The sequence below is a fragment of the Kitasatospora sp. NPDC056184 genome, assembly GCF_042268405.1.
Lineage (GTDB): Bacteria > Actinomycetota > Actinomycetes > Streptomycetales > Streptomycetaceae > Kitasatospora.
Genome location: NZ_JBHJUI010000027.1, coordinates 1 through 57,671 on the forward strand (window position 1 = coordinate 1; position 57,671 = coordinate 57,671).

Sequence of the window (57,671 nt, forward strand, 5' to 3'; positions counted from 1 at the left end):
GCGGCAGCGGTGATCAGGGTGGTACGGCGGATCGTCACGTCTACTCCGTCAGATCATGGGTGAGCAGGGAGAACACTTGCACGAACCACCGACATTCTCGACGACGTTTCCCGGCGCGCACACCGAGCACCCGGCGCGAACCACGGCGCGCCGCTACGGCGGACCACCGTGGAGGGCGACCACGGTCGGGCCCTGATCGGCACCCGCCGCCCGGACGGCCGCCCAGGCGCGGGGCAGCACGGCGAGCAGGAGCAGCGGCAGGAACAGGGGGTGCAGGGTGCTGACGGTGCCGGCGGAGGCGAGGATGCCCAGGAGGGCGCCGGTGACCGCGGCGAGGGCGTCGACGACCAGGTGGGCGTCCTTGCTGGCGCGGTTGGCGGCTTCGGAGTGGTCGCACCATGCGGGGTCGTCGTAGAAGGCGAGGGGGACGCGGCCGGTGGCGTCGAGGAAGCGCAGTTCCGCGAGGGCGTCGATGCGGGGCCCGATGCGGGCGGTGACGGCCAGAGTCAGGGCCGAGGCGGCGGAGCGGGCGCCGGCGGTGGCGGTGATGACGAGAAGTGCGGGCAGGGCCGCGCGCAGGCGTTCGGTGGCCTGGCCGTCGGCGAACAGCGGGACGAGCGCGTGCCGGGCGCCGTAGAGGACGGCGGCGGTCAGGACGCCGGCGGCGACCTGAAGGGCGCCGAGGAGGAGCAGGGCCCGCCGGTCCGCGGCCCAGGCCAGGCGCGGCGCGATGGCGCACAGGGCGGGGAGGCGGCGGGCGATGGTGGTGAAGTCGTCGGTGGGGGCGCCGTCGTGCTTCTCGGCGCTGACGGTGTACTGGGCGATCTGCGGTGCGGCAGTGCCGCGGGGGCGGCGCTGCCACGGCAGGCGGGAGGGACGGGTGGGCCGGTCGGGTGTCTGGAGTTCTGTCACCCTTGGCGCAACGGTTCACCCGAACGGGGGACACGGTGGCGAAGGGTGACGAATTCAGTCGGTGCCCGCACCGATCCGCAGGGCGGGTGTGTAGGGCCAGACCCGGTCGCCGGCATCCTGCCCGACGGCGGCCCCGCCGGCCTCGACCCAGGCGTGTGCGCCGTTAGGTGAGAGGCGGGCACCCAGCACCCACTGGAGGCGGCGGCCCAGCAGCGCGGCCGCCAGGTAGGGAGGCCCTCTCAGGGGCCTCGGTGCTCCAGTGCGCGTTCCTGCCGCCGGGAGGGGATCCCTCTCGGGGTCCGAGCACGGCCCAATCCCCGGGAGGGACCCGTCGCGGCTGTGCGGGCGGGCAACGACCGGCGACGTACGCCCTCTCGCCGGGTACTGAGGACAGGCGCTGAAGTGTGGCCTGCCTCCTGTCGGTGCGGTCAGCGATCCTTCTGAAGCTTCAGCAGGTCGTGGAACGGGCCTGGCGTGGTGGAGAGGTCTTCCCAGGTCCCGTCCTGCACGACGCGGCCGTGCTGGAGGACGATGATGCGGTCAGCGAGTCGGGCGCCGGCCAGGCGGTGGGTGACGAACAGGGTGGTACGGCCGGTGGCCAGGGTGCGGAGGCGGGTGAGGACGCGGTGTTCGGCGCGGGCGTCCATCGCGGAGGTCGGCTCGTCCAGGACCAGGATGGGGGCGTCGCGCAGGAATGCGCGGGCGACGGCGATGCGCTGCCACTGGCCTCCGGAGAGGTCGTGTCCGCCCCACCAGGAGCGGGCGAGCGAGGTATCCAGGCCGTGGGGAAGGCGGGCCAGGACCTCGTCCGCGCCGGCGGCCTCGGCGGCGGCCAGCACCTTCGCGTCCGGTGCGGGAAGGCCGAGGGTGATGTTCTCTCGCGCCGCGAGCGGCCAGCGGGTGTAGTCCTGTGGGACGACGGCGACCTGTTCGAACACGGTCCGCGGGTCGGTGTCGGCGAGGTCCTGGCCGTCCCAGGCGACCGTGCCGCCGGTCGGCAGGTAGAGGCCGGTGAGGAGCTTGGCCAGGGTCGACTTCCCGGAACCGTTCTCTCCGATCAGGGCGACCACTTCGCCTTGGCGCAGTGTGAGGGTGACGCCGTCCAGGGCGGAGCGTTCGGTGCAGGGGTAGGTGAACGTGAGGTCGGTGGCGATGATCGCGGTGGGGCCGGTCCTAATCGGGGTGGTGCCACGCTGGTTGGCCCACTGCTCGGCGGTCCGCAGGAAGTGGGTCCAGTCGTCCAGGGATAGGCACGTGCGGAACAGCCCGGCCCCGGCGGACAGCAGTCCGGTGGTGGCGGCGGAGGCGGTGCGCAGGGCGAGGGCGGCGGCGCCGGCGGCGGCCGGGTCGGTGCGGCCGGTGGTGGCCAGCCACAGCAGCACCAGCCAGGTGGCGATGGTGACCGCCGCGGTGAGGGCGTCGCCGGCGCCGGTGGCGATCATGGCGCGGCGGGCCCCGGCGAGCTGTTCGGCCTCCAGGCGGGCGGAGACGGTGCGGTACTGCTCGGTGAGGAAGCCGGTCATCCCGTTGGTGCGGATCTCGTCGGCGGTGGCGCGTTCGGTGGTGTAGCCGCGCAGGACGCGGCGCAGCCGGGAGTCGGCGAGGGTGCGGTGGTGGGCGGCGTGGCGGATGCGGGCGGCCCGTACGGCGCCCCAGCCGGCGGGCAAGGCGGCGGCGGGCAGGAGCGGCAGCAGTGCGGGGTGGAGGTAGGCGAGGAAGAGCGCGGCGGCGGCCAGGCGGGCGGCGGCGGAGGTGATCCGCTGGGTGTCCTCGATGAGGTCGCGGGTGCGTTCGGTGCCGTCGGCGGCGGCCTCGTAGGCGGTGGAGAACGCGGGGTCCTCGTAGGCGATGGCCTCGGCGCGGGTGGCGGCGGCGATCACCAACAGGTCGGCTTCGCGTACGACCTGCGGCGCGAGGCGCAGGGCGGCGCCCTGCGCGGCGGCGTCGGCGATGTAGCGGCCCGCGATGGCGGCGCCGAGCAGCGCCAGCGGCCCGCCGTGCGCGGCCAGGGCCGTGGTGAGGTCGGCGGCGGTGAACAGGCCGGTCAGCAGGCGGGTGGTGCTCGCCAGGGCGGTGACGGTCAGGGCGGCCGTCACCACCTGCGTGGCGAGCAGCAGGACGACGGCCGGGCGGTCGGTGCGCCAGCTGAGGACGAGGGCCCGGTGCAGCGCGGCCGGGAGGCGGCGCAGGACGGCGGCGGTGCCGAGGGTGCGCGTCGCGTCGTCGTGGCGGTCGGCTTCCAGCACCATGTGCGGGATCTGTCCGGCGGTGGCCGGTGGGAGAGGCAGGGCGGTCACCCGACCATCAGGCGCCCGCGCCCGCCTCTCGGGCAACCGGTTTCCCCAACACCGCGCGGGAAACGTCGAGTTCAGCTCGCCAGGGCGTCAACTCTGCTATGCGGGATTCACTCGTTCGGGGAAGCGTGCGACGGGCGTCCACGGGCGGTCGCCCGCGTCCCCGACGTCCCGACCGGCCGCCGCCCCGGGCACCTCCACCCAGGCGTGCGCGGCATCCGGCAGGAAGCGGGCGCCGTAGACCAGATCCGCCCGGCGGCCGGCCAGCGCGCACGCCAGCACGGTGGCCACGGCGATCTCCGTGCACGCGATCCGGCCCGGCCACGAGCGCGGCACCACCGCGAGGACGGCGTCGTACCGCTCACCGAGCCGGGCCGCCTCCGCGTAGCGGGCCCGCCCCAGCGGGCGCAGCACCGCCACGCGGTGCCTGAGCGGGAGGCGGTGCAGCAGCAGCGAGCTGGCCAGGGCGAGCAGCGCGGCGGGCCGGGACCGGAGGGGGACGCGCGGGCGGGCAGGCGGGGTCATCACGGTCATCGAGCACCTCTGGTGCGTCGCCACCACGGCCGGCTGGCCGGTGAACGGGTGGTGTCGATGAGCAGGCCGCGCGCGAGGAGAGCGGCGACGGTGCGGTCGATGGCGGGTGCGAGGGCGGCCGGATCGGCGCCGCGCGGCGCGGCGATCTCCTCGGCCAGCCCGTCGGTACCGCCCCGCCGCGCGAGGGCCTGCCAGATCAGCGAGGCCGCGGGGTCGAGCATCACCCAGCGCCCGGCCCGTACGTCGAGGATCGCGGTGCGCCCGTCGATGGCGGCGTGGCGCACGTGCGGCGCGATGGTCAACATCCCGCCGCCGCCCGCGCGGGGGCGGCCACCGGGCCGCACAGCCACCAGCAGGTCGCCGCCAGGTGGTGGAGGTCCGCGATCGGGTCGGCGCTGCGGCCGGTCGCGGCGTCGGCGAGCGCCGCCCGAACCCGGGCGGCGTCCACCAGCCCTGCGGCGACCAGGGCGCTGTCGGCCACCAGCTCCTCCAGGGCGCGGCGGTGCCGGGCCAGGCCCTGGATGCGCTGCGCCGTGAACGACCCCTTGGAGCGGCGCCCGATCAGCCAGTCCGGCAGCGGCACCGCGGCGGCGAGCACCGGCTTGTAGGTGTAGGTGCCGCGGCGGGCGGAAGGCTCGATCGCGAACGCGGCGCGGACCACCTCGTTGTCGAGGAACGGGTACACCGGGCGGATGCCGATCGCCTCGTACAGCGGGGCGCAGGTGCGGGCGTCGTCCCCGGCCGCGCGCAGCGCCGACCACTGGTCCACCTCGTCCGCGAAGGCGCCGTGCAGCGGTTCGGCCCACGCACCGTCCAGCAGTTGGGCGACCGCGTGCCGCCCGTGCTCGGTGAGCCACCCGGCGCCGGGGCCCGGCCGGCACCACGCCCACCCCACGGTCTCCGCCGACGGGACACCGGATCGCAGCCGGGCCGCGACCTCGGCCGCCGCCCGCTCGGGCGCCGTCCCGGCGGCCCGCTTGAGGGAGCGCCAGTACGGGCCCGACCCAAGGTTTCGCAGCCGCGCGAAGTCCACGGCCGCCCGCCGCGCGTCGCGCACGGCGCCGCGCTGGACCTGCCCGACCCAGCACGCGGCCGAGGAGTCCAGCACCACATCGCCGCCGTGCCCGGTCAGGTGCAGCGGCAGACCCGCCACCGGCTCCAGGTAGCAGCGGTCCAGCCCGAGGTTGATCACCGCCGGGGCCGGTTCGACGGTGGGAGGAGCAGCGTCGAGGCCGAACGGCAACTCGCCCGGCCCGCCGCGCGCGATCGTGTGCTCGATCCCGGCATGCCGGGCCACCCGGACCGCGTACGAGGCGTCCTCGGCGCTGGTCCAGGCGTCGGTGTAGGTGACCGCCCGCACCGGGCCCGCCTTCGCGGCGAGCAGCACGGCCGCCGCCGAGTCCAGCCCGCCGGACAGGTCCGCACCGACCGGCCCGCCCGCCGCCCTCACCCGTCGCTGGACCGCGGTGGTCAGGGCCTCGCCGAGCCGGGAGGCCCCGGCAACGGGGTCGGCGGCGGGTTCGATGCCGCGGACGTCGACCAGCCGTGCCGTGCCGCCGGCGAGGAGCAGGCCCCACCCGGGCGGCACCCGCCACACCCCGGCCCACCGGCTGCGGGCCGGCCAATGCTGCTCACCGACGGCCAGGTGCGCGGCCAGCACTTCCAGGTCCACCGACGCACCCACCCGGGCAGCCAGGGCGCCGGGGTCACTCGACCACACCACCCCCTCTCGCCGGTCGTGCGCGTGCCAGATCCCGCGCACCCCGGCCAGGTCCCCGCACACGAACCGGTCCCCGCCGCCGAACTGCTCGGCGAGCACCCAGTACGAGCCCGGCCACCTCGTGAGGTCCGACCAGTTCCCCGCCGCCGCCGCGCCCAGCCCCGCCCGCAGCTGTTCCGCGTCGACACCGCAGTCCCCGGCCACCGTCAGCCGGCCCCGCCCGTCGCGCACCTCGCGCACCACGACACCGGCCCCGAACCGTCCACGCCCGTCCATCACGCCTCCATCCCGCCGACAGCCCTTCACACCACCAGGGGTCCGGTGCGGCTGCGCGCCGCACCGGACCCCCGACCTCACCGCCCGGACCGAAGCCCTCACAGGGGCCCCGGCGGGGCGTTCTACTCGAAGTAGTTGTCCTTGTCGCTGTCGTTGCTGCGCTGGCGGCCGTTGGTCAGCACGTCGGCCTCGTGCTCGCTGATCTCGGGCTCGAAGTCGGTGATCAGGTCCATCGGGGTCTCCTCCGGGTCAAGTCGCTCCGGCACTCGCCGGACGACCACCACGACACCGCACCACCCTGCTGCGCCAACAGGTGCGTACCCGGTGCACCTGCGTGCGGACACGCCACGCGCCGGGACGTGCGTGCTGATGCGTTTTGCTGCGAACACCCGTTCAACAGCTCGAAGTTGGGGCGAAGCCGCGTACCCTGATGAGCCTGACCTGCACGGCACGGCGCCACCGAGCAGAGGGGGGAGCCCCCGGTGAACCCCGGACGAAACCCGAACACGACCCTGGCCTACTGGGTCACCCGCAGCGGGGCGAGCCACGGCCGACTGGTCAAGGAGATCGCCCGAGTGGCCGCCGAGCACGGCAGACGCGACATCCAACCCGACCGCTCCCGCATCCCCCGATGGATCGCCGGCCAGGAACCCCGCGAACCCCTGCCCGCGTACCTGGCCGAGGCACTGGGACGGCTGTGCACCCCGCCGCTGCGCCTCGCGCCCGCCGACATCGGCATGACCGGCCGCCCCACAGCCGGCGCCACCTCCGCGTGGTCGGGCGCGGCGGTCGTCGCGGCGATCCTCGACACCACCCGGAGCGATGCCATGACCGACGACACCACCCCCACCCCCGCCCGCCTCCTGGCCGGCGCCGACCTGCACGCCGCCGTGCAGCCCTGGCTCCACCTGCCCGACACGGTCGAACTCCCCGCCCCCACCCGGCCCGGCCGCCTCGGCCTGTCCGACGTCCAGCGCATCCGCGACACCACCGAGGCATTCCGCCGACTCGACAACGCGCACGGCGGCGGCCTCAGCCGCCGCGCCGTCGTCGGCCAGCTCCACGACGTCACCGAGATGGTCAAGCACGGCCGGACCAGCGACAAGGTCGGCGCCGAGCTGTTCGTCGCCGTCGCCGACCTCGCCAGCGTCGCCGGCTGGATGACCCACGACGTCGGCCGGCACGCCGAGGCCCAGCACTACATGCTGCTCGGCCTCCGGGCCGCCAAGACTGCAGGCCCCGCGGGCGCCGGCATCGCCGGCCACCTCCTCAACTGCCTCGCCCGCCAGGCCAACCACCTCGACCGGCCCGCCGACGCCCTCGACCTCGTCCAAGCCGGCCTGTACGGCACCCGCAAGCGCCGCCCCGACCGGCTGCGCGCCGTCCTGGCCACCCTGGAGGCCCGGTGCCACGCCACCCTCGGCGACCTCCCCGCAGTAGAGCGGTCCATCGCGGTCGCCGAACACGCCCTCGAAGCCGACACCGAGGTCCCGCCGTGGGTGCAGTGGTTCGACCCGGCCGAGTACACCGTCACCGTCGGCGTCTGCCAGCTCATCGCCGGCGAGCACGACCCGGCGCAGGCCCGCCGCGCGATCACCACCATCCAGGACGGCACCGCCCTGCGCCCCGAGGAACGCACCCGCAGCCGCGCCTTCGACCAGGTCGCCCTCGCCAGAGCCTACGCACGGGCCGGCGACTTCGACGGGGCCGACGCGGCGACCACGCGGGCTGTGGACCTGTTCGGCCGGGTCAACTCCACCCGCATCACCGACCGCCTCCACGAACTCGATGCCGAGCTTGCCTCAGCCCCCGCTGCGGGCGCAGCCGTGAGTGCCAGAGAGCGGATCCACGCCGCTCTCATGACCTGACCATCCGGCCACGATGGACTTCCCGAACCAGCCGGGACCGGGTTTCGGATCGACGCGCGGAATGGCCTATCTGGGCCTACCAGGGTTGTCGAATTCACCGGCTGCGGTGGCGCGGAGAAGTTCGGCGAAGGCCTGAGCTGTGACGGCCAGTACTGGACCGTGCGGATCCTTCGAGTCCCGAATGTGGCGCAGGTGGCTGGCTTCGGCAACCTCCAGGCAGTCTCCCCTGCCGCCGCTGTGGCAGATGAGCAGCACGCGGTCGGCGGTGCCGTCGGCGGTGCCGTCGGCGACGAGTCGGCCGGCGGCGAGGGCGACGTGCGAGTAGGGGTGTTGTCGGCCGGTGGCGTCGTCCGGGATTTCGATGATCTCGGCGACGAGGGCGTGTGCGGTGAGCTCGGTGCGCAGGGCGGCCCGGTGGCCGCTGCCGGCCTGGTCCGATCCGAGGGCGATGCGGAGGTGTCCTGGCAGGCGCGGCCTCTCGGGAGCGGGCTGATCTTCACGAACGCGGCCCGATCGCCCGCACTGACACGCCACACCCGGGACTGTGCCTTGGGCCAGGACACGTCCGCAGCCTCGTCGATGCCCGCGAGGGTGTGTGCTGCCCATCGCCGCAGGCCGGAAGGGATAGGGGAATTCCGGCTCATGCGAGGTTCTCTCCGAATGGCAGAGGTCCAGCGACGTCCCGGCGGGCCAAGATACTGCGCGGCGGGTCGCTGCGATGCACCGACGATACCCACCGGCCGGGGTCGGATCCGGCGATCGACGAGGGCCGGATGCCGGTGCGATCCCGGCGGCTGCAGGTCACACCGGTAGCTGCCCACCGAGATTCCCTGCGAGCCGCCATCGACCCGCGTCTCCGCGCCTTCTCACACTCGCCGACCCAGCACGTTCTGCTCACTGTCCTCGTCGCCCCTGACCGGTGGCGAAGACGAGAGGTGGCACCGCCCTCCCCCGTCCGGGCCATACCGCCCTGGTACCCGGCCGCGTACATGGGTGGCCTGGACATCGTCTCGCCGACCGGGTCCCGCATCCGCTCGTCACCGCCGTGCCCAAGCCAGCGGTGAGCGCATCCGAGTCGTCCGACCGGCCCCTCGGGCGCCGACCAACGTCAACCTCACACCTGCACGTGTCGCACCTTCGGATGGACCAGGGCGCTGCCGCAGTCACCAGGGCAATTCGGGGCGCGACCATGGCGCCCATGGCAATCGAACTCACCCGGTCCGCGCGGCCCGCCGCTGCCAATCCGCCAGCCCGTCCCGAATCTGCTGCCTCGTGACCGCCGACGGCACCACCGGCCCGGCGGTGGGCGGGCGGCGGCTGCACCCCGCGCTCGCGGTGCCCGCGAGCATCGTCTTCGTCGGCTACGCCGCAATCAGCGGCGCCATGCTGCTCACCGCCACCCGGGAGACCCTGGCCGGACGCGGCGAGAGTGCGCTGTTCGTCAACGGGCTGCCCCTGCTGCTGGCTGCGGCCACCGCGTTTCTGTCCCTCGCCCACTTCCTGCTGCCGATCCCGTGGACCAGGTTTGGGCTGGCGGTCTGCCTGGCGGCGATCGCGGCCATGAACGCCGGCATGGCCATCAAGCACGGCCAGCCACTCCTGTCCATCGACGGCGTTCTGATGACCGCCGTCCTCACCCTCGTCGAAGTCGGCGGGTTCGCGACCCCGCTGGTGGCGGGTATCGCCATGTGGCGTCCCGCACTCCTGCCCGCCCGGAAACCGACGGGCCGCCAGACGTCCTGACGACCACCCTTCACCACGGAGCTGCGGCGCTCCCGCTCCGCATCCCGCTGCCGCTCGCCTGGGCCGCCCCGTTGGCACGGCGGAGCTCGCCTTCGAGGCGAAGCTCGATGGCGGGGTCACAGCGGAAGGAGCCAGCCAGGCCCGTCCTCGCTGCCGATCCACACCCGCTGCCCGTCGCCGTCGATCGTGATGCCGAACTCCTCTTGGTGCAGTGCGCCCGCCGCCTGCCACGCCTGAATCGCGCCCTCGACCTGGTCCGACGTAGTGGGCGCCGGGCAGCGCGGCGAGGATCCCGCCGGCGCCCCACTGGGCCTGGGCGCGGGCGAAGTCGCCGTCCTGCCCGGCCATGCCGGGCGGCGCGGCCCACGGCGAGGGGCGCCGGTACCAGACCGATCGGACCCGGTCGAGGTCCAGGGTGCGGGTGGCGGTAGTCAGGGTGCCGCGCCGTCCGTCCGCACCGTAGCGGGCGGTCAGCGCGGCACCCTGGTGGAGCTCGGCGCCAGGGTCCGCGCGCACGACCGGCACCCCGCGGCCGGCCAGGATCCGCAGCACGATGTCGGCCGTCGGATCGTAGACGCAGGTCAGCAACAACACGGCCGGCTGCCGCTCCCCCACGGTCAGCTCTGGTCCTGGTCGTTCGAGGTGAGGGTGTCCACATCGGTCGGCGTGGCCTGCCCGCCGCTCTGCCCATCCCCGCCACCCCCGCCGGTACTGGTCGGGCCGGTCTGGTCGGTGCTGGTTCCGTGCTTCCCCAGCTCGACGGTGCGGCCCTGCTCGTCGTGGAAGACCGCGGCCTGGGTGTCCGGATCGATGACCGGGGTGAGCGCCGGCGCGGGCGGGGTGTCGGCTTAGCGGCGCATCCGGGTGGTGCCCCACGGAGCGGTGACGACGTTCGGCATCCTGAGCTCTCCTTCACCCTGGCAGGTGACGCTAGCGAGATGATCAGTGACCAGCCGTCATCATCGTGCATGGGGGCGGAGTTGGGGAGCAGTTCGGAGAACTGCGCTGCCCCTTGCGCGGCCCCGACGCCAACGGCGCCGGGGCGCACTGCGCCGTCTCACGGCCCGGCGCACCGGTCTCGGGCGCTCGCCGTTGGGTGCGAAGCGGGCGCCGAGCACCCACTGGAGGCGGCGGCCCAGCAGCGCGGCCGCCAGGTAGGTGCCCAGCGACTCCTCCAGGCACGCCGAGCGGCCCGGCCAGCGCCGGCCCACCGCGGACACGGCCTCGAACAGGTTCCGGGCCTGCCCCGCGTGGGCGGTGCGGCCGGGAAAGCGCGCCGCGGACCGGGCGACGGCGATGGTTGTGCGGATCGGCAGGCAGCGCAGAACCAGCAGCGCCAGAGCGAACCCCGCCGCTGCGGCCGCCAAGTCCGCACCCCGATACGGTGACGACGGTCACCGGCGTGCCGACCACGGGGCCCTGCCCCCGCAGGCCCATCCTTGCCCCGGCGGTTCCGACTGGGAGAACTCCGATCCGATTCCTGTGGCCGCAGGTCACTCGGTCCGCTGCCCTCCGAGATGCCCTGGAGGCCGCCGCCGTCGCCGGTGCCCAGGCGGCGACGAGCACCTCCGAAGTGTGATCGGCAACCAGAGTGCTGGCCGACGTCAACTCGCGCATGTGCAGGACGCACCGTCGGATGCATCGGGGCGCTGTCGCAGTCGCCGGGGCAAGTCGGGGCGCGATCATGGCGCCCGTGCCGATCCCACTCCCCTGGTCCACGCGGCCCGCCACCGGCGAACTGCCGGCCCGTCCCGGACGCCTACGCCGCCGCACTGACCAGCAACTGCGCCGCACCGAAGCGGGAACAGGGCGAACTCCGGTGCTCGGCGGACCCGTCCCGGCCTGCAGCTCCGCCCCTGCCTGCCCCGGCGAGCGCGATGGGAGGGACGCGCCCGGCGCCCGGGCTCCCGCGGGCAGCTACGGCAGGAGCTGAGGTGACCGGTGCCCAACTGCGACGACGCTCTGCTGACAGACGACCACTTCCTTCAGGAGCAGCAGACGACGCTGGAGAAGCACCACCCTCGGCTGTGCGCCGGGTCAGGCGGTGAACGCTCCGGTGCGGGTGGCGAAGGGGCGCAGGCCGGGCAGGCGGGTCGGGGAGTGGACGAGGCGGGCGGTGATCGCGCGTACCGAGGGTCGGCGTACTTCCTCGGGGGCGGTGCGTTCCATCGCCAGGAGTGCGTTGTAGGTGCGCCGGTCCTCGCCGAGGGCGTCCCACACGCGGGCGGTGTCGGTGAGGTAGCGGGCGCGGCGCTCGGCCGTCGGCATCCGGGTCGGGTCGAGGCCGAGCGCGTGGCGCACGCCGGTGTCGGGGTCACCGAGCGCGGTGGCCAGGCCGATGCGGTACAGCGTGCACTGCTCGGCGGTGGCTTCGACGGTGAACAGGGCGCCGACCAGTCCGGGCGGGACCCGGCCCGCGGTCTCCTGTGCCTCCTCGATGAGGGAGTGGGCCCCGCTCGCGTCGCCGCCGGTGGCGGAGGTGTAGGCGGCGGTCAGCAGCAGCGAGGTGCGCACCGCCAGGGCCTCGGCCCCGTCGTCGCCGTCGAAGCCGACCGCCGTCGCGGTGAGCAACTGGACGGCGGAGGTGATCCGCCCGGAGCGGCGCATCGTGATCGCGAGCACCCGGGCCGCTTCCCCGACCGCGACGGGGGAGCCGGAGGCGCGGGCGGCGGTCAGTGCGCGGTCCGCGGTCACCCAGGCGTAGTCCGCGCTGTCCTTGACGGCGACCTCGGTGGCGATGACGTGCGCGCGGGCCAGCGCCGCGTTCGCCCGCTCCCGGCGAAGTCCGCTCGTCGCGTCGCGTTCGGCCTCGGCGCCGGACAACAGCGCGGGCAGGGTGGTGCGCAGCCGGTCGTAGCGGGCGGCGCGGAAGTCGGCGCGGGCCCGGGTGAGGGCGGCCGCGAGGTCGGACAGGCGTACGGGCGGGGCGGGGTCGAACAGGGCCCGTTCCAGCGGGTCACCGCCCTGGGAGCCAGGCGGCGGTGCGGCGTGGGCCGGCCCGCTGCCCACGGCGGCGGCGCCGATGCCCGCGGCGCCCAGCGCGAAGAAGCTCCTGCGTCGCACTTCGTCCTCCGACTCTCGACCTGCCGTCACCCTAGCGGCAACGGCTCGCCGCGCAGGCGAAGTTGAGGCGGTGTCGATGTCCAGTCCCAGCCGCTGGGGCGGGATGTCCAGGAACTGGGCGATGCGCAGCAGCGCAACGTCGCCGACCGTCATCCGGCCGTTGAGGATGCGCGACATCGCGGAGGGCGAGTACCCGGCGTGGGCGCCCACCTCGGCCAGCGTCGCCTTCTTCACCGCCCGGGCGGCACGCAGTACCGCCGGGACGTCGACCTTCTCCGTGGTCCGCGACACGACCCCTCCCCGAGCCCGGCGGATCCACCACGGTAGCGGTGCGTAGGGGGGCGTGTGACAGGGCGCGTGCACGGGAGCGTTCCGCGCCGTGTCCTTCGGCCGGCTCAGCCCCGACCGAGGACCAGCAGCGTGCCGAGCGCGCCCGCCTCCGGATTCGCCACCACCCCGGCCTCCACGTCCTCGAAGCCGTGCCGTTTCAACAGGTCCGCCCACTGCTCCGCCGTGTGCTGCCACCGCAGCACCGTGAGCTCGTCCCCGCGGCCCTCCAGCCACCGCCCGCCCATCGGCTGCGCCCCGTAGGTGCCGACTGCCGGCTCGCGCTGGGAGAAGGCGAAGACGCCGCCGGGGGCCAGGCGCCGGCGTACCCGGGGCAACAGCTCCTCGGGGTCGGTGAACCACACCGCGCCCCACGTCGAGTAAACGGCGTCGAAGGTGCGTGTCTCCCGGTCGAGGAACGCGCAGGCCTCCGCCTCCACAAACTGCAGGCGCGGCAGGTCCGCCCAGAAGCCGCGGGCGCGGGCCACCTGGACCGGGGAGAAGTCGACCGCGACGACCTCCGCTCCGGCCCTGGCGAGGACGGCGGCGTTCTCCCCCTCGGCAGGGCCGAGGTCCAGCGCCGTCGCCGGCCGGCCCAGGACCTCGGCGCCGGGCCCGTTGCCGGGAATGCCGGTCCAGTCGAAGCGCTCGGCCGCCGGGCGCACCTGGAGCTCCTCCCCCGGTGCGGCCGGTACTTGTCCCAGTACTCGGCAGGGCACAGGGGCGGGGCGGCGCTGGACATGAGGGCCTTCCAGGGGCGGCGGGGGTGGCTGTGCCGAAGTGGGCGACAACCTACCCCCGGGCCCGGGCGGGACGCGGACGGACGGAGGGGATTCAGCCGAACGGGTGGGGCCCGGCCGGCGCGCTGGTGCGCACCGGCCGGGCCTTGCGGGCGTAGCGGTTCAGTGGCAGTTGGACCCGGGGCGGCCCGGCCCGCACTTGGAGTACGGGCCGCTGCCTTACCAGTCGGCCAACTTTCCGGGTACTGCGCTGCCGGACGAGGATTCGAACCCCGAGTCTCCTGATCCAGAGTCAGGCATGCTGCCAGTTGCACCATCCGGCACTACGGGGGCGGCAAACGCGAAGGCCGCCCGGAAGGGGGTGTTCCCCCTCGGGCGACCTGGCACGTGATGGGTGCAGGTCTACCGCTGGGAGGGATACCCCTGGCTCTGCTGGGAGCTCGAAGAACGCTGATACGACTGGCTGTTGCTCATGACGTGCGTTCCTCTCCGTGGCGGTGCTGCCGGGCTGATGTCCCTAATCTGCGGCACGGTCGTGTGAATGGGCAACCGGATATCGTCGCGTCGTCCGGAGGATCCCACGGCTCGCGGCGGCCCCGGGACGTCGGTCGTTCAGGACCGTCCCGCTCCGAGGCGGGCTCCGGAAGGGCGACGAGCGGCCGGCCCGGCCCGGTGCGCGTTCCTGCCCCGATGGTCGGTCGAGGGTGATGAGGCTGCACGGTCAAGACTGTCCCTGCATTGCGCCGAACGGCATCCCCGGGCGCCGGCGCCGCTCTAGAGTCGGGCTCTCGACCACCGGCGGACGGGACCGGCACCGGCCCTCCCGCGCCCCGGTGCACAGCGAGTGGAGGCTTCATGATCGTGTCCCGACGGGTCGCCGCCTGGGTGGCCACAGTGTCGGCGGCGGCCGTGCTGGTGGGCTGCTCGGACTCGGGCTCCGGAGACGAGGCGCTTCCCGGGACCTCCGGGCCCCCGACGAAGGCGCCTGCCTCGACCGCCACGCCGACCGACCCCACGGCGAGTGCCGCGGCGCCGTCCCCCTCGGGCCCGTACTACCCCACCCTCGCGGCCGGTTGTCACGACAACACCGCGTGGCAGGACAAGGACCGTTCCCTCTGGCTCAGGCTGCTCGCCAACCGGGACCCGAGCAGGGGCGGCGTGAGCCTCGCCGGAGCCGACCCGAGCCACTTCGGAGGCCCGCTCTGCGTGCCTGAACGGGTCCACATCCAGTACTGGTTGGTGCACCGCAGGACCGGTTCCGCGGTTTCCCTTGAGTCCGTCTCCGACAACGACTTCCGTACCACCGGTCATGAGGCCCAGCACTTCCCGACCCCCAACGCGGTCACCGCCCGCAACCCCGCCTGCGACGGCATGCTGCTGGCCGTCTACACCGGCGAGCCACTCAAGGAATCCGAACTGCCCCGGACCTTCTCAGCCGTCGACGCGATCGGCGGGGAGCTCTTCCCCAACAAGCGGGTGTCGCTGGAGGGGTATGTCGGCCCGACCGGCACCGCGACCTGCACCTGACGGCTCGGTTCGAGGGCCGGTCCTGGGACACGGTGGAGGACAGCGCGTACGGTCTTCCCCCCGACGGCCGAGGGGCCACCGAGGTGGTGCGGGCGAGGCGGTTGACCATGGGCCAGCCGAAGCCTCCGGAGCTGTCGTTCAGAGCGGGGGTGCGCATGCGCGGGGCCTGCGGGCTTTCGTCGTGGACGGCCACCTCGATGCCGTCCGGGTGCCCGGTCATCTCCAGGGCGTGGATGCCGCCGCCGTGGCGCAGGGCGTTGGTGACAAGCTCCGAGACGGCCAGGACCACGACATCGGCGCACTCGGCGGCGACCGGCGGCACGAGGTCGTCGAGGAAGGCGCGGGTGCTCGCGCGTGCGCTCGCGACGGAGGTGGTGGAGCGGGCGGGGGCGACACTGACGCTCATCGTGTCCATCAGGATCACCCTGGTCTCTGAATCGGCACGGCCCGGCCTGCCCAGCTCCACGACTTCCCGCCTCACACCACTGTGTTCTCGCACTTCAGCGCATGGACCGCGGACGGCACGATCGAAAAGCTCGGCTTGCGGCTGCACCGCCTGGTGCGAGAGAAGGAAGGCCGGGCACCCGAGCCGACCGCTTGCGTGATCGACGCCCAGAGCGTCAAGACCACTTCCAGCGTGCCGGCCGAGACCCAGGGCATCGACGCCGGCAAGAAGATCGTGGGCCGCAAGCGCAGCATCGTCTCGACACGCTCGGCCTGCTCATGCTCGTCATGGTCACCGCCGCCGGCGTCTGCGACAACGAGGCCGGCAAGCAGCTCCTCATCCGGCTCGCCGTCACCCACCCGACAGTCACCAAGACCTGGGTCGACACCGGCTACACGGCCCCAGGCTGTCGAACACGGAGCGAAACTCGGCATCGATGTGGATGTCGTCCCGCGAAATGCCCAGGCCAAGGGCTTCTCAGTCGCGCCCCGGCGATGGGTGGTCGAGCGGAGTTTCGGCTGGATCATGATGCATCGCCGGTTGGCACACGACTACGAGACCAGGCCCGAGCACTCCGAGAGCATGATCCGCCTCGCGATGATCTCGAACCTCGCCAAACGAACAACGGACGAATCCACCATAACCTGGCACAATCCGTGAACTATCCCTCACTCGAGCAGGACGTCCTCTCAGACGGATTTGCCCGAGGCGAAGGCCGCCGTCGCGATGCGCAGCACGTACGGGAACTCCGCACCCATGAGGCCGGTCGGGTTGATCGAGTAGACGAGGTGTCGGCTGCCGTCCCGGGTCGCGAACATGCCGCTGGTGTAGCCAGGCCGGGAGCCGGTCTTGCCCCAGATCACGACGCCGTTCGGGAGGGTTGCGCTCATCAGGCCCATGCTGAAGCAGGCGTGGTCCCCCTGGCAGTTCTTGTTCCTGTGGTTGGGGACGTCGGGGACGGTGAAGAGGAGTTCCTGCTGCGCGGGCCGGAGCAGGCGGCCACGGAACAACTCAGTGATGAAGCGGTCCAGTTCGGGGGCGGTGGAGATCATGCCGCCTTCGGCCCAGGGCCAGGGGCTCTGCTCGCTCACGTCGACCTGCCGGGCGGTGCCGTCCGGCTCGGTCACCGTCAGGTAACCGTGGGCGTGGGGGCCGGACAGGCTCGGGTCGTCGGCCTCGGCAACGTAGGTGTGGTGCAGGCCGAGTGGCCGGGCAATCCGGGTCTGCACCTCGTGGGCGAAGGTCTGCCCGGTGACCTGTTCGATGACCCGGCCGAGGACGAAGGTGTTGAGCCCGTTGTACTGCTGCGCGGTGCCGGGCAGGAACTCCTTCGGGAACGTCAGGCCGTCGGCGATCACCTGTTCCGGGGTGGCACCGTCCAGACGGTGCTCCGTGAACCAGCGGGTGGTACCGTCGCCCCAGATCTCGGTCCCGCCGTGCGCAGGAAGGCCACTGGTGTGGTTGAGCAACTGGCTGACGGTGACGTCCGGGTACCCCTTCGGAAGCAGGAGCGGCACGTGCTCCTGGACGGTGCTGTTCAGGTCGAGGCGGCCCTCGCCCACGAGTTGGAGCGCGACGGTGGCGGTGAACACCTTGGAGACGCTGCCGATCCGGAAGCGGGAGTCGGCGGACACCGGCCGCCCCGTCCCCAGGTCACTGACACCCGAGGTGCCCGACCACCGCACCTGCTTCCCGCTGACCCGGGCCAGCGCGCCCGTGACATCGGCGTTCGGCAGCCCGGCCATGGCCTGACGCAGCGCGGACTCGTCCAACGGCGGCAGCTGCGAGGCCGCGGGGGCGGGGGCGGTCGCGAACGCCGGGGCGGTCGCACCGGCTGTCAGCGCGACGAGCAGCGCACTGGTGGCTGCGAGATCGGTCCAACGGGAACGGCGAGGGCGAAAGTTCACAGAATCCTCCGGAGCGGTGGTGCCAGGTGACGGCTGGGTCATCGACCCGACGACGAGCCTGCCGGACCACAGCACCCTGACCATCCGGGAATCCCCCTGACCACACCCTGGCCCACCCCGGGCACGACCCCGAGACAACACCTGGGCCGAGGTCAGGGAGATCGCCATCCGCACTCCACGCCAATTGGCAAAGCCGTTAGAACGGTGCAGGTCGCGAAGGGGTCCTCCCCGCGGGCGCGGGGGTCAGCCGCCCGGGGCGCCCTCTGCCACGCCAAGTGCCGCGACCTCCCCACAGGCAGGCGCGGGGGTCAGGTGTGGGATCAACTGTCCGACGACACTTCCGCGAGGAGCTCCGGCTCGCGCGAACCCCGGCGGGCGGCAGTGGCAGGCCGCGCGGGCGCTCCGCGGGGCCGGGGAGGTGTCGTGGGTGCGGGCGGCCTGGCGGGCGGTGGCGGCGCGGGCCTGGTCGGCCGCCATACTCACGTGCAGGACCGATCAGTAGCTCGATGGTCGGGTTCTACCGAGCGGTCAGAAGCTCCAGCTGTAGAGGCGGCCACCTGTGCTCACCGCGGAGGCCGCGAGGTGGGCGATTCCCTGTAGGACCGCCAGCAGATCGTCGTCGGTCATGTCGTCCCCGTCGGCAGCCTTGAGCCTCGTGGTCCAGCGAGCGGCGAGCTCCTTCAGATCCGTGGGGCCGGCGCCAGCCAGCACCCGGGTCAACCGCTGTGGCAGGGCGAACACCTCGACGCCGTCGTTCAAGGGGGTAGTGACCCACTGCGGCCACCACCTGTGGAGCTGTTCGGGCGTCGGCACCTCGGCCGAGGGCTCCTCGAAGTACATGTCCCACTCGGCGATGGCACTGTCCGGTTCAACGAAACGGCAGGTCACGAACTCAGATCCTGGACCGGGTCGTCGCCCGCGCATCGCAGCGACAACCTCATCATCGGGGGCGAGGAAGAACACTACGTCGTGAGCCACTACAGCATGACGGCAGCTGGCCAGGCAGCGCCGCCGAACCAGGCTGCGGCCAAGCAAGGACACGGGGGCGACTCTACGCTCTCCTGACCACCGCGCTGAGCAAGTATCCTCCCCGCGCCGGCGGGGGGCAGCCGGTCGGCTCGCCGGTGCAGATTCTCGGCACGCTGTCCTCCCCGTGAGCGTGGGGGTCGGTCAGCGGCCAGCGAATCCGGGAATTGGTTCGACGTGGCTTCGCGGTGCTACGTGTCCTTCTACGCTGGGTGGCCATGGGCTACGACCTGCACATCACGCGGCGTGAGTACTGGTGGGACGAAGCGGGCGAGGACATCAGTTCGGCGGAGTGGGGGGCGGCGGTAGTCGCAGAGCCCGGCCTCGTGGTGGTCCCGCTGCCTGTAGGCAGCCCGGAGGGGGTCGCCGAGTTCGTCCTGCGGGAGAGCGGGAAGTCGTCTGGCCACCCCTTGTGGTGGCGGGCTGGGCGGATCAAGGCCAAGAACCCGACGGATGAGATGGTCACGATCACGTGCCGGTTGGCGAAGACGCTGAATGCCCGGGTCCAGGGTGAGAACGGTGAGCCTTACGACATGTGAGGTGTGGCCACTACAAGAGGTCCTGGCCCATGTGGGCCGCAACGTCGGCATCTGCCCCGATGAGCGGAGCTCCTTGACGCCACCACAAGCCAGACCCGCCGGAAGACCTCGACGGGTCAGTCAAGAAGTAGCAAATCCGCCGGAACGATGCAGGTCGCGAAGGTCTTTCCCGCGCAGGCGCGGGGTCAGCCGGATGGTGAGCGCGGGGCCCGAGACAGCAGCGCGCCCTCCCATCAGGCTGGGGGCAGCTGGTGGGTCGGTTCGAAGCCGGGGAATTGTCACGAGCCCAAGCAGAAGGATGTGGAACATAGCTCGATCCATCGCCGTTCATCGTGCCGGGCTTCAGTCAGGGAACACTGTGCCCTGACGGCGGGCGCGCTTCGCGTCCGGCTGGCCCGGGTGGATGTCGACCCCGACGCCGGCCTGGTCGACCTGGCCCGCACACTGTCGCTGATCGGCGAGGACTTCGCCGCTGGACGGCTGGCCGCGCTGCTGCCGGAGAACGACCTGGAGGGAGCCAGCCCCGTGTCGACCTGGCGCGCCTGAGCAACGGAGACGATCAGGCTCGTCCTCGCGATCGCCACCGCGACGGCCTCAACGGTGGCCGCCACCGTGCTGCTCCCCTCGACCGGACTCCCTGCCGCAGTGCACTCCCCGGTCGCGTTGGGCTGTGCCTTGGTGAGCGGGCTGCTGGTGGCCGGCCGATCGCGGTTCACGCGGATCGCCGAGTTCCTCCCTGGCAGGTAGGCCAACCGCGATGTTGCCGATCATCACCATGAACGAGCCCTTCGGTAGCCCGGCGGGCCGTCCCTGAGTGGCAGCGGCTCGGGCAGGTCCCCCAGCGAGTCGCCGTGTTCGTCGGTGCCGGTGTAGCCCTCGGAGGTCGTCCCCGATGTACCACTCGACGACGTCGGTGTGGAGGACGGTGCCGTCGGGCTGGGGTTCACCCCCGTCGATCGCGAGCAGATACCAGCGGGGGTCCGCGCTCGGCCGCAGCGATCCGATCTTCATGCCTCATGGATACTGCTCGTCCGCTGCGGGCCACGCGGTGGTGGGCTGCCGGGCGAGAGTCCAGCCGCAGCGCCCGTTGCGTGCCGCGACCGCCCCTGCCATCCTGAGCGCGGAATCGGCCTTCGGGGGAAGGACATTCAATGCGGAAGCAGCACGGGGACGGCCGGCTTCAGCCGCGCTGTCCGTTCCGGGCGGTTCAAAGTGCCGTACCGGCACGGTCGCCCGGTGGTCCTGCTCTGTGAACGCGACGCTGGACACGGCGGCCTTCTCGCCGGGGGACCGGGAGGAAGCGGTCCGGTCCGCGGTCTGGGAGTCCGTCGTGCGGATCGAGATCGACCACCATCCCGCACCGGAGGACATCTCGGTCCAGGTCAAGCTGGACACGGTCGGCTGCATCGGTGTCTGCTCGGGGCGGGCGACCGGCCTGACGATCCGGCGGACGCAGCGGCTGGCGCGGGAGGACACCGAGCCGGAGGTCTTCCTGGGCCTCCAGGTGACGGGTACCAGCGTGGTGGCGCAGAACGATCGCCAAGCCGTGCTGGGGCCGGGAGAGTTCGCCCTCTACGACACGTCCGTGCCGTACACCCTCGGCTTCGACGGCGGTGTCGACCATCACTTCCTGCGCTTCCCGCGCTCCGCGCTCGCGCTGCCCGAGCGGTTGCTGAAGGAGATGACCGCGGTCGCGTTCCGTGCCGACAGCCCCGTCGCCGCCCTCGCCTACGCCTACTTCTCCCAACTGGCCACCACCGAGGGGCTCCACCAGGACCGGTACGCCCAAGCAGTCACGGAACCCAGCCTCGATCTGATCCGCGCCGCCGTCACCTCCCGGCTCGGTGACTCGCCCTTGGCCCGGGAATCCCTGGAGGCGACGCTCGGCTTCCGGATCCTCCGGTACATGCGGGCGCACCTGCGCGACCACGACCTGTCCGCGGCGCGGATCGCCTCCGCGCACGGCGTCTCGGTTCGACACCTCTACACCCTGCTGGCCCGGTCAGGGGTCACCCCGGGCGACTGGATCCGCTCGGCCCGTCTGGAGGAATGCCGCCGGGAATTGGCCGGCCCGAAGGCGCGCTACCGGACGATCGCCGCGATCGGGCAGAGCTGGGGCTTCGTGGACGCGACCCACTTCAGCAGGGCCTTCAAACAGGCGTACGGGCTCTCCCCGCGCGCCTGGCGCGATCTCGACCGCACCAGCGGCCGAGCAGGTGACCACCCGCAGGGCCGGCCTGCGGGGTGATCGGGATGCGGACAGGGGGTGGCCGTGGCGCCGAGGCACCGCGCCGGGACCACCCCCTGCCGTCTCGCCGGTGACCGTCTGTCCGGTGCTCACGCCGGCCGGGCGGATCCCGGCCCGGCCGGCGACGGCTGCCGGCGGGCGTCAGCTGCAAGAGTGCCAGGGGGTCGGCTGGTTGACGAGGTTGTTGCCGTTGGGGTCGTTCGCGATGACCCACTCCCGGATGCACGCGCCGGGCGCGTAGATGGTCACCGGCCCGGCGAAGGTGCTGTAGTAACCCCCGCCACCGTCGATCCATCCGGAGTCGCCGGACTTCTGGACGTAGATGTCGGTGTACGTCTTGGTGCCCGCGTAGAGGTCCTTGACGAAGACGGAGCAGTTGGTGGAGCCGTCGTAGTAGGTGTGGACCGTCCCCGCGCCGCCCACGTCCCCGGACCACACGTGGGAGCCCGAGCAGCCGTAGCCGCCGGTCTGGGTGGCCTGGGCCGCCGGGGCGGCCACGACGGTGCCGAGCGACGCGAGGGCCGCGACGGAGAGAGCGGCTATCACCTTGCGGATGCGCATAGTGGTGCCTCCCTGGGAGGAGTCGGATGGTGCGGATCAGCTGCCGGCCGGTCACGGGTCGGTGACCAACGGGCTCGTCGCCGGTGCCTGGTCAGGACGGATTCGCGCCCTGTCGTTTCGGCACCGGAACGTCCGAGCGGTGGCGACGAGTCGCGCCGACCGCAACGGACGCCGCCCGTGCGAGGGGACTTGCACCGCATGGACCGGGCTTCGCCGTGCCATGACTCTAGGTCTCCCGAGCCGCCCCGACTGTGCTGTCCTTGCAGAGAAATCGGCCAGGTGTGCACGGGTACTCCGGGCCGGTCCGCGAGCGCACCACCCACCACCCGGCACACCGACTCCACCCACCACCTGGCGCGCCGACTCCACCCGCGTCGATCGCGGTGAGACCGGGATCAGCGCCGTCGACTGGTACGACCTCCGCAACCAGCGTGGAGAGGTTGGATGCGGCCCAGGCAGGTCAGTCACGCCGCCCACTTATGCGACCGGTCCAGCATGGAGCGCAGCTCTGGTTCTGCGGGGCGCCCGGCGGCTCGGTCCAGTCCTATGGACGCGGACGAGCCGCCGGGCGCCCCGAGCGTGCTGGAGCCTTCTTGCGGTTCTACAGGCCCAGATCCGACGCGAGGCCCGGACCGGGTGTCCACTCCACGCCCGTGTCGGCCTCGCGGGACAGGAGCTACATCTCTTGGTCCTGTGTCACGGCGATGCACAGGGATGTGCCCGAATCACCGGCGCTGAACACCAACCGATCCGCCCGCTGACCTTCGGTATGGATCGTGTGGGGAACCAGGTCCAGCAGCAACTCGAACTGCGCATCGTCGCGGACATCGATGGCAGTGTCGAGCCCTTCCAGTGCGGACTCGCGAATGTTCTCCCGCTCGGCACCCTGCGGGAAGTGGCGGCTCAGCCGGCGCGCGCAGTCCACTCCGGCGGCGTCCACAACCGGGCATGGGCGCTGCCGACCTGGATCAGCGTTCCGGTATGCCGATCCTGACGCGCCGGGCGGAACCCGTCGATCGCGAACACCTGCTGTCCGCTGGTGATGTCGACGCCCTGCAGACCGGCCTCGTCGGCGATCAGCAGATGCTCTCCGTCGGTGAAGAAGCCGAAATCGCCGACCGGCCAGGGGAACGTCGCGACCGCCTTGATCCATCGGACGCCCGGCGAGCGCAGTTCGATCGAGGTGGGGTCGAGGACGTGGACGGTGCCGCTGCCGGCATCGTCCCGGTCGTACACCGCGATCCGCCCGTCGTCGATCCACACCACCGGCCAGTTCCACTCCGAGACCTCGGGATACACCGCACGGCTGGGCCCGTCCTCGGACTCGTACGGGTTGTCGTGCAGCCAGGCGGTCAGGCTCCACACCGCCGGCATCCCCCACGGCTGCCACACCCAACCGCCGTCGTAGACACGAGTCCCGTCAGGACTCAGCGACAGCGCGCCGTGGAAGTAGTCGAGGTCGTACTCCGCATCTTCCTCGTCGCTGTCCGGGCTGTCCCGCGCCGTAAGCACCTCGCCGGACGCGAGATCGGTGACATCCAACCGGTTCCAGTCAGTGCGATGGACGACAACCGGCCGGCCACCGTGTTCGGCGAACGCCAACGCGAACGGGACGGTTTCACAGCAGTAGTCCCCGCCGTCCAACGTCAACGCCGGCGAACCGGTGGTGAGATCGACGACGGTGCCGTACCGACCGCGGTCTTGAACCACCGCCGCCCAACGGCCACACCGAGACGCATGGAGCCGCGGTCGAACGCCGCCACCGTATTCGGACGCCGGTCTCTCCTCCCGATACCGGGCCACGTCCTGCACCTCGCCGGTCGTCGGCGTCCACCGCGCCAGTCGTCCGTCCTCGGACAGCACCAGCCACGCCGGCCCCGCGTCACCGAGGACCGCCGGCAACGCCGCCACATCCACGACCGGCCGCAGCGCGTCGGGAACTGCCACGTCCACCGTGATCGTCGCCATACTGCTCCCCCTCGGTGCGCCCGTGTGACCCCCCGCGGCAACGTGAACAGCAGGTGATACGGCACCGTATCGGCGAAGTCGGTGAGCGCCGCGACGCCGGTCACGGCGGTGAGGTCAACACGGATCTGGTCTGTGTCGGGCTCATTCTCGCGCAGGTCCGCCTCGGTGTCGTCCAGCGAGAAGCCCCCTCCGGTCGTCATGACCGGACCCACCTCACCGAGCACGGCCCCGGCGGACCCAGAAGATCCAAACCACTGACCAGCACACCCGGATCCGCTACAGAGAGCTACTACTTGCCACTTCGCCGCAGCTTCGGGAGAACAGGGCCGCGATGGGAAGATTCGTGGGGCCCGGCCCGGGATCGCCCATCCAGCGCCCGCCGGCCGGCAAGGTCAACACCTTTCACCAGGGAACGGACCGTCACAGGCGGCTGCGGCACACGACGGGCCGGGCGGGCCGGGTCGGCTCGGCGCCGCGCAGTGCGACAGCGGCAGTGCGGGTGCGCTCCAGCCAGGACGTGACCTGGCACAGCGTGGCAGCATCGAGCCATCGGGTGAAGTCGCGGACGGCCTGGTGGGGGTCGACGTCGGTCAGCGTGGTCAGTCCGACGCGGTCGAGGGCGGCGTGCAGGGTCGATCAGGCCTGCACGACCGCCTCCGGCACGCGCCCTGAACCGTGCGGGTCCCCGAACCGTGCGGGTACGGACGAGCGGGCCCACAATGGAAGGAGAGACAGGACCGAAAGTGACGCAGAGTTAACACAACCGGCACGGTTTCCCGTCCCGGGGCCTGTGTCCTCGTGAGCTTCAGCACGCCGCCGGACCGCTGACAGGCCGACGGCGCGGCACTCACACCCCGGGAACGCGCACGCTGCGCAGCCGTCGCCGGCGCAGAAGCGGACACGACCGCGACCGCGCCAGTAGCACCCGAGGTTGACATGGCTGGCAAGAACTCCGAACCCGGCGGGCCGAACGGTATCGGCGACCGCCCCCAGGACGACTTCGTGGCGAGGAACCTGGCCGATCCGTCGCAGCGGCCGGCCAGGACGCTGACGCTCAGTGGCCTGCTGGGCGACAGCGACCGCCCCGGATACCGGCGGCTGTACTTCAACAAGCAGCTTGACTACTACGCCGAGTTCGCCTCCGCGGACGTGCTGGCGGTGGAGGACGTCGGCAGCGACCAGCCGCCGTTCGTCGGACTCGACGCGACGAAGGTCACCCTGAGTCGCGATGCGACGGTGCACTTCACCCGGGTGGAGTCGGCCGCTCCCCTGGACGAGTTCGACCTCGACCTGCGGCTGGCACAGCCGCGCCGCACTGGGACGGTGCCCACCACGCAGCCCTCCGAGCCGCAGACCTTCGAGGCCGAGTGCCCCGGGCCGACGTTCGGCGACTGCGCCACCGAGTTCGCCTGCGCCACCGACGTCGACTGTCCGACCGGAATCACCGTCTGCAAGCCGCGCACGTGCCGTTGCACGGAGAACGCGACGTGCGACACCTGCGCGGGCGCCACCTGTGAGAACACCTGCTTCCAGCAGACCTGCGCCACCTGCGGCGAGAACACCTGCGCCACGTGCGGCGAGGCCACCTGCCGCACCTGCGCGGGTGCCACCTGCGCCACCTGCCACACCTGCCGCACCTGCGACACCTGTAACCCGCACGTGTTCACCTGCGGCCCGAACCCGCGGTGCCGCCAATGAGGACCCCTGGGACGGCATCCGCCGCGACGCCGCCGACCGCGTCGGCGGTGGCACCGGGCAGCGGCGGGTGGGCGCCGCGGCTGGGGCCGGCGGCCGCCCGGCGCGCGCTCGAAGCCGCCCGGCTGATCGCCGACCGGGCCACCAGCCCCCCGCGGGTGCGGGCGGCGATCGAACTCGCCGCCCGGCAGACCGCGTTCCCCGGATCGGTGCACTGGGACCCGGTGTCGCTGGCGCAGGGTGATACCGGCCAGGCGCTGCTCTGCGCCCAGCTGCACCGCTGCTTCCCCGCCGAGGGCTGGGACCGCACCGGACACGCGCACCTCACGCGCGCGGTGGCCGCGCTGGAGCAGCGCGGCGGTGCCCCGCCGAGCGTGTCCAGCGGGCTGAGCGGCGTCGCGTTCTGCGCCGCGGTGCTGGGCGACGGCCGCGGCTACCGGCGCCTGCGCCAGGTGCTCGACGCCCGGATCGCGGCGATGAGCCTGGCCGGGGCGGCGGCGCTGCGCGGGCGCAGCGGGGTGCCGGTGTCGTCCTTCGACCTCATCTCGGGCCTCAGCGGCGTCGCCACCCACCTGCTGCCCGCCGGTGCCGACCGGCCCGCGCACCCGGCGCTCGCGCCGGTGGTGCGCGCACTCGCCGGCCTCGCCGGCCCCGGTGAGTGGCCGCCCGCCTGGTACACCCCGGCGGCGCTGCTCCACGACGAGGAGCAGGCCCGCGCCTATCCGTTCGGCAACCTCAACTGCGGTCTGGCGCACGGCATCCCGGGCCCGCTGGCGGTCTTGGCCCTGGCCATGCGCAGCGGGGTCGAGGCCGAGGGCCTGCGGCCGTCCGTGCGCGAGCCGGCCGGGGGGCTGCTGGCCCACCGGCTGGACGACGCGGCCGGACCGAACTGGCCCGCGGTCGTCCCGCTGGGCGACGGCGGCCCCGGCCTGCGCGAGGGCCGGGTGGACCGCACCACCCGCAGCGCGTGGTGCTACGGCAGTCCGGGGGTCGCCAGGGCGCTGTGGCTGGCGGGCAGCGCGCTCGGCGACGAGGGCCTGTGCGCGGTGGCGGTGCGGGCGATGGAGGCCGTCTACCGCCGGCCCGTGCCCGAGCGCCGCATCGACTCCCCGACGTTCTGCCACGGCGTCGCCGGGCTCCTCCAGGTGACGCTGCGCTTCGCCGACGACACCGGGCTGCCCGTGTTCACCGAGGCCGCCGCCGCTCTCACCGAGCAGATCCTGGCGCACGTCGACCCGGCGCGGCCGATGGGGATCGCGACGGTGGAGCCGGCGGGCAACCTCGTCGACCAGCCCGGCTTCCTCGACGGGGCGGCCGGGGTCGCCCTCGTCCTGCTCGCGGCCGCGACGGACCGGGAGCCGGTGTGGGACCGCGCCGTGGCCCTGTCATGACCGCGAACCCGAACCCGGCACCGAACCCGGCAGCGGGCCCGGCAGCGGGCGGGGGCGCCGGCCCGGCGCGAGGCCGTACCCGGCGCACGCCCGCCGCCGCCCGTGGCCGCGCCCCGCTCTACGAGCCGGCCCCGTGGCTGATCGTCCGCACCCCCCTGCTGCCCGCCCGCACACCGAACGCCGCCACCACCGCCACCGCCACCGCCGCGGACCCGGCGAACCCCGCGAACCCCCGTGACAGCCTCGCCGACCCGCGCGTGCGGCGGGCCCTGGCCGTCGCCAGCCCCGACCTGCTCGACGCCCTGCAGCGCACCGGGGCGAGGGCGCGCGACGCCGCCCGGGCGGAGCTGAAACTGGCCCGCTACCTGATCCGGATGAGCACCCGCCCCACCCCGTACGGCGCGTTCGCCGCCGTGTCCCTCGCGGGCTGGGGCGAGCGCACCACCCTGGCCGTGCGCAACGACGCCGACCGCATCCGCACCCGCCCCGACATGGGCTGGCTGACCGACCTGTGCCTCTCCCTCGACGACGACCCCGCCGCCCGTGCCGACAGCCTGTGGACGGCGAGCGCCCGCGCCGTCGAGCGCCACGGGCGGCTCGCCCTGGCCGACGGCGGCCCCGCGCAGGGCACCGGCTCGGTCCGTCTGACCCCCGCCGTCCGCGAGGCACTGCGCGCCGCCCGCCACCCCGTCCCGTACGCCGTGCTGCGCCGGCACCTGCTGGAACACACCAGCGGCAGCCCCGAGCAGGTCGAGCGGCTGCTCGCCGACCTGTGGCGCCAGCACCTCCTGGTCACCGACCTGCGCGCCGCGCTCACCACCGACGACCCGGCCGAAGAGCTGCGCCGACGCCTCGCCGAGCGCCCCGCCTGCGCCCGGGCGGCCGCTCAGCTCGCCGACCTGCTCGCCGAGATGGCCGACCTCGACCGCGCCCCGGACGACCAGGCACCGCGGCGGGCCCGCGGCATCGCCCAGCGCGCCCAGGACATCCACCCGGCCGACGGACCGGCGTTCCAGACCGACATGGCCCGGCCCGTGGACGGCGACCGGATCAGCGCCCGCGTCGGCGAGGACTGCGCCCGGGCGGCCGAGCTGCTCCTGCGCCTGTCGCCGCAGCCGCTCGGCAGCGCCGACCTGTCCGCCCACCGCGCCGCGTTCACCCGGCGCTACGGCCACGACCGGGAGGTGCCCCTGCTGGAACTGCTGGACGAGCACACCGGGATCGGCCCGCTCGGACACACCCACGGCGCCCGTCCGGCACCGGCGCCCGAGGCGGCCGCGCGGCGCGCGAGCACCCTCACCGACCTCGCCCTCGGCGCCCTGCGCGACGGCCGGCGCGTCGTCGACCTGACCGACACCCTGCTGGCCGCCCTCCAGACCCGCGACCCGGCGACCGCGCCCGTACCGCTGTCCCTGGAACTGTCCGCGTTCGTCGCCGCCGCCTCCCGCGAAGCCGTGGACCGCGGGGACTTCCTCCTGGTCGTCGGACCGAACCTGGGTGCCAGCAGCGCCGGCCGCTCGCTCGGCCGGTTCGCCGGACTCCTCGCGCCGCAGGGCCCGGCGGCCCTGCGCAGCCTGGGCGAGGCCGAGTGCCGGGCCCGCCCCGACGCCGCGCTGCCCGTCGAGGTCGTCTACCTGCCCGCCAACCACCGCATGGCGAACGTCGTCGTGCGCCCCGCCGTCCACGAGTACGAGATCGTCCTCGACGTGCCCGCCGGGGTGCCCGCCGAGCGGGTCGTGCCGCTCGACGACATCCTGGTCGGCGTCCGCGACGACCGCTACCGGCTCCGGTCGCGCCGTCTGGACGCGGTGCTGCGCCCCACCGCGCGCCACATGCTCAACGCCCATCAGGCGCCCGCCGTCTGCCGCTTCCTCGACGAAGTCGCCCGCGACGGCGCGCCCGAGTTCACGGCCTTCGACTGGGGCCCGGCGGCCGGCTTCCCGTTCCTGCCCCGCGTGCAGTACGGCCGGATCGTGCTGGCCCCCGCCCGGTGGCTGCTGCGCCCGGCCGCTGCCGACGGCCATGACGGCGGCCATGACGGCGGCGAGGACCGGACGGCCGACGCCGGGGCCTTCGCCGCCCACGTGGCCGCCTGGCGCGCCCAGTGGTCGGTCCCCGCGCGCCTCTACCTGACCACGGCCGACAACCGGCTGCTGCTCGACCTCGACGACCCCGCCCAAGTCGAGCAGCTGCGCGCCGAGGCCGGGCTGCTGGTGCTCCAGGAGGCACTGCCCGACACCGCCGACGCATGGGTGCCCGGCGCGGACGGCGTCTTCATGAGCGAGCTCGTGGCCCCGCTCGTCCTGCGCCCGCAGCCGGCACCACGGACGGCACCCGAACCGCGCACCGAACCGCGCACCGAACCGCAGGCCGCGCCCGTACCGGCGATCGCGCACGCCAACGGCCACCCTGTCCCGGTCCGCGACCGGCTGCGCCTGCCGGGCAGCGACTGGCTGTTCGCCAAGTTCTACGGCGACCGCGACCAGGAGGACGCCCTGCTGGCCGGCCCCCTGGGGCGCCTGTGCGAGATGGCCGAGGTCTCCGGGCTCGCCCGGCAGTGGTTCTTCATCCGGTACGCCGACCCCGACCCGCACCTGCGCTTGCGCTGGAAGGGCGACCACGACGCCCTGACCCGGCACCTGCTCCCGGAGATCGCCCGGCTCGCCGCCCAGCTCACCGAGGAGGGCCTGGTCTCCCGGCTGGTCATCGACACCTACGACCGCGAACTGGAGCGCTACGGCGGCTCGGAGGGCACCGACGTCAGCGAACAGGTCTTCTGCGCCGACAGCCGGGCCGTGCTGCGGCTGCTCGGCGAGACCGGCCCGAACTCCCCCGTCGACGCCGACCTGACCGAGCTGGCCGCCGTGAGCACCGACGACCTGCTCGCCGGGCTCGGCCTCGGTCCCGAGGAGCGCCTGCGCTGGTACACCGAGCAGGCCCGGCAGTTCCACGGCTCCGCCCGCCGCCAGGCCGGCGAGGACTACCGCGTGCGCCAGCGGCGCCTACGCGCCCTGCTCGGCACGCCCGGGGGTCCGGCCCTGCTGGGCGGCGCGGTGCAGGAGATCCTGGGCCGGCGCCGCGACGCGCTCGCCGAGGCCGTCGACCGGCTGTCCGCCCTGGAGACCGCCGGACGCCTCACCACCGACCGCGACCGGCTGCTCGGCAGCTACGTCCACCTCCACTGCAACCGGCTGCTGGCCGGGCGCCACCCGTCGGAGGGCCTGCTGGTCCAGATACTCCAGCGCACCCGCAAGGGCCTGAGCGTCGAACCGGCGCCCGCCCCCGCCCCAAGCCCCGCGTGACGCCCCCTGCCCGCCTACAGCCTGGCCGCCGAGAAGGTGTCGCGCCGGGCGGCGGGACCGTAGCGGGCTCTCGGGACAACCGACGCCGTAGCAGAGCCCGCCCCACCAAGGATGCGGCGAGGCGGGCGAGGTCGTCCTCCCACGCCGGCTGGTCGGCGAGCGCCGAGGACGACGCCAGGCGCGCCCGGGACAACACCGGACTCGCCGACCACGGTGGTGGTCGGCGCCTTCGCGTGCCGGAGAAACCCGCGCTCAGTTCAACGGGGAGGGTGGACCAGGACCCCGCCCGGGACAGGAACACAGCCCGTGCCCCGGGGCAACTGCTCGACCACCCCGACGTTCTCCGCCCGGCCGGTGCCCAGCACTCTCCGGAAGTGGCCGTCGCCGTACAGGATGACGCCCGCGTCGGCCGCGGTACCGGTCATACGGACCACCGGGTCCGCGATGAACCGGCCGCCGGCCTCCGCCGCTGCCCGTCACAGCCGGTACGGCGTGGTCGAGGAGGCGGCTTCGTCAGCCCGGCATGAGAGCAGGGCCTGGCGGTATACGGGGAAAATCCGGGGGACCGGCCGGCCGCACGCTGCTACGGTCGGTCGCCATGAGCTGGCTTCCCGATGACTTCGTCCACCCCGTCCTGGTACCGCTGCCGGGCGGTGGCCACCACCTGCGGCCGATCCGGGAGGCGGACACCCCGCTCGACTATCCGGCTGTGATGGGTTCGCGCGAGCGGCTGTGGACCATCTTCGGCCCGGCCTGGGGCTGGCCCGCGGCCACCATGACCTACGAGGGCGACCAGGCCGACCTGTTGCGGCACGAGAAGGAGATCGCCGCACACCAGTCCTTCAACTACGCGCTGTTCGACGCGGCGGAGACAGCGCTGCTCGGCTGTGTCTACATCGACCCACCGGAGAGGGCCGGCGCGGACGGCGAGATCTCCTGGTGGGTGGTGGACGAGCTGGTGGGCAGCAAGGTCGAGCAGGCCCTCGACGCGCTGGTGCCGCAGTGGATCGCCGCCGACTGGCCGTTCGAGCAGCCGCGCTTCCTCGGCCGCGAGATCTCCTGGTCTGACTGGCTCGCCCTGCCGGAGCACCCCGACGCGTAAGTGGTTGCTGCCCGTGCCGATCTCGACGGCTGTCGATCGAACGGGAGTCACGATCGGGTGACTGCGGCGGCTTCCGCGCGTGAAAGCAGGGCCTCCAGGCAGCTCCGGGGTGCGATCTCATTCCGAGTGGTTCCCGGAGGCCCTGTTGTCCTTGACGTACGTGCCCGAGCAGGTTGACCTCAACCCGCCCGCCGTGTCATGCGCTTGCCTCGCGCACCTGTACGGCATCGCGGCCGACCATCCGGACCGGGTGCGCCGGTATCCGTCGGACAATGGCGGACGCGCAGTGGGCGGCCGTCCGGCCGTTGCTGCCGGTGCCGGCCCGGTTCCAGGGGCGGGGTGGCCGGCCCGAGGGCTACTGCCTCCCGGCAGCTGTTGGACGCGATCCGCTACCTGGTCGCGGGCGGGATCCCGCGGCGGGCGATGCCCGCGGACTTCCCCGCATGGGTCCGGGTCTACGCCTGCTTCCGCCGCTCGCACGAGCACAGGCTGATCACCGAGTTCCACGACCGGCTGCGCGGGACGGCCCGTGAGCGCAAGGGCCACGAGGCCGAGCCCACAGCGGGGATGACGTGTTCCAAGCCGGCCGGGACCTCACCGTCAACAACAGGACCACCACGCCCGCTGCCGAGGTCCGGTGGCCGGTACTCGTCGGCCGGATCCCCAACCTCGCCGGGTACTTCCAGCAGCGCCCCGAGAGCGAGATGCTGCGAACCGCTCTCGAAGGCGGTGGGAAGCCGGCGGTGCTGGGCCAGGTCGTCACCGGGACCGGTGGTGTGGGTAAGACCCAGCTCGCCGCCCACTACGCCCACCAGGTCCTGCAGACATCACTCACCGCCGCGGCCGGGTCGGCGGCGGTGCCCGGACCGGCGACGCCGGGCGCTACCGGCGCCGATACGGGCCCGGACGGCGATGGGGCCGGCGGGACCTCCCCGGCGGCTTCGGTGCGGCGGACGGCTCCGGTGGACCTGGTGGTGTGGGTGAACGCGGCCACGACGAACGCCATCACCACCGCTTACGCCCAGGCGGTCCGCGCCGTCACCCCCGGCCGGTACGACGGACAGGACGCCGACGAAGCCGCCCTCGGCTTCCTCACCTGGCTCCAGGTCTCCGGTCGGCGGTGGCTGATCGTCCTCGACAACGTCCCCAACCCGGCGGCGCTGACCGTCCTGCGGCCACCCGACACGGAGAACGGGCGGACGGTGGTCACCACCCGCAGCCGCCACGGCGCCTGGACCACCAGGACCCGCACCCTGCTCCCGGTCAACCTCTACACCCCCGAAGAAGCCCTCGCCTACCTGCGATCCGCCCTCGACAACCCCGAGCGCACCGCCTCGCGCGGCGCGGACACCGACGAGCAGCTCACCGCTCTGGCGCAGGATCTCGGGCACCTGCCCATCGCGCTGGCCCAGGCCGCCGCCTACCTCAACGACACCGCCCGCGCTGTCCCCCGCTACCGCGCCCTGCTCGCCGACCGCGCCCGCCGACTGGAACAGAACCTGCCCGACCGCACCGGTCTGCCCGACCAGCAGCAGCACACCATCGCCGCCCTGTGGGACATCTCCATCGAGCAGGCCGACCGCACCCGCCCCGAAGTCCTCGCCCGGCCCCTGCTCGAACTCGTCTCCGTCCTCGACCCCGACGCCGCCCCCGACACCGTCCTCACCACCGAAGCCGCCCGCACCTACCTTGCCAGGGTCCGGAAGACGTCGACCGGCGAAGCCATCGGACCGTCGGCGGAGAACGACGACAACGCCCCCGTGACAGCGTCACCGGGCCGGACGGACAACGAGATCCGCCTCCCCGTGCCCGTCAGCCAGGAGGACGCCGAGGACGTCCTGCGCGTCCTGGACCGCCTCAACCTCCTCGACCACACCCCCGCACAAGCCGCCACCGGCCCGGGCACCGGCGGGGAGGCGAGCACCGCCGACGACCCGCCCGGCGGCAGGTGGGGGGCGGTGCGTGTCCACCGCCTCGTCCAGCACGCGGTCCGCGACAGCGCGCCCGGCCGCGAACGCCGCGCCCGCCTCGTGCGAGCGGCCGCCGACGCCATCGAGCAGGCCTGGCCCGCCGAGGACCATCACGACCGGAACCTCGCCGCCGTCCTACGGACCAACACCGCCACCCTCGCCGCCCACGCCGGCGACCACCTCTGGCACCCCGACGGCCACCCCGTCCTCTTCCGGGCCGGTGACAGCCTCCTGCACGCCGGGCTCCACACCACCGCCACCTCCCACTGGCAGCACCTCACCGCCGCCGCCGAACGTGCCCTTGGACCCCACCACCCCCACAGCCTCACCGCCCGCAACAACCTCGCAACCTCCTACCAGCAAGCCGGACGCACCCAGAAAGCCATCGACCTCCTGCGGCAGGTCCTCGCTGACCGCGAACGCGTCCTCGGACTCCACCACCCCCACACCCTCAGCACCCGCGGCAACCTCGCCCATGCCTACTGGCAGGCCGGACGCACCGACGAAGCCATCACCATCGAGGAACAGCTCCTCACCGACTATGAACGCGTCGTTGGCCCCCATCACCCCCAAACCCTCACCGCCCGCAGCAACCTCGCTTCCTCCTACCGGCAGGCCGGACGCACCCAGGAAGCCATCGACATCGGCGAGCAGGTCCTCACCGGCCGCGAACGCACCCTCGGCGCGCACCACCCCGACACCCTCACCACCCGCAACAACCTCGCCCACTCCTACCGGCAGGCCGGACGCACCCACGAGGCGATCACCCTCCAGGAACAGGTCCTCACCGACTGCGAACGCACCCTCGGCGCGCACCACCCCCAAACCCTCACCATCCGCGGCAACCTCGCCACCTCCTACCAGCAAGCCGGGCGCACCGGCGACGCCGTCGCCCTGCTGCGAACCGTGGTGGAGGGACGGGTGCGGGTTCTGGGGTCCGGCCATCCGGGCACGGCGGGTGCGCGGGTGGCGCTGGCGGGGATGCTGGCCGGACGGGGGCACTCTCTGCTGCCCGGTGACGCGGCGGGCGCGTGGCGGGACGCCGCTGAGGCGGTCCAGGCCGTCGGCCCCTACTTCGCCGACAACCCCGGCATGTACGGCCCCGTCCTCGGCCGCGCCTACCGTCTCGCCGCCGATGTCCTCGACGCGGACGGGCAGTCCGACGCCGCCGCCGAGTACCGCCTGCGCGCCTTCTACACCGCAGGAGCGGCGGCGTCCCAGCGCGCCGGGGGCCACAGCTGAGTCCTGGGGGCCGGCCGCACACGCGCCCACAACAGGTCACCAGCCGTGAAGACGCGGGCCTCGGTCGGCGGCTACGCGGTCGGCACCTGGCTCTCCGAGCTCCGGGCCGCCGCCGCGGCAGTGTCGGCCGTCCAGCCGGGAGCGCTCGCTGCGGAGCAGCGGGCCGTGTTGGAGAGATCGTCCCGTGGCGAGCCCGACCTGGCCCGTCACCCGGCAACACACCGACGCGGTGGCCCGGTTGGGGGTGGCTGGACACCGATGGGCTGGGCTGCCCTGCCCCTGGACACGGTGTACGAGGGCGAGCAGCTCGGCTGGTGGGTGCAGGCGCAGCGGGCCGACTGGCCGGGGCTGGAGGAGGACCAGCGGGACCTGCTGACAGCGATCTGCATCGAGGAAGACCAGGAGCTGGCGGCCGCGAAGGCCGCCGCCGCGGCGAAGCCGAAGGTGTCCCGTGGGGACCGGTTCGCCCAGGGCCTGGCCGCCCTCGCCCGGTTCGTCGAGCGGGAGCGGAATGCCCGGGTGCCCCGGCCCCACCGTGAGCCGTTGGAGATCGTGGAGGACGGCCCTGACGGCGAGGACCAGGTCGTGGTGCACCAGGTGACGCCGGGTTCTTCTTGAACAACGCCAAGGCGAGACGGGCGAAGCTGACGCCGGGCCAGCTCGCGCAGCTCGCCGAACACGGCGTGGAGTGGGCGTAGAACCGGCCGCAGTGTACAAGGCGCTGGTCGTGACGGCGCCGCGGGCGCCGGAAGCGGTGGCGGGCGCGCCGCCGCGGCGCGCCCGCGGGCAGCAGGGTGGTGGCCCGCACCCGCGTGCCGCGCAGACCCTCCTCGATCCCGGTGTCGGTGGTGTGGAGACCGGTACAGCATGCGGATGATCGGTCACCTCCTTTGGAGCACGCGTTCGAGCCGGCCCTCACTCGTGATGAATTCCTCGTACTGGTCGACCACCCACGCGCCGCCCTCCTCCACCAGGCGCAGCGCGCGGTGGTAGTGCTTCCCCGTTGTGCTGACCTCGAAGGTGATGAACACCCCGTAGCCGGCGGGGTGGGCGTCGAGGCCGGCAGGCAGCTTGATGACTTTGCCGGCGGTGGCCGGACCGGTGGCGCTCGGTGTCGGGGAGGGCGGCGCCTCGGGGGTCGTGCTGTCGGTGCCGGTGGGCGGCTGAGCCGGGGCGGGGCGGGGCGGGGTGCTCGGTGGCGGGGTTGTGGCGGGCGGCGGGGTGGTGTTGGTGGTGACGCAGTCGTCGACGGTTCCGCCGCGCAGGAGGGCGGAGCTGAGGGTGCAGGCGGTCCGCCAGTCGCCGCGGTTGACCGCGTCCTGGTAGGTCTGGGCAACCGTCACAAGCGCGGCCGTGGAGGTCGGGGCCGGAGTGGCGGTGGGCGCGGGGTTCCCGTCGTTGCCGGTCGAGGCACAGCCGGCCACGACGAGGAGGGCGGCGGCGAGGCTGAAGGAGCGGACGGTGTGCTTGTGGACAGTCACATGCTCATCCAACCTGATGACCATGCCAGTTGGTGTCGAGGCCGAGGAACCGGGTGCCGCAGTGGGTGCATCCCGCCGACCGGATCACCGCGTTCCTGCCCGACCCGCAGTGTCGAGGACGCGGCCCGGATCGTTGCCGGGATGACGCCGTCCGCCCAGGCCGCGCACGTGCCCACCTCGCGCGTCGCCCCGACGCGCTGGTCAGCGGAGCGTCCGATGCCGCGTGCTGCGTCCAGGCCCTGATCGGACGATCTGCCGCGACCGCGCCGGCTCCCTCCGCGACGGTGCCCGAACGGGTGCGCCGCAGGCCCAACAGGTCGCCGACGCCTGGCACCTGCTGCACAACCTCGCCGAGGCCGTCGAGCGCGTCATCGGCCGCCACCGCGCCGACGTGCGCGAACCCCTTGCCCTCGGAGGAAATCAAGGTGACATGCCCCGTTCCGCGACTGCCGGCCCGAACGAGCTGGATGTCCACGGCAAGCCGCGTCCCCTGGGTCGCCCGCACTCGCGAGCATCACCAGCAGATCCACGAACGCATCGAACGCGGCGACAGCCTGCGTGCCATCGCCCGTGAACTCCGTCTCAGCCGCGGCGGGACCGGCCCCTGCGGCCGGACGGGGTCGCGCAGTGCGCAGCCTGCGGTCACACCTGCCAGGAACGGTCCGCCTCGGCACGAGCCAGTTCGGCGTCGTACTGACCCGCGTCGAAGTGGAACTCCGGCAGAGGGGAGGGATCGGGGCCGAGCGCAGACGTCCGCGGCAGCTCCCCAGCGCGACCACCGACCGGCATCGGAACCACCCGCCCAGGCCGAAGGACCGGTACCCGCCCCCGTGCGCGTCCTGCACCACCCGCACCGGGCCGTGCCCCCGTTGCCGCCGCGCTGTCACAGGACGGTCCCCGCTCGGTGAACGGAGGCCGATCGCCGTTCCCAACCACGGCCCGCAGCGCCATTCTTGGGCTGGCGACCGGACGTCACGACCCGTCCGGACGAAGACGGAACGCCGGCCCCGGCCCCGGGGACGGGACCGTCCGGGCGCGAGCCTAGGGGGACGGATGAGATCGGTCACGGTCATCGGCGCCGCCACGGTGCCGGACGAATCCCCGCCCGAGTGGATGTGGAGGGTGATCCGGGGCGGGCAGCACGTCGCCGACGCGCTCGGCATCCCCATCCACCTGACCACCGGGGACCCGTACACCGCCTTCGGTGTGATCGTCATGCCGGTCCTGCTGGTGCTCATCCTCGTGGGCGTCCAGGCCGGGGCCATCGCGCGCGCCGTCACCTCCCGGGACTTCTGGGACGACACCGGCCGCCTGCTCGGCGTGGCGCAGTTGCTGCTGCTCGTGCTGGCCTACGCGTTCGGGGCGGGAGGGCAGTCCCGCTCGTTCGGCGCCGCCGTCGGGGACATCCTCTCCGGCCAACTGCCGGACCTGCTGCCGATGGCCGTCGCGACCCAGTGGCTGCTGCTCTCCGTGCTCTGGCTGGCGGTGGGCACGTCCGCCGGAGTCCGCCGCTCGGACCTGACCGCCCCGTTCGACGCCGTCCGCAGCATGGCCCTGCTCGCGGTCTTCGTCGTGGCGTTCACCGCCGCCTGGATGGCGCCGCCCACCGGCGAGGGAGCCGCTGGACGACTGCCTGCGGCAGGCGCGGTCGCCGCCGTCCTCCTCGTGTTCGGCTACCTCAGCGCCGTCAGCCGCGGACACGAGCTGCGGCCGCACATCGTGCGTCGGCGCCGCGAGGCGCTGGAACACAGTTTCCGCAGGCGCGGTGAGGCACCGGGGCGCGGCGTGGAGAACCGGCCCGAGGAGGCGTTGATCGCCGCGCTGCTCGCCCGGGGGCAGAACCGGGCCGTGCCGTCGGCGGGCAGCATCTGGCGACCCGCTCCGGCCCTGGTCCTGCGGATGTGCCTGCTCTGGGCCGTGCTGTTCGGTGTGCCCGCCGCGGCCGTCACCTGGATCTTCAGCACCGGGCGCTTCCCCCCGCCCGACCTCCCGGGCGTCCTGCGCGTCGAGCTGGCCGTCCTGTCCGTCATGGTGCTGCTGATGGTGTTCTCGTTCCGGCGCAGCCTCGACGGTCGGATCCGGGTGTCCCCGGCGGTCCCCCGGCTGATCGACCTCAGCCTGCTGCTCTCGGTCGGCTGGCTGGGCCTGTCCGGCGCCTGGAGCTCCCCGGTGACCCTCGGCCCGCTGCCGGCATGGGCGGTGGCGCTCGGGCCGCCCCTGGTCATCGCCTCGCTCGTGCTCCTCCTCGGCGTCCTCCCCCACCGGCGGGAAACCCCGCGCCTCGTCCCCGCCCTGATTGTCGCCGTGGTCGCGGGACCGCTTGTCCTGCCCCTGCGCTCGGCCCTCGAACACCTCCTGGGCGGGATCGTGCACGTGCTCGGGTAGGCCAGGCCGACGCCGCACACCCGACACGACCCGACCGGCGCACCCGGCCGACCGCGAGGCCGCCCCCACTTCGGGAAGAACACCCCGCACACGGCCCGGCCCCGGCACGCGGCCCACGCCGACGCCCTCGTCGACAGCTCCATCGCCCACGTCGACCGCACCGCCGCATGGACCCGGACTCGCCCCGATCCCGTCCGGCCGGGCCCGCCCTCACATGTTCCGCCGCACGATGGCCATGCTCACCGACCGGTTCCCCGGCTCCGAGACCACCCTCGGCAATGGCCTCGACAACCCGGCCCCTGCTTCCCAGGGCCGCAGCTGAGGTGGCGGGCAGCGGGCCGCAGTGGCGCGCCTCCCCCCGCCCTGCCGGACGGTGCCTGAGCCGTTGCCAGCGGGATGCCAGCGGTCTGGCAGCGTGGTGCGGAACTGTCGCATGTGCCGGGCGATGCGCCGCGACCGAGGAGCGCCCACGACTGCCCGGCCCGTCGACGAAAGGGCACCCGCGTGACTCGCACCTCCCCTCCCACCGGCCCGGCCGCAGGACCGCGCCGGCCCAGGGCCTCCCGCACCGCGAACCGGCGGGAGGCAGTCTCCTGGCGGCTCGTCGCCGGTACCGCCGCAGCCGTGCTGCTGGCCGCGGCGGCACCGACAACCGCGGTGGCCGCGCCGGACACCACCCCGGTGCCGCGACTCGCCTGGGCGGCGTGCGCCGACGGATTCGAGTGCGCGACCGCCCGCGTCCCGCTCGATCACCACGACCCGCGCGGCGCCGGGATCGACCTCGCCGTCATCCGGCACCCGGCGCAGGACCGCGCCCACCGGATCGGCTCGCTGTTCTACAACCCCGGTGGCCCGGCCGTGCCCGGCACCATGGCCCTGCCCACGACGCTCGGCCAGTTCCCCGAAGAGGTGCGCCGGCGCTTCGACATCGTCAGCTTCGACCCGCGCGGCACCGGTGGCAGCGCATCCGTCCAGTGCTTCGACGACCCGGCGGACGAGCAGGCCCTGCTGGCGGGCACCGCCGCCGGCTACCCCGAGAGCGCGGACCAGCAGAAGGCCTGGGCCGACGCCTACCGGCGCCTCGCCCGGCAGTGCGCGGCCCGCAACCCCGACCTGCTGCCGCACATCTCCACCGCGAACGTGGCCCGGGACATGGACCTGCTCCGCAGGGCGGTCGGCGACCGCCGGCTCAGCTACCTGGGCACCTCGTACGGCGCCTACCTCGGCGCCACCTACGCCAACCTGTTCCCCGGCAAGGTCCGCGCGCTGGTCCTCGACAGCGCCCCGGACCCGGTCGCCTGGTCGACCGGCCGCGGAGACCAGGCCGCCACCACGGGCACCCTGCTGCGCAACGGCAGCGACGTGGCCGCCGCCCGCGTCCTCGACGCCTTCCTCGACCAGTGCGGCCAGGCCGGCCCCCGGACCTGCGCCTTCTCCGCCGGGACGGCCGCCGCGACCAGGGCCAGGTACGGCGAGCTGCTCCAGCGGCTGCGCACCCGGCCGGTCGCGCTCGACGGGGCGACCGTCACCGCCGGCTCGGCCGTGGAGGCGACGATCACCTCGCTGTACGCCACCAACCCCGTCGCGAACCTGCCCACCGGCTGGACCCGGCTCGGCACCACGCTACAGGCGCTCTGGACCGCCACCGAGACCCCCTCCGCGCCGGGCACCCCGCTGCCGCCCGTCCCCCGCCACTCCCCGGACCAGGCGCTCGCGCTGGTCTGCTCGGACAGCGCCAACCCGCCCGCCCGGGCCGACTGGCCCGCCCTCGCCGCGTCCGCCCGGGCCCGCTCCGGCGAGGCCGGCCCGTACTTCACCTGGGCCGACGAGCGCTGCGCCGACTGGCCGGCCCGGGACCGCGACCGCTACGACGGCCCGTGGAACCGCCCGACCGCCCGACCGGTCCTGGTCGTCGCCAACACCGGTGACCCGGCCTTGCCGTACGAGGGGTCCCGCGCGATGGCCCGCTCGCTCGCCCGCGCGCGGCTGCTGACCGTCGACGGCTACGGCCACACCGTGCTGTCCAACCCCAGCGACTGCGCCGCCGAGCACGAGACCCGCTACCTGATCGACGGCATCCTGCCCGCCCCCGGTACGGTCTGCGCCCCCACCAAGCCGCCGTTCAGCGGCTGATCACACATCCGGCCGACCGCGCACCCACCCCGGGGGCGCGGCCGGCGTGCCACCGGGGGGGACCGGTCAGCCCGCCTCCAGGGCCAGCGACTCCGGTCGCGACAGCGCCCGGCCGTGCTCCCAAGCAGCCCGGAAGCCGGCCTCCCCGAGGGCCTCGGCGCAGCCGTCCAGGACGGCCCGCAGCTCCGGATCGCCCGCGTCATGGGCCCCGCGCAGGCCGTACGCGGCGCCCAGTGCCGCCGCACCGCGTGCCACCTCCCCGAGGCCGAGGCAGTACTCCGCGAACCCCTCCAGCACGTCCGCGCGCACCGGCTGGTCGCCGCTCCTGGCGGCCAGCTCCAGGGCCCGGCGGTGCAGCGCCCCGGCCGCGTCCGACGCGCCGCACCGCTGCCGGGTGCGGGCCAGGCTGGTGTGCAGCAGGGCGAGCAGGTGCAGGCGCGCGGGGGCGCCGGGGCCGGTCGCCGGCAGCCGCTCGAGCCGCCGCAGCGTCTCCTGCTGGCCGTGCAGCGCCGCCTCCAAGTCACCCCCGCGCCGGGCGAGTTCGCCGAGCGCGTAGCGGGCGGCGGCCTGCAGGTGCGGGTCCCCGGCCCGTTCGGCTGCGGCCAGCGCGCGCTCCAGGTCGGCCCGGGCCGCGGCGGGTTCGCCGCAGCGCGCCCTCAGTCGGCCCGACAGCAGCAGGGACAGCGGCGCCTCGCCGGAGCCGCCCATCTCGGCGTCCCGTTCCCCGGCCTCCGTCAGCGCCGCGAGGGCCTCGTCGGCCGCGCCGGTGACGGACAGCAGCGCGGCGAGCGTGACCAGTGCCATGGCCAGCCCCCAGCGGTCGCCCAGGGCGCGGAAGCCGTCCACCGCGGTCCGCAGGCAGTGCTCGGCGTGCCCGATCCGGCCCGCGCCCAACTCGATCCGGCCGAGCACCAGATGGGCGGCGGCCCGCATCCACCGGTCGGGGTGCTCGGCGTACCGCTGCGCCGTCGCGCCCACGGCTTCCGGCGGCCCCGCCAGGGCGAGCAGCAGCGCGGCGGCCAGGGCGACCGGGTGATCGGCCCGCTGTGCCGTGACCAGCGCCGCGCTCATCGCCTCCGGTGGGATCCCGGACCCGCCGCTCTCCCGGAGCGGGGCGGTGAGCTGGGCCAGGATCACGCACAGGGCGTGTGCCTGCTCCAGGCTGGGCGGCGGAGTGCGGCCGTGGGCGGCGAGAACGGCCACCGCCCGCTCACCGGCCTCACGGCCCTGGCCGCGCATCAGCCAGGGCCAGGCCCGGGCGGCGGTCAACCGCAGCGCGTGCTCCGGCGGGCCGACGGCGACCGCCCGGCCCAGTGCCGCGTTCAGGTTGCCCTGCTCCGCGTCCAGCCGGGCCAGCCAACCGATCTGGCCGTCCGTCCGCAGCCGGCGTTCGGCGTTCTCGGCGAGCTCGACGAAGCAGCGCAGGTGGGCGGCGCCGGTTCGGCCGTCCTCGCCGGCCTCGACGAGCCGTTCGGCAGCGTAGGCGCGAACCGTCTCCAGCAGTCGGTAGCGCACCGTGCCGGTCTCCCGCCCGGCGGCCGTGACCAGGGACTTGTCGACCAAGGAGGCCAGCAGGTCCTCCACGGCCGTCGGGTCGGGCGCCGGCCCACTCGGCCAGGTGTCGGCGCAGACCAGGTGCGCGTCGGGGAGGGTCGCTCCTCCGGCGAAGACGGAGAGCCGTCGCAGCAGAACGCGCTCGTCCTCGTCGAGCAGCTTCCAGCTCCAGTCGATGACGGCGCGCAGGGTGCGGTGCCGGTCGGGAGCGGTGCGTGAGCCGCGGTCCAGCAGCCGGAGCCGGTCGTGCAGTCGCGCCGCGACCTGTCCGGGGCTCAGGGCCCGCAGCCGGGCCGCCGCCAGTTCGAGGGCCAGCGGCAGGCCGTCCAGCTCGCGGCAGATCCGGACGACCGGCTCGACGGTGTCGTGGTCCAGCGTGAAGCCGGGGCGGGCTGCGGCAGCCCGTTCCGTGAAGAGGTCGACGGCCGGGTGCGCGAGCGCTTCCCGGGCGGTGGATCCGGGCGCGGGCACGGCGAGCGGTGTCACCGGCCAGAGCGCCTCGCCGGTGATGCCGAGCGGTTCGCGGCTGGTGGCCAGCACGGTGAGCCGGGGCGCGGCGGCCAGCAGGCCCTGGGTCAACCGGGCCGCGTCCTCGATCAGATGCTCGCAGTTGTCCAGGACGAGCAGGACCTCACGGCCCTCCAGGGCCCGGACGATCCGGTCGACGGGATCCCCGGCCTGGTCGCCGGCGGGCAGGCCGCCGGCCAGCACACCGGCCTCCGCCGGACGGCAGAGCGCGATCAGCACGGCCTCGACCACGGCGTCCGGCCCGTTGACGCCCGCGAGTTCGGCGAGCCGTACGTCCGTCGCGGGCGGGACGGCGCTCGCGGCCGCAATCGCCAGCCGGGTCTTTCCGACACCGCCCGGCCCGGTCAGCGTCACCAGGCGGGAGCGGTGCAGTCGCTCCCGAACCGCTGCCAGCGCCTCCTCGCGGCCGACCAGGGCGGTGAGCCAGCGGGGTAGTGCCGCCCGCCCGACCGGGTACCGGGCAGCAGCCGGGGCCGGCCTGGGCACCGGCGACTTCGCGCCGGACAGCACCTGCAGGTGGGCGTCCCGCAGTTCGGCCGACGGGTCTGCACCCAGGTCCTCGGCCAGCGCCCGCCGGGTACGTTCGAACACCTCCAGCGCCGCCGCCTGCTGCCCGTCCGCGTGGAGCGCGCGCATCAGCCTGACGGCGGCCCGTTCGCGCAGCGGGTGGGTGACACAGAGTCCGGTGAGCTCGGGGACCAGCCGCGACAGCGCTCCGGTGCTGCCGAGGGCGAGCAGGGCGTCTGCCCGGTCCTCGACCGCCGCCAGCCGCAGCTCCGTCAGCCGGGCCGCCGGCGCGGAGCCGAAGCCGGCGCTCGCGGCGTCCGTGAACGGTGCCCCGCGCCACAGTTCCAGCGCCCTGTCCAGCAGCGCGACCGCCTCGGCGAACCGGCCCGCCGTCAGCGCCGCCCGCCCCGTGGCCACCCGCTGCTCGAAATCCCAGGCGTCCACGCTCGCCCGGGGCAGATCCAGCAGATACCCGGCGGGGTGCGAACCGATCACCGCCCGGTCGCCCCCCAGCGCCCGGCGGAGCCGGGAAACCAGGGACTGCAGGGCGCCGGCGGGCTCCTTCGGCGGCGTGTCCGCCCACAGGTCGTCCACCAGACGCTCACGGGTGACCACGCGCCCGGGGTCGAGAGCCAGCCGGACCAGCAGCAGCCGAAGCCGCGCCCCGCCGACCTCGAAGGCCGCCCCGTCCCCACCCCGGACAACCTGAAGCGGCCCCAGAACGTTGATCCGCACCTCGCCCGCCCCTCGCCCGGCACCAGCCGGCATCCAAGATCAATCCAAATCATTATCCCGACGTCCCACCAGGCCCGGACGGCAGGGCAGGATCCGACGCGAGGTCTCATGGGCGCACCGCGGGGCGGCGTGGAGAACGGCCCGGACCAGCGGGACGCGGTGACCTCCAGGCGCAGGTGACGACCTCGGCGACGTGCTCGCCCGGATGGTCGGCGACGACCAGGCGGCGCAGGTCGAGGCCGTAGCCGGCGGCCGCGGCGAGGCCGAGGTCGGGCAGGCCGACGGCTTCCCTGTTGAATCGGCGTGTCCGAGCCTTAGCCTGTCCCCCTAGGTTGATCAACTCGGCGGGGGTGTCATGACCGGGGGCAGGGCTGTGGACGAGAGCGGTCGAGCAACGAAGGACCCGGTCTCCGGGGAACCGGTGTCCGAGGGCAATGCGGCACAGGGGGCGGCGGGTCCGCCGCCCGCTCCCCCGCAACCCACGGCGCCACCCCACCCTCCACGGCCCACCCGGCCCCCGCAGGTGCGCACACCCCCGGACCGGCCCCGCTGGTCGCGGCGCAAGCGACGGACGATCGCGCTCGGACTGCTCACGGCGGCGGTGCTGCTCACCGCACTGACCTACGCCGCGGCTCAAGCCGCTTGGTACGGCGGACTGGTGGTGCTCATCGAGGTCTTCTACCACCCGCTGCCGTACGGCGCCGCGGTCCTGGTGCTGATTGTCCTCGCCGTCCTGATCGGGATCCGCTCCCGGATGACCAGGACCCTGCTGCTGGTCCCGCTCCTCGGCTGCGCACTGCTGGCCTCGCCCCTCGCACTGCTCGTCTTCGGCAGCATGCCGTACAAGACCGCGGACCGGCCGGCTCCCGGCCGCTCCGACCGCAGCCTGGTGATCCACGAGGGCGCCGCGATGATCGATCCGCTCTGGTGGGTCTCGGTGGACGCCGGCTCCGGCCTGACCGCACGACGGTGGCCGGTCGGCTACTTCAACGGCGACGCCCCCGACAACGCACTGACCTCGGCAGAATGGGACGGACCCGACCGGATCAAGCTGGCCACCCAGGACGGCCAGGTGTTCGTGGTAGCCCTCGACCCGGAAACCGGCCGGCCCGAGCGCCAGGTACGAGCAGGCTGAAGGCCCGATCCTGAAATGACGAGGATCTCCATCGCGTGGACCCGACCGGCATTGTGTGAACGCCTCGGCCAGCAGAGCCTGCCCGTGCCCTGCTACGAGGACGACTCGTGTTCAACACGCTGACTTGACGGGGGAAGACGGCGGCGGTCCAGGCGTGCGGATCGGCCGTCGCCGGACCTGCGGCGAGCGCGATCAGCAGGCTCATGTCGGTGGCCTCGGTGATGGTGCATCGCCTGGACGGCCACCGCCGCCCTGCTCACGCGGTCGCCTCACCACCAGGGCCGGCGAACAGGCCTCGGACGTGCTGCTCGATCTGGTCGCGGATCGGACGGACGGCTCGGGTCGGACCCCGTCGATCAGGGCAGTCAACTGCTGGCGTTTATCACGAATACTCAGGCGACACGGCTCGGAACGGCTGAAAGCGCGACAGCCGGGTTAGCCGGTGCCCACACTGGACCGCATGGATGCAGAAGACACCCCCGTGCCCCGCCGTGAGATCTACGACGCCCGGAACAAGGACAGCCTGCCGGGCACCCTGGTGCGCTCCGAGGGCGAGGACGCGGGCACGGACGAGCTGGTCGACGGCGTCTACGACGCGCTCGGCACCACCTTCGACTTCTTCCTCACCGCGTACGGCCGCAACTCCCTGGACGGCCAGGGCGGAACGCTGCGGGCGACCGTCCACTACCGCGAGAAGTTCATGAACGTGTTCTGGGAGGACGGGCGGCTGGTTCTCGGCGACGGCGACGGCGAGATCTTCCAACTGCGCCCGCGCGACCTCCTCGACGTCGTCGCGGCCGACGTGAGCAGGCAGATCCTGAACCCGCAGCTCGGGTACTTCCACCAGTCGGGGGCGCTCTCCGAGTCCGTCTGCGACGTCTTCGCCTCCCTCGTCAAGCAGTACGCGCTCGGTCAGAGCACCGACCAGGCGGACTGGCTCCTCGGCGCAGGGATGCTTTCCCCCAGCCTCAAGGCCAAGGCGCTGCGCTCGCTGGCCGCGCCCGGCACCGCCTACGACGACACCCGGCTGGGCAAGGACCTCCAGCCCGCCCATATGGACCGCTACGTCGAGTTGCCTCTCCACCGGGACAACGGCGGGGTACACATCAACTCGGGCATCCCCAACCGCGCCTTCCACCTCGTGGCCACCGCCATCGGCGGCAACGCCTGGGAGAGGGCCGGACGGATCTGGTACGACGCCGCCACCGGCGGCAAGCTCTCCGCCGAGGCCACCTTCGCCGACTTCGCCGAACTGACCGCGACCGTCGCCGAAGACCTCTACGGCACCGGGAAGGAACTGGACGCCGTCAACAGCGCATGGAAGACCGTCGGGGTGCGCTGACCCCTTCCCCGCCAACAGATCGTTTCGGCAGGACCCACCGATGGCCTCGCCCCCCTCACCGGGGCGAGGCCACCACGCTCTCCGGCGGAGACATCCGAGCGGGACGGAACTTCAACACACTGAACTGGACAGGGAACATCCCCGGGCGCCGCCGGCCGCCGTGGCGGATCTCCCCCGGGCGGCACCGGCGCACGTCGCGGTGGTAGCCGGGCAGCGCCATCGGTTCCCGCGGCGCCCGCTCGGCGTCGCCCGGCGGGGGCGGGCGTCCGGCCGGGGTCAGCCGACCACCGGCAGGTCCAGCGTCGAGGCCCGCCCGCCACCGTGGCCGATCAGGTAGGCGGCCCGCCCGTCGGCCGGGAGCAGTTCGAAGGAGTCGGGGTTGGCGGCGGCGACGCTGAGCCGGATCCGGTCGCCCGCGCGGAACAGCGCCGAGACCGGTTGGAGGTCGATCACCACGCGCTGGGCGCGGCCCTGCGGGAAGGGCGCGGAGTCGGCGGCGGCGTAGGTCCGGGGCGTGCGCAGCCGGCGCCAGTCGGGGTTGTCGTCCCGGTCGGCCACGGCCCGTTCGGTGAGGGCGAGTTGGCCCTCGGTGAGGTAGGTGACGCGGCCGTCCGGGGCGACGTGCTCCAGGTAGACGTGCAGCGCGCCCCGGTCGGATCCGGCCAGACCGGTGACGTCGAGGGTGACCTTGCCGTTGCCGGTGACCCGGGTGTCCTCGGTCAGCGGGGCCGTGGTGTAGCTGAGCAGTTTGGCGTCCACGGCGGCGCGGTCGGGGTAGCTGACCTGATCGCCGGCGAGGTTGGTGTTCCAGCGGTCGAACTCCCCGGTGCCGGCGGTCGGGTCGAGGACCAGCCGGTCGGTGCCGGCGCGGTCCGGACGGCGGCGGTCGAGGGTGTGGTCCTGGCCGAGGTGGAGCCGGCGGGTGCGGGTACCGGCCACCGGCCAGCGGTCGGTGGTACGCCAGGTGCCCTCGTTGAAGGTGTAGTAGTGCACCCGGCGGCGGCCGTCCGGGCGGGCTCCGTCACGCACGTAGTGGTCGAAGAAGGCGACGACGCGCCGGTCGTTCTCCTCCCGTTCGGCGGCGGTGAACGGGCGGGCCGGGCGGAACGGGTCGGCGAACCAGGTGGCGCTGTGGTTCCAGGGGCCGATCCAGTCGTCCTGGGTGTTGGACAGGGCACTGAACTGGGAGAGCACGCCGTTGGCGGTACCCGCGTCGAGCCAGCCCGCCATGGTGAACACCGGCACGCCGCCCGCCTCGATGGCCTCGGTGCGTTCGGCGATGCTGCCGGTCTTCCAGGCCTTGAGCCCGTCCCGGTAGTCGCGGTGGGTACCGGCGCGCGCCATCTCGGTCTGGTTGACGTTGTCGACGTGCTCGGCCCGGGCGGCGGCCAGCAGCGCGGGGCCGTCCACGCCGTCCACCGGACGGGGGGTGACGCCGCGCAGTCCGATGAGGTCGCAGAGCTTGCGGGTCTCCTCGTCGGTCTCGCACGTGGTGCCGCCGGTCCCGTCGAGGATGCGCAGCAGCGCCGCGTACGGGCCGAGCCGGGGTTCGATGAGCACGCCACCGGGGCGCGCCAGGTCTTCGTAGACGTCGAAGTCGTAGGAGATCGGCGCGACGGCGGCGATGTGGTGGTTGCCGAGGGAGGCCGCGAGCATGGCGGTGTCCCCGCCGTAGGAATCGCCGGTGGTGCCGACCCGGCCGTTGGACCAGGGCTGAGCCGCGATCCAGTCGCTGAGCGGACCCGCGTCGGCGGCGGCCTCGTCGCTGGGCTCGGAGGTCAGGGTGCCGAAGGAGGCACCGGTGCCGCGCAGGTCGGCGGTGACGTAGGCGTAGCCGCGGGCGGTCCAGCGGCGGGCGGCTTCGGTGATGTCGCCGCTGTGGCCGGCCTGCGCCCGGGCGCGCCAGTAGCGCTGCACGGACAGGACGGTGGGCAGGTCGGCGCCGGGAGCGGTGCCGGCGGGGAGGTAGACGTCGACGGCGATGCGGACGCCGTCGGGCATGGCGATGTAGCGCGACTGGAGTTGGGGGTCGGCGGCGTCCTGCGGCGCGGCGGCCGCGGCGGGGCCGGGGACGGCGGCGAGGGTGAGTGCGGCGGTGGCCGCGAGCACGGCGGCGAGCCGGCGGCGGGCGGCCGCGGGCGTGCCGGTGGCACGGCTGGTCCGGTGTGCGGTACGGCGGTTCATCCGATGGCCTGGCCTCTCCTGGTGCGACGGAGTTTCCTGGCTCGTCCCCTGCTTCTCGATGGGATCACGGGCGGGCGGCGGGCCGCCATGGTCACCGCCCCCGGAAGAACCCTGAGGGACCGCGGGGTGGCTCAGGGTTCTCCCTGAGCCGTTCACCCCGATTCCGGATCCGGCCGGGCGGCGGAGCCCTCCGGACCGTCGGATCGGCGCCACGGGCGCGGGACCACGGAAGCCGGACCACGGGGACCGGGCCACGGGGGCCGGATGGCGGGAGCCGGATGGCGGGAGCCGGATGGCCGTCGGTGGTGAAGTCGCCGAGGAGGCCGGCCGCGTTCGACACGCAGAGGAGTGGCGGCGCCACGTCGCCGCCGACCGAGCCCTGGTCGCCGAGCAGCAGCAGAGCGACCGGGCGCGGAGAGAAACCGCCCTCAAACTCGCCCGCACACCGTTCCGACCGCAGCACCCGGCCCGTTCTGACCGTCTACGCCGACTACGTCGGGGAGGACCCGGAACTGTTCCTGGCCTGCCGCCGGGGCGCCGTCATCAGCGACTGGCACGCCGTCGAGGAGAGCCGGTCGTTCTTCCGGTCCTCGGCCGGCCTACGGGTGCGGGCCGAAGAGCAGCACCGTGACATCGCACCGCCCCGGCCGCCGTACTCGGGGCGGTCGGCCGTGTCCGGACGCCCAGGTCGTGAAGAACAAGGCGGACTCCGCCACCTACCAGTTCCCCGGCAACTGCTTCGGCTACGTCAAGGTGCTCTACGACAGCAACTGGAGCGGGGCCTCGGACACCGTTCCGGCCTGCGGCAACATCAACTTGGTGAAGCGAACGACAACGCCTCGTTCCTCGTCATCGGCTGACCCCAGAAGGACCTGCCGGGCCGTCCGAAAGCCGAGGACGCCATCCAGCACACCCTGATCCAGCAGAACACCACCGCGTTCGACAACGTCCTGGCCGAACGCCGCCGCATGCTCAACGAAGCAGACACCGTCCTCACAGCGACCTCACCGGGACAGGAAATTCTTCGGCACACTCCGGAGGAGCGAGAGCCATTTTCCGCCCCATTGACCGCAAGATTTCCTGTCCCGCAGGCTCGGAGGCGCAGCACCAGCCAGACCGGGCCCCTCGCCGCACGACCAGGCGATCCGGTCGTGTCCGGCAGCCTTCCGCGCCTCGGGGGAACGTCGACCCGCTCACGGCCCTTGCCGTTGGTCGGCAGGTGCCGGCGGCAGTGCTGCTACCCCATGACAGGAACGACGTGGGCCAGGCGCGTGCGTGCTTCGTGCAACGTGCGGACCACGGCGGCAGTGGTCACCGGTCCGCTGTCGCGCAGCAGCACGTCATCGCCCGCTGCCGCGCCGGGTGCCAGCATCTCGGCGTCGGCGGGGGCGTGCAGCCCGGAGAGCCAGGCAAGCGAGTGCACTGTGGCGTCGTGTTCGGCCAGGTCGGCTCCGGTCAGCAGCAGGGTCCGGAGCGCGAACGCGGTGGAGAAGGCGTTGTCGATGGCGCCGTCGTCGTTGGCCCAGCCGCCGCCGGGTCGGTGCCGCGACCTCAACGCTTGCTCAACTCGGGTGAGCTCTGCGGGTGTTGTCCCGTCGACTCGGGACAGGGCGGACACCGCGAGGTGGGTCGCGTAACCGAACCCGGCCCACCAGTACGAGGCCCACAGCCCGCCCGCGCACTGTCGGGCCAGGAAGTCCCGTGCGGCACGCAGCCGGCCCGGGTCGGCCGTACCGGTCTCGGCCAGCGCCATCACCGCGGACGAGGTCACCGAGACCTCCGGCTCGAACCAGGCCGGCTGATCCGACGGGGTGAGCAGGGTTCTCGCGGTCTGACCGTAGGTGGCGAACCCTCCGTTGCCATCCTGATGGGACAGGAGGAACGCCGCGGCCCGTGCTACGAGCTGACCATGCAGACGCACACCGGCGGCGGACGCGGCCAGCAACACCCAGGCCGTTGAGTCGCAATCGGCCGGCACGTCCTCGCGATAGCCCCAGCCGCCGCTGGTCCGCGGCCTGGCGACAACGGCCGATATCGCCCGCGCGGCCAGCGCCCGGCCCTCAGGGATCGGGCCGAGCTGTGCGGCGATGAAGGCGGTGATGCACTCGGTGGAGCCGGCCGTCACGCCGGGGACGGCGAAGTCACGCCACACCGCCTGCCGGCCGAGGCAGCCGCCCAGGTAGTCGACACCGGCTGCGATCGCACGGTCGAGGAGGCTAGCCACGGGCCCCGACCTGGGTCACGATCTCCGAGAGTTCCCCTGCCGTGTCGTGCAGTTGTGAGGCGAGGGCTCGCCGGAGGAGGTGCGGGCGGAGCCGTACGGCAGCAGCCCGGGAGCCGCGCAACAGTGGTTCGACAACAGCCAGTGGTTCAACGGCAGTTGCGTCCGACCACATGTTCCAGTGCTCGCGGTTGTGATCGTCGTCCCGGTCGTGCCAATCGTCGACGAGTTGCAGCAGCGAGTACACCAGCACGATCGCGGTCATGGCGGCCCGGAAGTCCGGATGCCGATCGCCGACCTCGGCCGCGATCGACCGGGTGCCGACACCCAGAAGGATCGTCCACGGCTGGCACTTGGCGCTGAACCGCGCCTCGAACGCCGCAGGCCCGCCGATGTGGCAGCCTTCGTAGGCAGCAGCGACGGCGCGGAAGGTCTCGCTGTCGCCGCGCTCACCGACGCGGGCACCGATCGGGCGGGCCCGCTCGAACATCAGGTGGCGAATGGCGCACCCGCTCAGGAAGTCCGCGGTGTCGCGGTGTACCGCGGCGGCCGAGGACCCGAGGTAGCCGCCGACCAGGATCGGCACGCACCAGTACGTCGGGTGTTGCCGGGGATCGAGCACCGCGCTCTCGTCCGGGGTGAGAGCGAGTCGCCGGGACACTGATCGTTGCATCGCTGTCCAGTTGATCCCGTAGGTCGTCTCGCCGCACTCGACGAACGCCGTCACGAGACTCATGAGACAGTGGGGGCCCGCGATTGCAGGTCGTCGTAGATCGCATCGGTCGTGGCGGTCGCGTACGACGGGGAACGGCACACGAAGACGCTCTCGACGTCAACGCCTGTCAATGCCCCGACCATCTCGCGGCCCTCGATGCCATGGATCCGGGGCAGCAGCGGCTGCCGGCCGGTGACGACCGCAGAGGAGAAGACCCGTGCCGCCACCGTGCGTCGGGCGGCCGGGAACGCCCAGATGTATCGCTCGATCAACCCGTCGCCGAGCAAGGTCTCGAACACGGATGCGCTACAGGGCGGTGACTTCGGTGGATCTCCGTGGAGAAACTCGACTCGGCAATCCATGTGAAAGTCGAAGTTGATCAGAAACTCGACCGGGCGGGGCACCAGGTCGACGAGGTCGACATGCTCATTCCGGAAGACAATGGGCGCACCCGCCGCCTCGTTCGCGAGCCACGATTTCAGGGGCGGCAGCAGGATCTGCTCCGGCGGGTCGCTGAAGAAGTCTGCGTCGATGGAGACGATTCCGGTGCGTCCACGGACCCATTGCGCCAGGTCCGCCACGGGCTCGGGCTTGATCACCATCGGGTCAGCGGCGGCTCGGTGGACCCACCGGTTCCACCGTCACTGGTCCCGCCGTCAGTGGTGCCACCGTCACTGGTCCCGCCGTCGGGCGATTCGGCCGCAAGCTGCTGCAGAACCCGTTGGTTCTCCGCCGAGTTCAGCGTCGCGGCCAGGGACGTCACGTCGAGGTTCTCACCATCGGCAAGACCCTCCCGCAACAATCGTCGCTGGTCCTCGCTCAGCGAATAAGCCAGTTCGCGAAGTTTGTCCGCGTCCATCGCCATCGTCGACTCCCTAAGGTCTGATTCAGAGGTCTGATGAAAGGAGCGAGTGGGGTTTCGAATTCTCCTTTCCGCCGTCGCGCTCACTGGTGAGCTTGTCGCAGTGATCGTCGGGTCGCAACTCGGACCGACGCGCTCCGTGAGCTGCTCGCCGAACGCGTCGCATTCTCCTTTGCGCGGGCCGGAAACCGATTCGCCCGCTGGGAGGCCGACAGGGGCATTGCACGTTCGAGATCGGTCCGGTTCGCCGGTCTTGTGATGTGATGTCATGTATCGTTCTGGGGATGGTTGTTCCCCGGAACGCAGTGCAGGCACGGTGCCGGTGATCATGTGGTTGTCGAGACCCATGAGAACCGAGCGAGACCGTGCCTGCCCGAACATCATCGCCCATGCCCGCCGGGCTGGGACACCTGACCCTCCAGGATCGCGCTGTCACCCGACAGGATGCCGCTGACCTGCGGTGCTTCCTGATCTGGGTGCCCGACCCACGCAGTCGGCGGGGGCGGCGGTATCCGATGCTCCCCCTGTTGTGCGCGGCAGCTTCGGCCGTGCTGGCCGGTGCCCGTTCCCTCATCGCGATCGGGGAGTGGATGACGGACGCCCCGCAGTCGGCCCTGGAGGTCCTCGACTTCCCGGCCGAGCCGCTCACCGGTGTCCATCCCGTCCCTCACCCGGCGACCGTCCGGCGCCTGCTCCAGCGGCTGGACGGCGACGCTCCGGACGCTGCCATCGGAGCATTCCTACAGGCCAGAGGAGTACACCCGAGCGAGTCCGAGCGATCGGCGAAGCCGGTGCCGCGGGCGATCGCGGTCGACGGCAAGACGGTCCGCGGCTCGCGCACCGTCACGAGCACCGCGATCCAGCTGCTGGCCGCAATGGACCACCACGGCGTGGTCCTGGCCCAGCGGCAGGTCGCCTCCAGAAGCAACGAGATCCCCGCCTTCGCCCCGCTGCTGGACAGCATCGACCTGAGCGACACCGTGATCACCGGCGATGCCCTGCACACCCAGCACGCCCACGGCACGTACCTCCGCGAGCACGGCGCCCACTACCTGGCCATCGTGAAAAAGAACCACCCCGGGCTGTATGCCCAGGTCAAAACGCTGCCCTGGGCGGACATCCCGCTGGACCACCGCACCCGCGACCGGGCCCACCACCGCGACGAGATCCGCCGACTCAAGACCGCCGCCTTCCACCACCTCGACTATCCCGGCGCCCGCCAGGCGATCCAGATCGTCCGATGGCGCCGCGACCGCTCGACCGGGAAGCTCACCATCGAACGGGTCTACCTGATCACTAGCCTGGACACCTACGACGCCACCGCCGTCCAGCTCGCCACCTGGATCAGGGGCCACTGGGGCATCGAGAACCTCCTGCACCACGTCCGAGACCGGAGCTTCCGCGAGGACGACTCCAAAGTCCGCACCGGCCACCTGCCCCGCACCATGGCCGGCCTGCGCAACCTCGCCATCGGCATCTTCCGCCAGAACGGCCACACCAACATCGCCGCTGCCCTCCGCCACACCGGCCGCGACCACACCCGACCCCTGCGAATCCTCGGCCTCACGTGATCAATCCGGACAGACCGCAACCATGCAATGCCCCTGGGATACATACGGCGTTCCCTCAGCGGCCATTCATGATCCCTAAGCTCACGCCTCGTGAAGAACGTGAAGAGGGCGATCGTGTTGCTCGCCTTGATAATGAGCTACTTCCCGCTGACCCCGACGGCGTTCGCGGCGGCCAAGTCGCCCGCGCAGGTAGCCGAGGACTGCGCCGACCCGAGGCCCACGCAGGCCGGGGACATCATCTACTGGGACCCCGAGTGCTACCTCACCTTCAAAAGCAGCAAGCAAGTATGGGGCGAGGCCACCATGCCCGACAAGCTCGGCAGTGGGAAGAGCCCCATCGCCTACGGCTGCACCAGTAGCGGCAGCGTGAGCGTCGCCGGAACCAAGAGCTCCTCCACCAGCTTCTCCTTCGGCCTCGACATCGGTGGGAAGAAGAAGTTCGGTGACTGGGAGGCCTCCGTCGGGCCCAAGCTCGGTTGGAGCTGGACCTGGAGCACCAGCGACACCCACACGCACACCGCCACGGTCCCCCTGGGCAGCGTCGGCTGGATCGAGGTCAGGGAGCCGCTGATCGAGGCGGTCGTCGACATCGATGCCCGCTACGACGGCAACAAGAACGAGCTCGTCAAGAACGCGGTCGTCCGGGTGCCGGACACCAGCCGGTCCTTCGCCTGGTTGTATCAGAGCCGCAAGATGACCGACACGGAGCTGAGGGACATCTGCGGGCAGGACCCGCCGACCACCAAGACCTACGACATGTGGTCGGCCGGCGGCAAGGGTCCCTACAAGAACCTGCTGAGCGGCAAGTGCCTGGCCACCGGCCCCACCGTCCCCAACGGCGGGCTCGTGGTGCAGCGTACCTGCGACGGCGGGGCCGCGCAGAAATGGAACGCCGTCAAGGCGAGCAACGGCTATTTCACCATTCGCAACAACAACGGCTACTGCCTCACAGTCCCCTACAACAACGGCACCCCGCCCGGCCAGAACACCCAGCTCATGTGGTGGGGCTGCGAGACCCGCTGGGACTCGGGCAACCAGCTCTGGTCGGTCAACCCGACCAAGATCAGCGGTACCTACACCTTCACCAACCAGTGGACGGGGCTCTGTCTCGCGCCGCACTCCAGTGAGATGACCAAGAACGGCGGCCGGGTGACCATCCGCAAGTGCGTGTAGCGGGATCGGTTGACCCCTCCTATGGAGTCCTCTGCGGAGTGGAGAAGACTCCGTAGGAGGGGCCCTATGGACTCTTCTGCAGGAGCAAACCGGACTCCAGTGGAGTGGAGTCCGCAAGCGTCCAGAGCGTCGCCGTCCAGCCGCTGGAGCAGGCGCCGGACGGTCGCCGGGTGAGGGACGGGATGGACACCGGTGAGCGGCTCGGCCGGGAAGTCGAGGACCTCCAAGGCCGACTGCGGGGCGTCCGTTCTCCACTCCCCGATCGCGATGAGGGAACGGGCACCGGCCAGCACGGCCGAAGCTGCCGCGCACAACAGGGGGAGCATCGGATACCGCCGCCCCCGCCGACTGCGTGGGTCGGGCACCCAGATCAGGAAGCACCGCAGGTCAGCGGCATCCTGTCGGGTGACAGCGCGATTCTGGAGGGTCAGGTGTCCCAGCCCGGCGGGCATGGGCGATGATGTTCGGGCAGGCACGGTCTCGCTCGGTTCTCATGGGTCTCGACAACCACATGATCACCGGCACCGTGCCTGCACTGCGTTCCGGGGAACAACCATCCCCAGAACGATACATGACATCACATCACAAGACCGGCGAACCGGACCGATCTCGAACATGCAATGCCCCTGGGGAGGCCGACGGCACCGTGGGCCAAGCCGCCGGAGGACCTCCAGGACTGTCGGCGACGCGGTGGGCCAGGTCGAGTGAACGTCGCCGTCGACGGCCGGGGCATCGCCGTCACGGCGGGCGGCTGCTTCAGGAACGGGGGCCGTCGCAGCGACGGCCGGCCGCGGCGAGGGCGCTTCGCCGGATGATCCCGACGCCCGGGCGGATCAGGAGCCAGTAGGCGGCGAACCGCCGTCTGGCGCGGGCGTCGGTCCCCTGGATCCGCGTCTCGGTCACCAGCCGCGAACCGGTGCCGTGCGCGAACACCTCGTGGGAGATCACGGCCTTCGCATAGCCGGGCTCGCTGAAGGCCAGGAAGCCCGCGCCGTCGCGCAGCGGCGCCGGCTCCCGCGGGACCGGACTCCAGAACCGTGCGACGCGGCCCAGCACCAGGGCGCGGCCGGGTTCTTCGACCAGCGTCACCCAGCGGTCGCCCCTGCGGAACAGGTCGGCCAGCGGCACGGACCGGTCGAGGAGGTCGGGCCCCTTGCCGCGCAGCCGGGAGGGCAGGGTCCGCAGCGCCAGCAGCATTCTCGGGAGCGGGAGGTCCGCCAGCGTCACCGCGTTCAGCGCCGCCCAGACCTCCTGCGGCGGTGCCGCGAGGGTGACGCCGTGGACCGTGCGGTGGCCGTAGGCGGGCAGGAACTGGTCGAGCGTCTTGTCCATCGGGGGCCGCCTTCCTGGATCCGGGGTCGAGTGCGGGGGGGTCGGCGGCGCCCCGGCACCACCGACCCCAGGACCGGCCCGGGGGAACGGCGCGGCCGCCACCAGTGTGTCCGCCCGGCACCTCCGACGGCCAGCCCCCGGGGGACGAACGCCGCTACCTCCGAAGGGGGTTGACAGCAGGCGCCGATGCATCGCCGAATGCGTCGCCCAGTACGCCAACCAGCTGGGAGAGGAACACCAAGGCGCGAACTTCGACACCGGTCTTCTACACCCCCGCCGTCGAGGAGAACAGGAACAACCCCGCGTACTGGTCCACGAGGCTGTACGACCCCGGCCGGGGCCGCGAACTCGCCCCGGCCCTCTCCCTCAAGGGCTCCCTGATGATGCACGCCCTGCGGCGCACCGTCGGGGACAACGCGGCGGGCACACCGAACAAGACGGCCCGGAGCAGGCACATCCGCAGGACCAGGACCGGAGCGGGTCGCCAGATGCTGCCCGCCGACGGCACGGCCGGAGGGGTGAGGGCCCTGGGACCGGGGGCCGGTCGTACACCGCCCCCCGGTCACCACCAGGTGCGCGCCCGTGCCCGCATCCGACGGAACGGGCACGGGCGCGCCGGTGTCCTGCTACACCCGGGTGGGGACGTACGAACCGGTGAGGGGCATCGGCGGCCGGGTCGATGACGATGGTGTGGTGCGGCAGGTTCGGCGAGCCCGGGGTGGAGGCCGGGACCGGCCACGTCGTTGCGGGTGCGGGCCGGCGCCTCGGGCTGCGCGACGCCCCGGTGCTGATCGGCCTGCTGGTTGGAGCCGGCCCCTCTCGTCGGCGCTGGGGTGATGGTGTCGGGGCCGGTCGGACGCGGGGGTGTCATCGCTGGCCCCCCGCGCGCAGTTCGGTGGCGATCTGGCGCCGGCCGGCGATGAGCGCCTCGGCGACGACGCCCGCTGCGACGAGCCCGGCGAGGCCGAGCGTCGGCAGCAGGACCGCCGGAAGGTCGACCGGCAGGCCGCGCGGGATCTCCGCGCCGACCAGGACCGAAAGGTCGAAGGTCGGGCCGAGCAAGGCGACCGCGGCAAGCGCGACGAGGCCGCCGCCGACGGCCGCGACGAGGGTCTGCGGCAGCGTCTCGACCAGGATCAGCGCCAGGCCCTGCCGGGGACGCAGGCCCATGGTCCGCAGCCGCGCGAGCAGCGCGGTGCGTTCGGGGGCGGCCCGGACCAGGGTGAGCAGGACGGCGAGCAGGGCGAGCGCGCCGGCGCCGAGGACGGCGGCCCAGAACAGCCGGGCCGCGGAGGCCTGGAGCGGGTCGTCGCCCAGTTCGGCGGTGACGGCCGCGCTGGTGCGCACGGTGTAGCCGGCCGGGATGGTGTCCTGGCCGTCGGGGGCGGGCGCGGTGCGTTCGTTGCCGGTGGT

At 73.1% G+C, this 57,671-nt stretch carries 43 protein-coding genes, 1 tRNA gene and 4 pseudogenes (1 of these 48 running past the window's edge); 20 read left to right on the forward strand and 28 right to left on the reverse strand.

All coding sequences use genetic code 11. The annotated features are described in order from the left end of the window. Positions 1-153 precede the first annotated feature (153 nt). The 5 genes from ACFC0B_RS34345 to ACFC0B_RS34365 form a co-directional block, all read right to left on the reverse strand. Positions 154-912, reverse strand: coding sequence for a hypothetical protein (locus ACFC0B_RS34345; RefSeq protein WP_376095066.1), 759 nt, complete (start codon positions 910-912; stop codon positions 154-156). A 428-nt stretch (positions 913-1,340) separates the two neighbouring features. Further along, on the reverse strand, positions 1,341-3,209 hold the full coding sequence (locus ACFC0B_RS34350; protein WP_376095069.1) for an ABC transporter ATP-binding protein: 1,869 nt from the start codon (positions 3,207-3,209) through the stop codon (positions 1,341-1,343). Positions 3,210-3,305: 96 nt separating this feature from the next. Beyond that, positions 3,306-3,740, reverse strand: a complete 435-nt coding sequence (locus tag ACFC0B_RS34355; protein WP_376095072.1) for a lasso peptide biosynthesis B2 protein — start codon at positions 3,738-3,740, stop codon at positions 3,306-3,308. After that, positions 3,737-4,045, reverse strand: coding sequence for a PqqD family protein (locus ACFC0B_RS34360; protein WP_376095075.1), 309 nt, complete (start codon positions 4,043-4,045; stop codon positions 3,737-3,739). The genes ACFC0B_RS34355 and ACFC0B_RS34360 overlap by 4 nt, the downstream gene beginning before the upstream one ends. Beyond that, the gene (locus ACFC0B_RS34365; RefSeq protein ID WP_376095078.1) at positions 4,039-5,736 is read right to left on the reverse strand and encodes an asparagine synthase-related protein; all 1,698 of its coding nucleotides are present in this window, start codon (positions 5,734-5,736) and stop codon (positions 4,039-4,041) included. Before ACFC0B_RS34365 ends, ACFC0B_RS34360 begins: the two co-directional genes overlap by 7 nt. 482 nt (positions 5,737-6,218) lie before the next feature. On the opposite strand from ACFC0B_RS34365, the gene ACFC0B_RS34370 reads away from it, so the two are divergent. Beyond that, on the forward strand, positions 6,219-7,604 hold the full coding sequence (locus ACFC0B_RS34370) for a transcriptional regulator (protein ID WP_376095081.1): 1,386 nt from the start codon (positions 6,219-6,221) through the stop codon (positions 7,602-7,604). A 66-nt stretch (positions 7,605-7,670) separates the two neighbouring features. Here the strand turns inward: ACFC0B_RS34370 and ACFC0B_RS34375 are convergent, their stop codons facing one another. Then, entirely contained in the window at positions 7,671-8,138 is a 468-nt protein-coding gene (locus ACFC0B_RS34375) for a DUF397 domain-containing protein (protein WP_376095084.1), read from the reverse strand. A gap of 738 nt (positions 8,139-8,876) precedes the next feature. Here ACFC0B_RS34375 and ACFC0B_RS34380 point away from each other — a divergent pair. After that, positions 8,877-9,347, forward strand: a complete 471-nt coding sequence (locus tag ACFC0B_RS34380) for a hypothetical protein (RefSeq protein ID WP_376095087.1) — start codon at positions 8,877-8,879, stop codon at positions 9,345-9,347. A gap of 617 nt (positions 9,348-9,964) precedes the next feature. Here ACFC0B_RS34380 and ACFC0B_RS34385 read toward each other — a convergent pair. The 5 genes and pseudogenes from ACFC0B_RS34385 to ACFC0B_RS34405 all read right to left on the reverse strand — a co-directional run. Beyond that, positions 9,965-10,180 (reverse strand): annotated as a pseudogene (locus ACFC0B_RS34385) (putative ATP-grasp-modified RiPP); the annotation flags it as partial. A gap of 126 nt (positions 10,181-10,306) precedes the next feature. Further along, positions 10,307-10,714 carry a lasso peptide biosynthesis B2 protein gene (locus ACFC0B_RS34390; RefSeq protein ID WP_376095090.1) on the reverse strand — a complete coding sequence of 136 codons (408 nt, stop codon included), beginning with the start codon at positions 10,712-10,714 and terminating at the stop codon, positions 10,307-10,309. Between the two features lie 670 nt (positions 10,715-11,384). Further along, positions 11,385-12,701 carry a helix-turn-helix domain-containing protein gene (locus ACFC0B_RS34395; protein WP_376095093.1) on the reverse strand — a complete coding sequence of 439 codons (1,317 nt, stop codon included), beginning with the start codon at positions 12,699-12,701 and terminating at the stop codon, positions 11,385-11,387. Positions 12,702-12,805: 104 nt separating this feature from the next. Further along, positions 12,806-13,402, reverse strand: a complete 597-nt coding sequence (locus ACFC0B_RS34400; protein ID WP_376095096.1) for a class I SAM-dependent methyltransferase — start codon at positions 13,400-13,402, stop codon at positions 12,806-12,808. A 325-nt stretch (positions 13,403-13,727) separates the two neighbouring features. Next, positions 13,728-13,800: transfer RNA gene (locus ACFC0B_RS34405), tRNA-Gln, on the reverse strand. A gap of 532 nt (positions 13,801-14,332) precedes the next feature. On the opposite strand from ACFC0B_RS34405, the gene ACFC0B_RS34410 reads away from it, so the two are divergent. Next, on the forward strand, positions 14,333-15,004 hold the full coding sequence (locus ACFC0B_RS34410) for a hypothetical protein (RefSeq protein WP_376095099.1): 672 nt from the start codon (positions 14,333-14,335) through the stop codon (positions 15,002-15,004). Positions 15,005-15,122: 118 nt separating this feature from the next. On the opposite strand, the pseudogene ACFC0B_RS34415 reads toward ACFC0B_RS34410, so the two are convergent. Beyond that, positions 15,123-15,419: pseudogene (locus ACFC0B_RS34415) on the reverse strand (ATP-binding protein); the annotation flags it as partial. Between the two features lie 48 nt (positions 15,420-15,467). On the opposite strand from ACFC0B_RS34415, the pseudogene ACFC0B_RS34420 reads away from it, so the two are divergent. Next, positions 15,468-16,109, forward strand: a pseudogene (locus ACFC0B_RS34420) (IS5 family transposase); the annotation flags it as partial. Between the two features lie 29 nt (positions 16,110-16,138). Here the strand turns inward: ACFC0B_RS34420 and ACFC0B_RS34425 are convergent. Next, complete coding sequence (locus tag ACFC0B_RS34425) at positions 16,139-17,356, reverse strand: serine hydrolase domain-containing protein (RefSeq protein WP_376095102.1); 1,218 nt, start codon at positions 17,354-17,356, stop codon at positions 16,139-16,141. A 528-nt stretch (positions 17,357-17,884) separates the two neighbouring features. Continuing rightward, a complete protein-coding gene (locus ACFC0B_RS34430) occupies positions 17,885-18,334 on the reverse strand; it encodes a hypothetical protein (RefSeq protein ID WP_376095105.1) in 450 nt (149 codons plus the stop codon). 266 nt (positions 18,335-18,600) lie between these two features. Here ACFC0B_RS34430 and ACFC0B_RS34435 point away from each other — a divergent pair, with 266 nt between their 5' ends. The 3 genes from ACFC0B_RS34435 to ACFC0B_RS34445 all read left to right on the forward strand — a co-directional run bounded on the left by ACFC0B_RS34435 (position 18,601) and on the right by ACFC0B_RS34445 (position 21,169). Then, complete coding sequence (locus ACFC0B_RS34435; RefSeq protein WP_376095108.1) at positions 18,601-18,921, forward strand: hypothetical protein; 321 nt, start codon at positions 18,601-18,603, stop codon at positions 18,919-18,921. A gap of 399 nt (positions 18,922-19,320) precedes the next feature. Beyond that, entirely contained in the window at positions 19,321-19,467 is a 147-nt protein-coding gene (locus tag ACFC0B_RS34440; protein WP_376095111.1) for a hypothetical protein, read from the forward strand. 703 nt (positions 19,468-20,170) lie between these two features. After that, positions 20,171-21,169 (forward strand): helix-turn-helix domain-containing protein, encoded by a 999-nt coding sequence (locus ACFC0B_RS34445; RefSeq protein WP_376095114.1) that lies wholly within the window; start codon positions 20,171-20,173, stop codon positions 21,167-21,169. A 141-nt stretch (positions 21,170-21,310) separates the two neighbouring features. Here ACFC0B_RS34445 and ACFC0B_RS34450 read toward each other — a convergent pair whose 3' ends face one another. The 3 genes from ACFC0B_RS34450 to ACFC0B_RS34460 form a co-directional block, all read right to left on the reverse strand. Next, on the reverse strand, positions 21,311-21,730 hold the full coding sequence (locus ACFC0B_RS34450; protein WP_376095117.1) for a hypothetical protein: 420 nt from the start codon (positions 21,728-21,730) through the stop codon (positions 21,311-21,313). Between the two features lie 676 nt (positions 21,731-22,406). Continuing rightward, positions 22,407-22,655, reverse strand: a complete 249-nt coding sequence (locus tag ACFC0B_RS34455; RefSeq protein WP_376095120.1) for a hypothetical protein — start codon at positions 22,653-22,655, stop codon at positions 22,407-22,409. Next, positions 22,634-23,698: a hypothetical protein gene (locus ACFC0B_RS34460; protein WP_376095123.1), complete on the reverse strand. Its 1,065-nt coding sequence runs from the start codon at positions 23,696-23,698 to the stop codon at positions 22,634-22,636. Before ACFC0B_RS34460 ends, ACFC0B_RS34455 begins: the two co-directional genes overlap by 22 nt. A 936-nt stretch (positions 23,699-24,634) precedes the next feature. Between ACFC0B_RS34460 and ACFC0B_RS34465 the strand changes: the two genes are divergently transcribed. The 3 genes from ACFC0B_RS34465 to ACFC0B_RS34475 are packed head-to-tail and all read left to right on the forward strand — an operon-like array spanning position 24,635 to position 30,086. Beyond that, positions 24,635-25,396: a hypothetical protein gene (locus ACFC0B_RS34465; RefSeq protein ID WP_376095126.1), complete on the forward strand. Its 762-nt coding sequence runs from the start codon at positions 24,635-24,637 to the stop codon at positions 25,394-25,396. Positions 25,397-25,443: 47 nt separating this feature from the next. Further along, a complete protein-coding gene (locus ACFC0B_RS34470; protein ID WP_376095129.1) occupies positions 25,444-26,784 on the forward strand; it encodes a lanthionine synthetase C family protein in 1,341 nt (446 codons plus the stop codon). Next, entirely contained in the window at positions 26,781-30,086 is a 3,306-nt protein-coding gene (locus ACFC0B_RS34475; RefSeq protein WP_376095131.1) for a lantibiotic dehydratase, read from the forward strand. The genes ACFC0B_RS34470 and ACFC0B_RS34475 overlap by 4 nt, the downstream gene beginning before the upstream one ends. A gap of 257 nt (positions 30,087-30,343) precedes the next feature. On the opposite strand, the gene ACFC0B_RS34480 is transcribed toward ACFC0B_RS34475, so the two are convergent. After that, on the reverse strand, positions 30,344-30,511 hold the full coding sequence (locus ACFC0B_RS34480) for a hypothetical protein (protein ID WP_376095134.1): 168 nt from the start codon (positions 30,509-30,511) through the stop codon (positions 30,344-30,346). Positions 30,512-30,684: 173 nt separating this feature from the next. Here ACFC0B_RS34480 and ACFC0B_RS34485 point away from each other — a divergent pair, with 173 nt between their 5' ends. The 4 genes and pseudogenes from ACFC0B_RS34485 to ACFC0B_RS34500 all read left to right on the forward strand — a co-directional run bounded on the left by ACFC0B_RS34485 (position 30,685) and on the right by ACFC0B_RS34500 (position 35,018). After that, the gene (locus tag ACFC0B_RS34485; RefSeq protein WP_376095137.1) at positions 30,685-31,188 is read left to right on the forward strand and encodes an N-acetyltransferase; all 504 of its coding nucleotides are present in this window, start codon (positions 30,685-30,687) and stop codon (positions 31,186-31,188) included. Between the two features lie 198 nt (positions 31,189-31,386). Further along, a pseudogene (locus ACFC0B_RS34490) lies at positions 31,387-31,632 on the forward strand (hypothetical protein); the annotation flags it as partial. 128 nt (positions 31,633-31,760) lie between these two features. Continuing rightward, positions 31,761-34,400, forward strand: coding sequence for a tetratricopeptide repeat protein (locus ACFC0B_RS34495; protein WP_376095140.1), 2,640 nt, complete (start codon positions 31,761-31,763; stop codon positions 34,398-34,400). Positions 34,401-34,658: 258 nt separating this feature from the next. After that, complete coding sequence (locus ACFC0B_RS34500; protein ID WP_376095143.1) at positions 34,659-35,018, forward strand: helicase associated domain-containing protein; 360 nt, start codon at positions 34,659-34,661, stop codon at positions 35,016-35,018. A gap of 263 nt (positions 35,019-35,281) precedes the next feature. Here the strand turns inward: ACFC0B_RS34500 and ACFC0B_RS34505 are convergent, their stop codons facing one another. Beyond that, positions 35,282-35,881, reverse strand: a complete 600-nt coding sequence (locus tag ACFC0B_RS34505) for a hypothetical protein (RefSeq protein ID WP_376095146.1) — start codon at positions 35,879-35,881, stop codon at positions 35,282-35,284. Positions 35,882-36,934: 1,053 nt separating this feature from the next. Between ACFC0B_RS34505 and ACFC0B_RS34510 the strand changes: the two genes are divergently transcribed. Next, on the forward strand, positions 36,935-38,266 hold the full coding sequence (locus ACFC0B_RS34510) for a hypothetical protein (RefSeq protein WP_376095149.1): 1,332 nt from the start codon (positions 36,935-36,937) through the stop codon (positions 38,264-38,266). Between the two features lie 504 nt (positions 38,267-38,770). Beyond that, on the forward strand, positions 38,771-40,399 hold the full coding sequence (locus ACFC0B_RS34515; RefSeq protein WP_376095152.1) for an alpha/beta hydrolase: 1,629 nt from the start codon (positions 38,771-38,773) through the stop codon (positions 40,397-40,399). 66 nt (positions 40,400-40,465) lie between these two features. On the opposite strand, the gene ACFC0B_RS34520 is transcribed toward ACFC0B_RS34515, so the two are convergent. Beyond that, the gene (locus tag ACFC0B_RS34520; RefSeq protein WP_376095155.1) at positions 40,466-43,723 is read right to left on the reverse strand and encodes a BTAD domain-containing putative transcriptional regulator; all 3,258 of its coding nucleotides are present in this window, start codon (positions 43,721-43,723) and stop codon (positions 40,466-40,468) included. Between the two features lie 523 nt (positions 43,724-44,246). Here ACFC0B_RS34520 and ACFC0B_RS34525 point away from each other — a divergent pair. Both ACFC0B_RS34525 and ACFC0B_RS34530 read left to right on the forward strand, forming a co-directional pair. Continuing rightward, positions 44,247-44,858, forward strand: a complete 612-nt coding sequence (locus ACFC0B_RS34525; RefSeq protein WP_376095158.1) for a hypothetical protein — start codon at positions 44,247-44,249, stop codon at positions 44,856-44,858. 460 nt (positions 44,859-45,318) lie between these two features. Further along, a complete protein-coding gene (locus ACFC0B_RS34530) occupies positions 45,319-46,200 on the forward strand; it encodes a M4 family metallopeptidase (protein WP_376095161.1) in 882 nt (293 codons plus the stop codon). A gap of 276 nt (positions 46,201-46,476) precedes the next feature. Here the strand turns inward: ACFC0B_RS34530 and ACFC0B_RS34535 are convergent, their stop codons facing one another. The 5 genes from ACFC0B_RS34535 to ACFC0B_RS34555 all read right to left on the reverse strand — a co-directional run bounded on the left by ACFC0B_RS34535 (position 46,477) and on the right by ACFC0B_RS34555 (position 52,185). After that, on the reverse strand, positions 46,477-48,384 hold the full coding sequence (locus tag ACFC0B_RS34535; protein WP_376095164.1) for a CocE/NonD family hydrolase: 1,908 nt from the start codon (positions 48,382-48,384) through the stop codon (positions 46,477-46,479). 1,237 nt (positions 48,385-49,621) lie between these two features. Further along, positions 49,622-50,608: a prenyltransferase/squalene oxidase repeat-containing protein gene (locus ACFC0B_RS34540; RefSeq protein ID WP_376095167.1), complete on the reverse strand. Its 987-nt coding sequence runs from the start codon at positions 50,606-50,608 to the stop codon at positions 49,622-49,624. Next, a complete protein-coding gene (locus ACFC0B_RS34545; RefSeq protein WP_376095170.1) occupies positions 50,601-51,332 on the reverse strand; it encodes a hypothetical protein in 732 nt (243 codons plus the stop codon). The genes ACFC0B_RS34540 and ACFC0B_RS34545 overlap by 8 nt, the downstream gene beginning before the upstream one ends. 5 nt (positions 51,333-51,337) lie before the next feature. Next, entirely contained in the window at positions 51,338-51,922 is a 585-nt protein-coding gene (locus ACFC0B_RS34550) for a hypothetical protein (RefSeq protein WP_376095173.1), read from the reverse strand. Further along, a complete protein-coding gene (locus ACFC0B_RS34555) occupies positions 51,916-52,185 on the reverse strand; it encodes a hypothetical protein (RefSeq protein ID WP_376095176.1) in 270 nt (89 codons plus the stop codon). The genes ACFC0B_RS34550 and ACFC0B_RS34555 overlap by 7 nt, the downstream gene beginning before the upstream one ends. 524 nt (positions 52,186-52,709) lie before the next feature. Between ACFC0B_RS34555 and ACFC0B_RS34560 the strand changes: the two genes are divergently transcribed. Then, positions 52,710-53,753 carry an ISAs1 family transposase gene (locus ACFC0B_RS34560; RefSeq protein ID WP_376095179.1) on the forward strand — a complete coding sequence of 348 codons (1,044 nt, stop codon included), beginning with the start codon at positions 52,710-52,712 and terminating at the stop codon, positions 53,751-53,753. Between the two features lie 90 nt (positions 53,754-53,843). Next, a complete protein-coding gene (locus ACFC0B_RS34565; RefSeq protein ID WP_376095182.1) occupies positions 53,844-54,926 on the forward strand; it encodes an RICIN domain-containing protein in 1,083 nt (360 codons plus the stop codon). Here the strand turns inward: ACFC0B_RS34565 and ACFC0B_RS34570 are convergent. The 3 genes from ACFC0B_RS34570 to ACFC0B_RS34580 form a co-directional block, all read right to left on the reverse strand. Continuing rightward, positions 54,827-55,378: a transposase family protein gene (locus ACFC0B_RS34570; protein ID WP_376095185.1), complete on the reverse strand. Its 552-nt coding sequence runs from the start codon at positions 55,376-55,378 to the stop codon at positions 54,827-54,829. The genes ACFC0B_RS34565 and ACFC0B_RS34570 overlap by 100 nt on opposite strands. Positions 55,379-55,682: 304 nt before the next feature. Then, entirely contained in the window at positions 55,683-56,258 is a 576-nt protein-coding gene (locus ACFC0B_RS34575) for a hypothetical protein (RefSeq protein ID WP_376095188.1), read from the reverse strand. Positions 56,259-57,125: 867 nt separating this feature from the next. Further along, positions 57,126-57,671, reverse strand: partial view of an FtsX-like permease family protein gene (locus ACFC0B_RS34580; RefSeq protein WP_376095191.1) — the 3' end only. It continues 2,304 nt past the right edge of the window; only the last 546 of its 2,850 coding nucleotides appear in the window; the start codon falls outside the window, past its right edge; it ends in the stop codon at positions 57,126-57,128.

Bases quoted from the DNA above. Each gene is read 5' to 3' on its own strand.
- ACFC0B_RS34355 (WP_376095072.1), bottom strand. From the start codon at position 3,740: ATGACCGTGATGACCCCGCCTGCCCGCCCGCGCGTCCCCCTCCGGTCC.
- ACFC0B_RS34360 (WP_376095075.1), bottom strand. From the start codon at position 4,045: ATGTTGACCATCGCGCCGCACGTGCGCCACGCCGCCATCGACGGGCGC.
- ACFC0B_RS34365 (WP_376095078.1), bottom strand. From the start codon at position 5,736: ATGGACGGGCGTGGACGGTTCGGGGCCGGTGTCGTGGTGCGCGAGGTG.
- ACFC0B_RS34410 (WP_376095099.1), top strand. From the start codon at position 14,333: ATGATCGTGTCCCGACGGGTCGCCGCCTGGGTGGCCACAGTGTCGGCG.
- ACFC0B_RS34435 (WP_376095108.1), top strand. From the start codon at position 18,601: ATGGGCTACGACCTGCACATCACGCGGCGTGAGTACTGGTGGGACGAA.
- ACFC0B_RS34450 (WP_376095117.1), bottom strand. From the start codon at position 21,730: ATGCGCATCCGCAAGGTGATAGCCGCTCTCTCCGTCGCGGCCCTCGCG.
- ACFC0B_RS34460 (WP_376095123.1), bottom strand. From the start codon at position 23,698: ATGGCGACGATCACGGTGGACGTGGCAGTTCCCGACGCGCTGCGGCCG.
- ACFC0B_RS34465 (WP_376095126.1), top strand. From the start codon at position 24,635: ATGGCTGGCAAGAACTCCGAACCCGGCGGGCCGAACGGTATCGGCGAC.
- ACFC0B_RS34475 (WP_376095131.1), top strand. From the start codon at position 26,781: ATGACCGCGAACCCGAACCCGGCACCGAACCCGGCAGCGGGCCCGGCA.
- ACFC0B_RS34480 (WP_376095134.1), bottom strand. From the start codon at position 30,511: ATGACCGGTACCGCGGCCGACGCGGGCGTCATCCTGTACGGCGACGGC.
- ACFC0B_RS34485 (WP_376095137.1), top strand. From the start codon at position 30,685: ATGAGCTGGCTTCCCGATGACTTCGTCCACCCCGTCCTGGTACCGCTG.
- ACFC0B_RS34500 (WP_376095143.1), top strand. From the start codon at position 34,659: ATGGGCTGGGCTGCCCTGCCCCTGGACACGGTGTACGAGGGCGAGCAG.
- ACFC0B_RS34510 (WP_376095149.1), top strand. From the start codon at position 36,935: ATGAGATCGGTCACGGTCATCGGCGCCGCCACGGTGCCGGACGAATCC.
- ACFC0B_RS34530 (WP_376095161.1), top strand. From the start codon at position 45,319: ATGGATGCAGAAGACACCCCCGTGCCCCGCCGTGAGATCTACGACGCC.
- ACFC0B_RS34535 (WP_376095164.1), bottom strand. From the start codon at position 48,384: ATGAACCGCCGTACCGCACACCGGACCAGCCGTGCCACCGGCACGCCC.
- ACFC0B_RS34550 (WP_376095173.1), bottom strand. From the start codon at position 51,922: ATGGTGATCAAGCCCGAGCCCGTGGCGGACCTGGCGCAATGGGTCCGT.
- ACFC0B_RS34555 (WP_376095176.1), bottom strand. From the start codon at position 52,185: ATGGCGATGGACGCGGACAAACTTCGCGAACTGGCTTATTCGCTGAGC.
- ACFC0B_RS34570 (WP_376095185.1), bottom strand. From the start codon at position 55,378: ATGCCCGCCGGGCTGGGACACCTGACCCTCCAGAATCGCGCTGTCACC.
- ACFC0B_RS34575 (WP_376095188.1), bottom strand. From the start codon at position 56,258: ATGGACAAGACGCTCGACCAGTTCCTGCCCGCCTACGGCCACCGCACG.